This window comes from Rhodococcus sp. NPDC127527 (assembly GCF_042672245.1).
GTDB lineage: Bacteria > Actinomycetota > Actinomycetes > Mycobacteriales > Mycobacteriaceae > Rhodococcus_G.
On the sequence record NZ_JBHXVP010000005.1, the window covers coordinates 157631 to 212387 of the forward strand.

Sequence of the window (54757 nt, forward strand, 5' to 3'; positions counted from 1 at the left end):
CGGGGGTCCCGGCGCCGTACCTCCCCGCACCAAACCACCCCCGCAGCCCCCCCCCCCTGCGGCGCCACCGCCAGTTTGTTTCCCAAACCCCGAGTGAACGCTTCCGTTCACTCGGTCTGACGCAACTGAACTTCCGTTCAGGTCATGGACCGGACGGAGATCCGGTCGACCGACAGTCGACGGGGGCGAAGCGGGCGTGCGCGACCTACCTGTGGATCGAATTCGCCCGGTGGACATCCGAACACCGGGTACGAATCGTGTGCAGGCGGCGGAGGCGCGCTAGCCGATGTAGCGGGACAGGCGCGCGGAGAGGTGCGGCTTCAGCGGACCGTCGGCGAGGATGCGTTCCTCGACGTACGCGAGGTCACCGCCCTCGACGATGCCGTAGAGGCGCTTGGCGCCGCCGACCAGTGCGCCCTGCTTGCTGCGGATGACGACGTCGGTGGCGAGCTCCCAGCTCGACTGGGTCAGGGCCTGGCCGTAGTACAGCTCGACGACGCCGGAGCTGTGCGTGAGCAGCAGTTCGACGACCTCCTCGTCGATGCTGCCGGGGATGCCGTCGCCGGCGACCCGCCAGAAACCGCTCTCCCGCAGGTCCGGACCGGCGTACTCGCCGTCGTCGTCCAGTCGCCACGACCGGGACTCCCACGCGAGAAAGTTGCCGCCGTCGTGCGAGACCACGATCTGCTGACCGAACCGGTAGTCGCCGGATTCGGGACTGCTGGCCTCGCCCTCGCCGCGCCACACACCGACGAGCGGCAGCAACGCCAGCATGCCGGGGTTCAGGTCCGGGCCGAGCCGCAGGTTCGCCGTGTCGTCGGGCAGCGGAAGGTCCGGGAGCACGGGAATGTTGCGTCCGGCGGTGTCCCTGGCGCGTTCGGCCGCGTCGGCCACGGCCTGGTCGCCGCTGCCTCGGCGCACGGACTGCTCGGCGGAGGCGCCGGCGTCACCCGCCGTCGCGGACGCGTCGTCGTTGGGGCCGACGGTGTCGCCGTCGCCGGGCTGGCTCACGGCTTGTCGGTGACCAAGCGGTACACGACGTAGAGCGAGAACCAGGTAATCAGAATCGCTGCGAGAACCAGCAGCACCTCGAAGAAGATGACCACGGCAACAGTCTAAACCGGGGCCCGCGGCGGCCGCGCCCGGGGTGCAGGGAGCCGGGCGGGGACGCGAAACGGCCCCGCTCCCGTGCGGGGAGCGGGGCCGAACCGTGCCGGAGGCGCTTACTTGCTGACGGTGATGTCCACGTTGTGGATGCCGTTGGCCTCGGGGCTGATCGTGGTGTCGCCGTTGCCGGTGCTGGACAGCGCACGCACGGTCCAGGTGCCGGGGGCGGCGAAGAAGCGGAAGTCGCCGGTGCCCGACGCCACGACCTCGGCGGTGAACTCGCCGGTGCCGTCGAGCAGGCGCACGAACGCGCCGCCGACCGGCTGGCCGTCGGCGGCCAGCACGCGACCGGTGATCACGGTCTCCTTCTCGACGTCAACGCCGGCGGGCAGGGTCTGACCCTGAACAGGTGCTCCACACATGGTTATCGAACCTCCAGCTCGATCGGGGCGCCGACGAGAGAGCCGTACTCGACCCAGCTGCCGTCGTAGTTCTTGACATTGCTCTTGCCGAGGATCTCCTGCAGAACGAACCAGGTGTGGCTCGAACGCTCGCCGATGCGGCAGTAGGCGATGGTCTCCTTGCTGTCGTCGAAGCCCTTGGCCGCGTAGAGCGCGGTCAGGTCGTCGTCCGACTTGAAGGTGCCGTCCTCGTTGGCGGTGGTGCTCCACGGGATGTTGATGGCGCCGGGGACGTGGCCGCGCTGCTGCGCCTGCTCCTGCGGCAGGTGCGCCGGCGCGAGGATCTTGCCGGAGAACTCGTCGGGCGAGCGGACGTCGACCAGGTTCTTGTTGCCGATCGCGTCGATGACCTCGTCGCGGAACGCGCGGATCGAGGTGTCCGGCTCGGCGGCCTTGTACTCGGTGGCCGGGCGGGTGACCTCGGCGCTCGACAGCGGACGGCCGTCGAGCTCCCACTTCTTGCGGCCGCCGTCGATCAGCTTGATGTCCTGGTGGCCGTACAGCTTGAAGTACCAGTACGCGTACGCGGCGAACCAGTTGTTGTTGCCGCCGTAGAGGACGACGGTGTCGTCGTTCGCGATGCCCTTGGCGGACAGCAGCGCCGAGAACTGCTCGCGGTTCAGGAAGTCACGACGAACGGCGTCCTGCAGGTCCTTGCGCCAGTCGAGTCGGACTGCGCCCTCGATGTGGCCGCCGTCGTAGGCCGAGGTGTCTTCGTCGACCTCGACGAACACCGTCTTCGGTGCGTCGAGGTTCTGCTCGGCCCAGTCGGCTGAGACCAGGACGTCGGAGCGAGCCATGGTTTTCCTTTCGGTACTTTCTTGCGTGGGTACGGGGGCTGTGCGGCTACGCCGCGGGGATCGGGTTCGACCTGCGGAAGCGGGCCACGAGCGGGTAGATCTGGCAGCCGAGGCAGATGCCGAAGGCCGCGTTGAGCAGGGCCGCGAACAGGGCGAAGCCGGTCGCGATGGTGCCGAGCAGGGTCAGCCCGGACAGGAACCCGACGACGCCGACGACCGCGAAGACGCCACCGACGAGCTGGGCGAACTTCAGCGGCGCGACCGGTTCCCGCTCGGTGGGCGGACCCACGCGGGGCGCCACGAACCGGGCGAACACCCGGCCGTAGGGGCTGCGGCGCGGGCCGGCGACGGCGCCGAGGGCGAACACGACGGCCTGCACGGCCAGCAGGACGCCCGCCAGGACGGGGGAGAACGCGGACACCGCGAGCACGACGACGAGAACGGCGGTGGTGATCCAGGCGGCGAACCGGGGTCCGCGAACGTCGACCTGGTCCGCGGCACCCGTGCTCGGGGTCGCGGTGCGGGGAAGGGTGGTGGGCATTGGAGGGTGCTCCTGCACTTGAACGGATGCCGTGAGATGCGGAAACGGGGCGCGGCGAACGGATCGGTCACGGCGTGGGGCTCGGGCGCTGGAGGCCGGGGCAATGGGCGCGAAGGCGCGGCCGTGAGGATCTACAGGCAGGTACAGCAACAACCGCCGAGGCGGCACAGGTCGACTGTGCGGCGTCGGGTGAGCAGGAGCTCTTGGCGGGTTTGCACGGGGCGAGCTTACCCGTTTTCCGGGGGAATTGAAGCCTCGGGTCCGCACAGCGGGAACAGGGCGGCCTCGAGATCCGCGGCCGACGGGACGCCGGACACGCGGTATCGCTGCTGCTGGGCGCCGTCGAAGATGAAGGTCGTCGGCAGCGACAGTACGCCGAGTTCACGTGCCAGCGCCGGGTTCTCGTCGATGTCGACCTCCACCTCCACCGCGTGCACCGCATCGGGTCCGAGTCGGGCGTCGAGGTTCTCCAGCGTCTGCCCGACCACCCGGCGCACCGCGGCGCACGGGCCGCACCAGTCGGCGGAGAAGTGCAGCACCGTCGGTCCGGCACCCGCGACCCCGGCCTCCGCGAGCAGGTCCAGTCGCAGGTCGGTGGTCCTGCCCTCGGGTTCGGTCGCCCGGACCCGCCCCGACCGGGACCGGAGGGCGAGCCCGACCGCAGTCGCGGCCACCACGACGACGGCGAGCACGATCAGCGCGATCATGCCCGCACCATCTCGTCGAGGTTGATCACCACGTTGTCGCCGGAGCCCTCGATCACGACCTGCGAGCCCTGCGCGTACACCTTGGTGGGGCGCAGCCCGAACGGCAGCCGCTGGGCGTCGATGCTCTTGGTGAACAGTCCGAGCACGGCCGGTTCGAGCGCGGGAGGGACGGTGAAGTTCGCGTGCCCCTCGGGGCCGAAGTAGAGGTTGGTGGCCACGATCTTGACGTCGTCGCCGTCGAGAACCAGGTTGGACTGCACGCTGACGGTCGCCTTCAGCGGTCCGACGGGCACGGTTCCCGTCAGCACGATGCCGCCCGCGGTGGACATGCCGGAGCCGCCGGAGCCGCCGGTCCCGTCGGACTTGTCGGCGGGCGGGGCCGAGACCTCCAGGTCGGGGATGCCGAGGAATTTGCCCAGGTTGGTGGCCTCGATCAGCACCCGGCCGTCGAGGTGGTCGACCGGGACCGTGCGGACGCTGCCGTTGACGAGTTCGGAGGCGGGCACGTGCGCGCCGTGCAGGTTGGCCTCGACCGTCACGTCACCGACGACGTCGCTGTGGACCCCGCGGGCGCGGATCTCGACGTGCTTGTAGGTGCCCGACGCCGCCTGCGTGAGGAAGGGGAAACCGGTCACCGTCACCTCGGGGTCTGAGGTCAGGACACCGCCCTCTCGCAGGCTCCGGGAAACGCGGTACTCGGAGTAGGCGGCGGCGCCGAAGTCGACGACCACGGCGAGAGCCAGCAGGCAGGCCAGGGCGAGTATCAGTTTCCGCACGGTCCCCATTGTGACGGACACGAATGGGACGAGGGTTGACTGCCCGCCGGGACCGGCGCGCTAGTCTGTTCTCGAAGTATCGCGTCACCGTCGCCGCGTGCTCAGGCACATCGACGTGCTCAGGCACATGAACGACGAGAGGGGAAGGCTGCGTGGAGCTACTCCTGCTGACTTCTGACCCGAACCCGGACTCCGTCTTACCCTCCCTCACGCTGCTGGCGCACACCGTCCGGCCGGCGCCGACCGAGGTGTCGTCGCTACTCGAGGCGGGCTCTGCCGACATCACCCTGGTCGACGCCCGGACCGATCTCGCGGCCGCACGGGGCCTGTGCAGACTTCTCGGGAGCACCGGATCCACCGTTCCGGTCGTCGCGGTCCTCACCGAGGGCGGGTTGGTCGCGGTCAATTCGGACTGGGGCCTCGACGACATCCTGCTGCCCGGCACCGGTCCCGCCGAGCTGGACGCCCGACTGCGACTGCTGGTCGGGCGCAGCGGCGGTGCCGCCACGCCGGAGAGCGCGGGCAAGATCACCCTCGGCGAGTTGGTGATCGACGAGGGCACCTACACCGCCCGGTTGCGCGGACGACCCCTCGACCTCACCTACAAGGAGTTCGAGCTGCTCAAGTACCTCGCCCAGCACGCGGGCCGGGTGTTCACCCGCGCCCAGCTGCTGCAGGAGGTGTGGGGGTACGACTTCTTCGGCGGCACCCGCACGGTCGACGTGCACGTCCGGCGACTGCGCGCCAAACTCGGGCCCGAGTACGAGGCACTGATCGGGACCGTCCGCAACGTCGGCTACAAGGCGGTCCGGCCCAGCCGCAAGACGGGTGCGGTCGCGGGGGCCGCCGACAACGACGCGCCGGACGACGAGTCGGGCCCCGACGGCGGCGAGTCGGACGGTTCGGCGCTCACCACGGCGAACGGCACGGCACCGTAGATGACCGAAGCCGCGATGAGCTGGTTCTACCTGCTCGATGCCGAACAGGAACAGCAGATCGGTGCGCTGGTCGAGCGGGCCACCACGATGGACGGGGTCGCGCCGATCTCGGAGCAGGCCGTGCACCGGCTGACCGGACGCTCGGGCGCCGAGCACGTGCTGTGGACCCTCGACGACGCCATCGTCGGCTATGCCGGCCTCGAGCCTGCGCACGACGGGCACCCCGCGATGGTCGAGGCGGTGGTCGACCCGGAGCACCGCGGTCGGGCCATCGGGCGGGCGCTGATTCGCGAGGCGCTGCGACGCGGCGGCCCCGGCACCCGGGTTTGGGCGCACGGCGACCTGCCCGCAGCGCGTGCGGTGGCCGACCGGCTCGGCCTGCGCGCGGCCCGCGAACTGCTGCAACTGCGTAGGACGCTGGCCGAGCCCGCGCTGCCCGAGGTCGTCGTTCCCGACGGGGTGACGCTGCGAACCTACGCGGGCCCCGCCGACGACGCGGACCTGTTGCGGGTCAACGCCGAGGCCTTCGACTGGCACCCCGAGCAGGGGGCGTGGACGCAGCGCGAGATCGACGAGCGGGTGGCCGAGGGCTGGTTCGATCCGAAGGGCCTGTTCGTCGCGTCCGACGCGGAGACCGGGGCGATGCTCGGCTTCCACTGGACCAAGGTGCACACCGCGACCGCGGACGCCCCGGCGATCGGGGAGGTGTACGTGGTGGCGATCGCACCCAGCGCGCAGGGCCGCGGACTGGGTAGACTTCTGACCGTCGCGGGCCTGCAATACCTGCGCGATCGGGGACTCGATTCGGTGCTCCTGTACACCGAGGCGGACAACGTCGCCGCACTGCACACATACGACCGGCTCGCCTTCGAGCGGTATCACGTCGACGTCGCATACGAAGGGGCACAAGGGTAGTCATGTTCTACTGGCTGTTGAAGTTCGTGTTCGTCGGGCCGTTCATCCGTTTCTACAACCGTCCGAAGGTCGAGGGTCTCGAGCACATCCCGGCCGAGGGTCCGGCGATCCTGGCGGGCAACCACCTGTCCATCGCGGACTGGCTCTTCGCGCCGCTGTCCTCGCCCCGACGGATCACCTACCTCGCCAAGAGCGAGTACTTCACGACCCCCGGTTTCAAGGGCGCGCTGCAGAAGGCGTTCTACGCCGGAGCCGGCCAGGTGCCGATCGACCGCAGCGGGGCCGACGCCGCGAACGCCGCGCTCGAGACCGCCCGTCGCCTCCTCGACCAGGGCAAGCTCGTCGGACTGTTCCCCGAGGGCACCCGCTCGCCCGACGGCCGGCTGTACAAGGGCAAGACCGGCATCGCCCGACTGGCCCTCGCCACCGGACTGCCGGTGATCCCGGTCGCGGTGATCGGCACCGGTGAGGTCTGCCCGCCCGGCCCGTTCCGCTGGCGCCGCCGACGTGTGCAGGTCAAGTTCGGCAAGCCGATCGACTTCGCCCGGTTCGAGGGCATGGGCGGCAACCGCTGGGTCGAGCGGGCCGTCACGGACGAGATCATGTACGAGCTGATGCGGATGACGGGCCAGGAGTACGTCGACACCTACGCGGCCTCGCTCAAGAATCCGAAGGCCGGGACCGTGGTCGCCGCGGACTTCCGGATGCCCGAGACCAAGGCCGGTTGAGCCGCTCTTCGAGCGCGCGCGAGTGATCTGCGGCTCATTCGCGCAGGTGTTCACTCTCCGTTCACCCTCCTGGGTCCGACTGGCTACCACTCCCGCTTACCTTTCACGGCAGGGCGGCGCCGTGCTGCCCGGACAAGTGAGCTTCCCGGAGGAATCAGCGTGAACTTCAAGCGCAATGCTGCGGTGCTCGGAGTGGTGGCCGTCGGTGCCATGACCCTGGCTGCGTGCGGTAGCGACAACAACTCGGCGTCCGGCAGCACCACCGTCAACAGTGCCGCCTCCACCGCCACCTGCGAGGGCAAGGAGGCGCTGTCGGCCGCTGGATCCTCCGCGCAGAAGAACGCGATGGACGCCTTCACGTCCACCTACATCGCGGTCTGCAAGGACAAGGGCAAGACCGTCAAGCTCGCCTACAACCCCAGCGGTTCCGGCGACGGCCGCACCCAGTTCATCGCGAAGCAGATCGACTTCGCCGGCTCGGACTCGGCCATCAAGGGCGACCAGGCCGCCGCGGCCAAGGAGCGTTGCGCCGGTAACGACGCGTGGAACCTGCCGCTCGTGTTCGGCCCCATCGCGATCGCCTACAACCTCGACGGCGTGGACAACCTCACGCTGAACGGCGAGACCCTCGCCAAGATCTTCAACGGCGGCATCAAGAAGTGGAACGACCCGGCCATCGCCGCCCTGAACAGCGGTGTCAGCCTGCCGGACCAGAACATCACCCCGATCGTGCGTTCGGACTCCTCGGGCACCACCGACAACTTCCAGCAGTACCTGACCGCCGCCTCGAAGGGCGCGTGGACGCAGGGCGCGGGCTCCGACTTCGTCGGCGGTGTCGGTGAGGGTGCCAAGGGTTCGGCCGGAGTCTCGCAGGCAGTGGCCAGTGCCCCCGGCTCGATCACCTACGTGGAGAAGTCGTTCGCGGACCAGAACAAGCTGAAGGCCGCGCAGATCGACAACGGCTCCGGGGCGGTTCCGCTGACCGGCGACGCGGCGAGCAAGGCGATCGCGGGCGCCAAGTTCAAGAACGAGAACTCGGGCGACCTGGCCCTCGATCTCAACTCGATCTTCGGCAGCACCGAGGCCGGCGCGTACCCGCTGGTCCTGGCCACCTACGAGATCGTCTGCTCGAAGGGCTACGACGCCGACACCTCGGCCGCGGTCAAGTCGTTCCTGACCAGCGCCGCCAACGAGGGACAGGCCGACCTCGCCGCGCAGGGCTACGTCCCGCTGCCCGGCACGGTCAAGGACAAGCTCAACTCGTCGGTCGCCGCGATCGGCTGAGTGTCCCGCTCGAAGCAACCGCTCTATATTCAGACCTACAAGATTGCGAGCGCAGATGAGCGACGCGCCCACCCAATCGGCGCCTCCCGCGCCCGGTCCCGCTGACTCCGGGGCCGGGGCGGGCGGTCCGCTCGGATCCCCGGAGGCACCGATCACTTCCTCACCCGCAGCCCCCGCGAAGACGGTCACCCGACCGGCGGACCGGATCTTCACCACGCTGACGACCGGGTCGGCGGTGTTCGTCACGGTGCTGATCGGGGCGATCGGGGTCTTCCTGGTCTGGCGTGCGGTCCCCGCGCTCTCTCGCAACGAGGTCAACTTCCTCACCAGCAGCAAGTGGGTCACCACCGACATCAACCACATGGCGTTCGGCGTCCTGGACCTGTTCCAGGTGACGGTGCTGGTGTCGTTGGTGGCGCTGGTGCTGGCGATGCCGGTGGCGCTGGGTATCGCGATCTTCCTCACCCAGTACTCGCCGAAGCGGCTCGCCAAGCCGCTGGCGTACGTGATCGACCTGCTGGCCGCGGTCCCGTCCATCGTGTACGGCCTGTGGGGCCTGCTCGTGTTCGCGCCCGCGATCAGGCCGGTCGCGGTGTGGCTCAACGAGCACCTGGGCTGGTTCCCGCTGTTCGCCACCGGGTCCGGCTCGATCCAGGGCGGCGGCACCATCTTCACCGCGGGCATCGTGCTGGCCGTGATGATCCTGCCGGTGATCACCGCCGTCACCCGCGAGGTGTTCACGCAGACCCCCGTCGCCCACATCGAGGCGGCGCTGGCGCTCGGCGCCACCAAGTGGGAGGTCGTCAAGACCACCGTCATCCCGTTCGGCAAGTCCGGCTACATCAGCGGCTCGATGCTCGGTCTCGGCCGCGCGCTCGGCGAGACGATGGCGCTGTACATGATCCTGCGCACCACCTCGAAGGCGTTCGGCTGGTCGGTCTTCGACACCGGCTCGACCCTCGCCTCGAAGATCGCGCTCGGCTACGCCGAGTTCAACAACGACATTCAGGCCGGCGCCTACATCGCCGCCGGTCTCGTGCTGTTCGTCCTGACCTTCGTGGTCAACGCGGCGGCCCGCGCCGCCATCGCCGGAAAGAAGGACTGACATGACGGCGACACTGGACCGCCCCGTCAAGAAGCCCACCTTCCAGGGCGTCAGCGGCCGGCGACGCTTCAACGACCTCGCGGCCCGGGTGCTCGTCACCGGGTCGGTGCTGCTGGCGCTGGTGCCGCTGGCGTGGGTGCTCGTCACCGTCGTCGCGAAGGGCCTGCCCGCGCTGACCAGCCCGACCTGGTTCACCAACTCGTTCAACGGGCTGTCCGCGTCCGCGTCCGGCGGCGGGATCTACCACGCGCTGATCGGCACCCTGATCCAGGGACTGGTGTGCGCGGCGCTGTCCATCCCGCTCGGACTGTTCGTCGCGGTGTACCTGGTCGAGTACGCCGGCACGTCCAAGCTCGGCCGGGTGACCACGTTCATGGTCGACATCCTCAGCGGCGTCCCGTCCATCGTGGCGGCCCTGTTCATCTACGCGCTGTGGATCGCGACGTTCGGCTTCCCGAAGTCCGCGTTCGCGGTGTCGCTGGCGCTGGTGCTGCTGATGGTTCCGGTCGTCATCCGCAGCACCGAGGAGATGCTGCGGATCGTGCCGCAGGACCTGCGCGAGGCCTCCTACGCGCTGGGCGTGCCGAAGTGGAAGACGATCATGCGGATCGTCGTGCCCACCGCCCTGCCCGGCATCATCACCGGCGTCATGCTGGCGCTGGCCCGCGTGCTCGGCGAGACCGCGCCGCTGCTGATCCTGGTCGGCTACGCGCCCTTCATCAATTTCGACATGTTCAACGGGGAGATGGGCTCGCTGCCCGGCGTGATGGTCGCCGAGATGAACAACCCGACCCCGGCCGGCACGGACCGGATCTGGGGTGCGGCGCTGACCCTGATCATGCTGATCGCGGTCCTCAACATCGCGGCGAAGGCCATCGGCCACCTGTCCCGGGTCCGGAGCAAGTGACCCCATGACGACCCGCAAGCTCAAGCTCACACAATCTCGAGGGAGCCACCATGGCCAAGCGTCTTGACCTCAAGGACGTCAACATCTTCTACGGCAAGTTCCACGCCGTCGCGGACGTCGGCCTGTCCGTTCCCCCGCGCAGCGTGACCGCCTTCATCGGCCCGTCCGGCTGCGGCAAGTCCACGGTGCTGCGCTCGCTCAACCGCATGCACGAGGTCACCCCGGGCGCCCGCGTCGAGGGCGCGATCCTGCTCGACGGCGAGGACATCTACGGCTCGCAGGTGGACCCGGTCGGCGTGCGCCGCACCATCGGCATGGTCTTCCAGCGCCCGAACCCGTTCCCCACCATGTCCATTCGCGACAACGTCGTCGCCGGCCTGAAGCTGCAGGGGGTGCGCAACAAGAAGGAGCTCGACGAGATCGCCGAGCGGTCGCTGCGCGGGGCGAACCTGTGGAACGAGGTCAAGGACCGCCTCGACAAGCCCGGCGGCGGACTGTCCGGCGGCCAGCAGCAGCGCCTGTGCATCGCCCGCGCGATCGCGGTCTCGCCCGACGTGCTGCTGATGGACGAGCCCTGTTCGGCCCTGGACCCGATCTCCACGCTGGCGATCGAGGACCTGATCACGGAGCTGAAGAAGGACTTCACCATCGTGATCGTCACCCACAACATGCAGCAGGCCGCCCGCGTCAGCGATCAGACCGCGTTCTTCAACCTCGAGGCCACCGGCAAGCCGGGCCGGCTGATCGAGATCGACGACACCGAGAAGATCTTCTCCAACCCGACGCAGAAGGCGACCGAGGACTACATCTCGGGCCGCTTCGGCTAGCCGGACGGCGCACGCACCAGGGGCCCGCGACCGACAGGTCGCGGGTCCCTGGTGTCGGCTGTCGATCCGTTCGACCCGATCAGACCGGAGCGGTGAGGCCGAAGTCGAGGGTCCCGTCCGCGTTCACGTCGTAGATCTCGACCCCCTCGCTGACCCGGGCCTGGTCGGTGCCCGTCGCGACGGCGATCTTGGAGCTGGCGTTGCGCATCATGTCGACGACGAGCTCCACCGCCTCGGCCGGTGAGAAGTGCTGCCGCACCGCGTCGATGACATCGGCTCCGATGTGACCCGGCTGCCAGACCATCGCATCGGTGAGTGCGAGTGCGGCCTTGTGGCGGTCGGAGAGTGCGCTGTCGGAGTGGTTGTCGACCTGATCGAAGGTCGATTCCTCGGCGCCGGCCGCCAGCGCCGACCTGCTGCGCAGGGACTTGCAGAGCCGGCAGTTGTGCTGACGCGCCTCGCGGAGGCGGACCAGCTCGGTGGTGACCGGGTCGAGGACTCGCAGCTTGGCGACGCTGCGCAGGAACGCGTCGACCAGCGGCCACAGGTCGTCGTCCGCCTCGTTCCATCGATTCGGGGCCGCCCAGCCGGTGGGCGCGGGCCCGAACAGCTGTTCCAGGACGCGTCGAAGCCGGGGCGCCCAGTCGGCGACGTAGACGGACGTGACGAACGTGCCGGTCCGGTGACTGAGCGCGTCCACGAGCGCCGCCCGGGTGGCGGCGTCGACGACGGACACGTCGACGCTGAACTGTTCCGCGAACTCCAGCGCAACGCGCTCGCGGCCGGCGACCGTCGCAGGGTTCGGCGTGGGCAGGTCGGGCGTCGGAAGCGGTGTCAGCGCCAGTGCCTCGGCGCAGGTTGTCCGCACGAACGCCACCAGCGGCCCGGCGAAGCCGGTCGGGTTCGTGGCGACCAGGTCCGCGAGGGCGGCAGCCACCTCCGGTGCGTACCTCGCGAGCGCTTCGGGAGCGGATTCGCTCGCCCAGCGACTGTCCGTTTCTGCACTCATGTCTGTGGCATCCTTCTCGCTCGTCCCGAGGACCAACACTGTGTGAGCCACACAACAGCCAGTGTCGACCGGCCTCAATCTGCACCTCCCGGTGAGCGGGACGGTCGGGGAATTGAAAAGCAGAAAGCCCCGACCGGATTCCGGTCGGGGCGTTGGTGGTGGGTCGGGTCAGGCCTGCGGCTCGGTGGTCTCGTCCGGGTCGACGGGCATCTTGCCGGTCACCAGGAAGATCACCCGGCGGGCGACCTCGACGGCGTGGTCGGCGAAGCGCTCGTAGAACCGGCCCAGGAGCGTCACGTCGACGGCCGCGGCGACGCCGTGCTTCCACTCGCGGTCCATCAGCACCGTGAACAGGTGGCGGTGCAGGTCGTCCATCGCGTCGTCTTCCTCGCGGAGCCGGGCGGCGCGCTCGGGGTCACGGGTCTCGAGCACCTCCTTCGCTCCGGCGCCGAGGGCGACCGCGAGCCGGCCCATCTCCGCGAAGTACCCGTTGACCTCCTCGGGCAGCACGTGGTTGGGATGTCGCCTGCGCGCGATCTTGGCCACGTGCAGCGCCAGCGCGCCCATGCGGTCGATGTCGGAGACGATCTGGATGCCGCTGACGACCGAGCGTAGGTCACCGGCGACGGGCGCCTGCAGCGCGAGCAGGGCGAAGGCCCGCTCCTCGCACGAGACGCTGAGTTCGGTGATCTGGTCGTGATCGCTGATGACCTGCTCGGCCAGCGGGAGGTCTGCCTGTAGCAGCGACTGGGTCGCCCGCTCCATTGCCGTTCCCGCGAGGCCCGCCATCTCGCCGAGCATGTCGGCGAGTTCGGTCATCTGTTCGTTGTAAGCCACGCGCATGAGGTCACAGCCTAGTTCCTGCCAGGAACCAAGTCACGATGACGAGGTGAACAGCGGGTGAATGACGCCGCACGTCAGAGCGCTATGCGCAAGAATCGTCGGCCGCGTTCGTGAACGAGAGATCGGGGGGGAGCTCCTCGATCGTGGTGCCCGAGACGACCGTCGACTTCGGTGCGACGGTCGGGTGCAGCGCACTGCCGGCCGCCGGCGGCGAGGTGATCTTGCCGGAGAAGCCCGATCCGAGAACCACGTCGACGATCGCGCCGAGGTCCGAGGTCTCCTGCAGCAGGGCGCCCGGGATGGTGGCGGCCACGGTCGCGGCCTCCGCTTCCTGGCCTGGGCCGTAGCGGACCAGGGTGGCCCCGCTGATGCCGGTGTAGTTGCCGACGCTGTAGATCTGGAAGCCGTGGGCGCCGAGCGAGCTGGCCGCGTCGGCCGCCACGCCGGTGACCCCGGACGCGTTCGAGACCTGCACCGACACCGCGGCCGGGGACAGTGCGAGCAGGCTCGGTGCGGGCGCCGGAGTCGCCGCGGTCGGGGGTGTGCTCGATGCGGACGCCTTCGCGGCGTCGGCCTTGCGGGACTCGCCGGGCAGCGGCTCGTCGTCGATGATCGCCTGGAAGATCGAGTGGATGTCGTCGAGCCGGGGGATCTCGTTGCCGAGCTCGTTGGTGCCGGCGGTGGGGACGGTGAGGAAGGTGACCGCGCCCGCGTCGACCTTCTGCAGTGAGCGGCCCAGGGTCACGAGCGACTTGGTGTCGACGTTCTGGACGAAGGTGTCCCGGGTGAAGGCGTTGATGAATCCGTTGAGCTTGCCCGGGTCGAAGAGCACCTTGTTCGACAGCGCCGAGCGCAGCAGCGAGGACAGGAACATCTGCTGGCGTTTGATGCGGCCGTAGTCGCCGTTGCCCTCGGCCTCGACCTTGCGGGCGCGCACGTAGTTCAGCGCGGTGGCGCCGTCGAGGGTCTGCTTGCCCGCGCGCGGGAGAACGGTGCCGAGCTCGTCGTCGATCAGCGGGGCGGTCGCGCACACCTGCACCCCGCCGACCTGGTTGACCATCGACTCGAACCCCGAGAAGTCCATCCCGATGAAGTGCCCGATCTTGAGGCCCGACATCTTCTGGATCACCTTGACCAGGCACTTCGGGCCGCCGAAGGCGTACGCCGAGTTGAGCTTGTCGTTGTCGGCGCCCGGACTGACCTCGTTGGTGTACTCGCCCTTGTCGTTGTCCCAGCCCTGGCAGCTCGGGCGGACGATGTCCAGGTCGCGGGGAAACGACACCGCGACGACCCGGCTGCGGTCGGCCGGGATGTTCACCAGGATGACGGTGTCCGAGCGGGACCCTTCGGCGTCGGCGACGGACCCGGCGCCCACCCCGCCGTTCGCGCCAGCGCGGGTGTCGGTGCCGACGATCAGGTACGTCTCGTCGCCGTACTGGCCGCCGGGGTCGACGACGTCGGTGCTGTCGGGGTCGAGCGCGGCCACCTGAAGGAAACCGTTGTCGGTCGCGCGCAGGTAACCCCACACGACGCCGGTGAGGACGAGGGTCATCACGGCGACCATCGCGACCGCGCTGCGGCCGATCACCCGCAGCCGCTTCTGCTTGCGGCGCTTGCTGGCGACCAGCCGTGTCTCGGCCGGGGCCGCGTCGTCCTCGGCGGCGGGCACGACTTCCGGCTCGGCCCGGTACATCCAGCCGGTGGGCTGCGGCTCCGGGTCGGGTGCGGCCGGGCGCTCGCCCGTTGGTGGATCCGGGCGCTGCGGCGGCGCCGGATTCGCCGGTGCGGCGTGCTGGGGCGGCTGGTGCCGGGGCGGCTGGCTCTGCGGAGGAACTCGACGAATGGGGCGGCTCACATGGGAGATCGGTCTTTCCCACGGGGCGCGGCCCTCGGGCGCGGGGCCCGGACCGTGATCGTCGCCCACCTACAGATCCTCGCCTCTCGCGTAATTGCCACCGTCGCCGCCGGACGGTTCCCACATGATACTTACCGGACCCGTGTGATCCAGTCGGGTTCGATCGCTGCTGGTCAGCCTCCGGAATGCATCAGATCGGCGCCCGCCGGAACGAGGCAGTCCTCGGGGTCGTCGAGCCAGCCCTCGGGTAGGGAGACCTTGCCGGGTGAGCCCTGTCGCCCGCGCGGGCCCTCGGCGTCCTTGGGAAAGGGCACGTCCGGGGGCAGTTGGACCAGCAGCCCGTCAAGTTCCTCGAGGGTGGACACCATCGCCATCGCCACCCGCATGTCGGAGCCGGCGGGGAAGCCGCGGAGGTACCACGCGACGTGCTTGCGCAGCTCCCGCAGGCCCTTGTCCTCGCCGTGGTGGGCGGCGAGCAGTTCGGCGTGCCTGCGGATGATCGTCGCCACCTCGCCGAGGGTGGGCGGGGTGGGCTCCGGGGTTCCGTTCAGGGCCGCGCTGAGCTCCGCGAACAGCCACGGCCTGCCGAGGCAGCCGCGCCCGACCACGACGCCGTCGCAGCCGGTTTCCGCCATCATCCGGACCGCGTCCTCGGCGGCGAAGATGTCGCCGTTGCCCAGGACCGGGACCTCGGTGACGTGCTCCTTGAGGCGGGCGATCTCGCCCCAGTCGGCGGTGCCGGAGTAGCGCTGGGCGGCGGTCCGGGCGTGCAGCGCCACCGCGGCGGCACCCTCACCTGCGGCGATGCGTCCGGCGTCGAGATGGGTGTGATGCTCGTCGTCGATGCCGACCCGGAACTTGACGGTCACCGGGATGTCGGTGCCCTCGGTGGCCTTGACCGCGGCGGCGACGATCCGGCCGAACAGGGTGCGCTTGTACGGCAGCGCGGCGCCGCCGCCCTTGCTGGTGACCTTCGGGACCGGGCAGCCGAAGTTCATGTCGATGTGGTCGGCCATGTTCTCGTCGACGATCATCTTCGCGGCCGCGTAGGTGGTGTCCGGGTCGACCGTGTACAGCTGCAGCGACCGCGGCGTCTCGGTGGGGCCGAAGGTGGTCATGTGCAGGGTCGCGGGCTGGCGTTCGACCAGCGCGCGGGCCGTGACCATCTCGCACACGTACAGGCCCGAGGTGCTGCCCGACCGTTCGAGCTCGAGCTCGCGGCACAGGGTGCGGAACGCCACGTTCGTGATGCCCGCCATCGGGGCGAGCACGACGGGGCTACGCAGCTCCAGCGAGCCGATGCGCAGGTGCTGAGCGGTGGGAGTTGACATCGATACCTCGGAAATGACTGTGCCCGGTACCGAAGTTCGGTACCGGGCACAGAATAGCGGGCGGGCGCAGGACGCTCGTTCGCTCAGGAGGCCTGCTGTTCGCGCCGGGCTTCCTCACGGGCGAGCATGCGGTCGCGCTGCTCCTCGAACTTGGTCGCCTGCACGCCGAGGTCGTCCAGGAACGTGGACAGGGTGTCGCGCGACGCCTCGCCGGCGCCGGAGAAGTCCTCGCGCTCGAAGATGCGCCACTTGCGCAGCACCGGCATGACGACCTCTTCGAGGTGCTGACGCAGGTCGTAGATGCCGTGCTTGGCCATCAGGACGCCGTTGCGGCGGAAGTTCGGCATGCCCGCGCCGGGCATCTCGAAGTTCGTCACCACGTCGGTGATCGCCGCGATCGTCTGGTCCGGCGACACGTCGAGGGCGGCCTCGCAGACGTTGCGGTAGAAGATCATGTGGAGGTTCTCGTCGGCCGCGATGCGGGCCAGCATCCGGTCCGCGATGTCGTCGTTGCAGGCCCTGCCGGTGTTGCGGTGCGAGACGCGGGTCGCGAGCTCCTGGAAGGTCACGTACGCGACCGAGTGCAGCAGACCCTCGGTCTCGCCGGGGGAGGAGTAGCCGTTGGTCATGTGGATCATCCGGGCCTCTTCGAGGGCCACCGGGTCCACGCCACGGGTCACGGTCAGGTAGTCGCGCATGACGATGCCGTGGCGGTTCTCCTCGGCGGTCCAGCGACCGACCCAGGTGCCCCAGGCGCCGTCGCGGGAGAAGTTCTCCGCGATCTCGCGGTGGTACGAGGGCAGGTTGTCCTCGGTGAGCAGGTTCGTGATCATCGCGGCCTTCGCGACCGGATCGAGACGGGACTGCTCGGGATCCCAGTCCTCGCCACCCATCGCGGCGAAGTTGCGGCCCTCGTCCCACGGGACGTAGTCGTGCGGGTGCCAGTCTTTCGCCATGGAAAGGTGTCGGTTGAGGTTCGATTCGGCCACCGGCTGCAGCTCCTGCAGTAGCTCCAGCTGGGTCAAATCTCTCGCCATTACTTTGCCTCCATGTATCCGCGGAAAATCGGCTCAACCTAGCCTACGGGACCGTAACCACGTTGGGTATTGCTTCGGATTGGTCACGACCTGGGAAGTCGGTGCAGACTCCAGACACATTCCCGCACGGGAATCGCGCCCGAGCGGTCTTTCGTTACACCGTCGGGATCTCTCTCGATCACGAACAACGGCGACGCCCGGACGCCCCGGGAGCCGCCGTTGTGAAGGGCGTTCGAGAGTCGCGCTACTTCTTGCCACCGCCGAGCAGACCGCCGAGCAGGTCGCCGAGTCCGCCGCCGGCGGACTGTCCGCCGCCGAGCAGGCCACCCAGCACATTGCCGAGGCCGCCGCCGCCCGACTGTCCGCCGCCGAGCAGACCGCCCAGCAGGTCGCCGAGCCCGCCGCCACCGGCGGACTGCGCCTGTGCCCCGCCGCCGGTGTTGCCCGACATCTGCTTGGCGACGAACGCCAGCACGATCGGTGCGAGCATCGGCAACAGCTTGCTCACCAGCGAGCTTCCGCCCGCGCCGCCCACCCCGCCCAGTGCGCTGACCACCTGGTCGGTGCTGTCGCCGAAGACATTGGCGACGATCTTCTCGCCGTCGGCGGCATCGACCTGGTCGAGGTCGACGCCGCCCGCGAGGAAGGCGGGATCGGAGTGCTGTGCCAGCGCGTGCTCCAACGATGCGGCGCCGTCCGGATCCTGGGCGTTCGCTTCGAGCCCGCCGACGAGAGTCGGGATGGCGGACCGGACCGCGGTGGTCGCGGTCGCCTCGTCGACGCCGAGCTGCTCGGCGATCTGGCTGATGGGAATCTGGGACAGGAGCTCGTCGATCGATGCCATGTGTGCCCGTCTCGTCGAGGACCGCCGTCGGCCGGCGGTCCGGTTTGTCCGACAGTAGTGAACGGGTGTCGTACACACGCTCCTATCGGACCGGTGGCGGATTCCGTGTCGTGCGAGCAGGATTCACCCATGACCAACGGGAATTGGGCTGGTTCCTACGACCAGCCGGTCGATGCCGGCAGGAAGGGCTGGCCCGGTTGGGCGAGGAAGACCGTCGCCGCGGTGGTCCTGCTACTCGTCCTCGTCGTCGCGTACTTCGTTCTCGCGGCGTTCCTGCCGAGGTGGTGGGCGCAGCAGGCGGGCTCGCTGTCCTCGGGCAGCTTCAGCCGTGGCATCGCGTGGGGGCTGCTCTACGGACTGCTGTGCACCCTGCTCCCGTTGTTGCTGATCCGGCTGGCCTGGCGGGTGCGCGGCCGGAAGTACAGCCGGGTCGCCCAGATCGCGTCGGTGGTACTCGCCGTGGTCCTCGCGCTGCCGAACCTGATGACGCTCTCCGTCGTGCTCGGCAACAGCGCGGCCGCGCACGCGGGGGAGCGGATTCTCGACGTCGACGCGCCGGGGTTCCGGGGTGCGTCGCTGGTCGGCGCGATCCTCGGCGCGATCACGTTCGTCGCCCTGACCTGGCTCGGGGCCACCTACCGTCGGCGCGGCCGGGAGTTGGCGAAGATGCGCGACGACGCCCGCGCTGCCGACCAGGCCGCGGACCAGCCGGCGTCGCCGAGCCCCGAGGGCTGACGTGGGCCGGGTCAGTGCCCGTGGTGGCCCCGGTCGCCCACGACGAAGTCCCGGAACCGGGCTGCGGGCGGGGTCAGGGTCCGTTCCCGCGACCACACCATCCCCACCTCGCGCACGGCCGCCGCGTCACGCACCGGGACGACCACGACCCCGACCGGCCACGACGCTGCCTCCCGCACCGGGACCAGCGCCACGCCGAGGCCCGCGGACACCAGCCCGGTGACGGTCGCGAGTTCGCTGCTCTCGAAGACGATCTCGGGGGTGAACCCGGCGTGTTCGGACGCCTCGTCGAGCAGGCTCCGCATCCCGAAGTCGGGGTGCATCGCGACGAATCGTTCGGTCGCCGCCTCGTCCAGTCCGATCTCGGTGCGGCCGGCGAGCGGATGGTCCGCGGGCACGGCGAGGGCGAGCGGTTGGCGGTCGAGCAGCACCCAGTCGAGGTCGGGGTCGTGCGGGCGGGGCGAGGTCACCGCGAGGTCGCTGTGGCCGTCGAGGACGCGGTCGGCGAGCCGTCCGGCCGCGTCCTGGTGCAGGGTGAAGCGCACCCCCGGCGCGTCCGAACGGAAGGCCCGGATCAGGTCGGGGACCAGCCAGGGACCGAAGGAATGCAGGAAGTCCAGTCGCACGGTTCCGGTCGACGGACTCGACAGTTCCGCGATGCGGTCCTCGGCGGTGGCGAGTTCGTCCAGGGCGCGTCGCGCGTGCTCGTGCAGCAGGCGACCGTACCGGTTCAGGGTCAGCCGGCGTCCGTGTCGGTCGAACAGATCGACCCCGAGGCGGCGCTCGAGCGTGGCGAGTCGCCTCGACAGGGTGGGCTGCGAGAGTCGGAGTTCGTCCGCGGCGGCCGTCACCTGACCCTCCTCGGCGAGGACGACAAACCACCGGAGGTCGGCGCTGAGCATGACCGGCTCCCATCGGTCGAACCATCTATATGTTGATTGAGCATATAGAAGTGCCATTTCAGTCATTTTGTGGATAAGTTGAGCAGGTCGAGGATGGTGCTCGGAGGTGCCATGACAGTCGACATGCTCACCGCGACCGCCGCGCGGTCCGAGCCGTATCGGCGTGGATCGGCCGGCTACACGCGGATCACGCTCGCGTTGTTCGCGGCCGGGCTAGCGACCTTCGTCTCGATGTACTCGGCGCAGGCGCTGCTCCCGGCGCTCTCCGAGGACTTCCGCGTCGGACCAGCGAGCGCCGCGCTGGCCGTCTCCGCGACCACCGGAGTGCTCGCGCTGTTGATCGTTCCGGCGAGCGTGCTCTCCGAGCGGTTCGGCAGGACCCGGGTGATGGTCTTCTCGGCCGCGGCCTCGTGCGCAATCGGACTGCTGCTGCCGCTGAGTTCGTCGATGGGCGTGTTGGTCGCCGGTCGCGCGCTGCAGGGTGCCACCCTGGCCGGCATTCCGGCGGTCGCGATGGCCTACCTGGCGGAGGAGGTCTACCACGGCGACCTCGGCGCCGCGATGGGCCGCTACGTCGCCGGCACCACCATCGGAGGGCTGGTCGGGCGGTTGGTGCCCTCGGCGGTGCTCGACATCAGCGACTGGAGGTGGGCGATGGCCGTGGCCTCGACGCTCGCGCTGCTGTTCGCGATCGTCATGACCAGGACCATGCCGCCGTCGCGGCACTTCCGCCCGCAGCCGGTGCGGCCGCGGGTGGTGCTCGCCAACCTCGCCGGCCATCTCCGGAATCCCGCCCTGCGCGTGTTGTTCGGCCTGGGGTTCATCCTGATGGGTGGCTTCGTCTCCGCCTACAACTTCCTCGGGTTCCGGCTGGTCGACGCGCCGTTCGGGTTGCCGGAGGCCGCCGTGGGTCTGGTGTTCCTGATGTACCTGGCGGGGACGGTCACCTCGTCGGTGGCCGGCCGGGTCACGGATCGGCTCGGCAGGCGCTGGGTGCTGCTCGCGGCGGTCGTCGTGACCGCGGCGGGCCTGGTGTGCACCCTCTCGGTCCGGCTGCCGTTGGTGCTCGCCGGGATGCTGCTGTTCACGGGTGGGTTCTTCGCGGCGCACTCGGTGGCCAGTGGTTGGGTGGGCGTGCTCGCGACGGCACACCGGGCGGAGGCGTCCGCGCTGTACCTCTTCTCGTACTACCTGGGGTCGAGCGTGGCGGGCGCCGGCGCGGGCGTCGCGTACGCCGCGGGCGGGTGGCCGGGCACGGTGGCGTACATCGGTGTGCTGATGCTCGTCGGCCTCGGACTTGCGCTGACGATGACGCGGGTGGGGCGGACCCCGGTCAGGCCGGTTGGCGTTCCGCTTCCCGGGTAACCGCCGCGGGCTGGTCGCGGCGGGCCATCAGCCCGAGCACGCCCGCGCCGGCGATGATCGCTCCCGCCACCACGGCGACGGTCGCCGCGGTGGTGGTGCCGCGCGGGAAGTTCATCGCGAGCGGCGAGAGTATGAGCATCGCGCCGAGGATGACCAGCGCCCAGTGGCTCGTCCTGGATTCGGTCGTCATTGCCCACAGTCCGGCGGAGTAGGTGACCAGCCCGAGGACCAGGATCGATCCCGTGATCTGCTGGTCGCCGTTGACCGGCAACCACATGCTGAGCAGGATCAGGGCGACGCCCGTCACGACGACGAGGATGTCGCGGCGAACTTCGCGGGCGTGTGCAGAATCCATCATGGTGGCCTCCCTGCGTCCGACCTCTCGGAACCCCATTCTGTGCCCGACCGGCGCGCCCTGTCGACCCCGGCTCTCGCGGGTGCCCGATTGTTCCGTTACCTGGTGGTTTCGGTCCCGCGGAGCCGATCGAGAGTGCGTTGCATCGCGATCCGGGTCTGGTCGACGGTCGGGCGGGCGCGTCGAGCGTCGAGGTAGCTGCGGCAGAGGTCCTCGACGGTGTCGAAGCCCCCGGTCAGCCCCACACGGCTGTTGACGATCCGGCGCACGAGCTGTCCGAGGCCGGCGGCCTGCTCGTCGGTGAGAGCGGAGACCACGACGTTCTCGAGGGTGCGGAAGGTCGTGTGACCGAGCTCGGCATCGGTGGACCGGGCGGCCGCCGAGTCGACGATTCGTTCGCCGGGGCAGGCTCGCATGAGTGCGGCGCTGCGGAGGAAGTACTGCTGCTTGACGTCGGAGGGGCTCATCGCCGCTCACCGCCCTTCGGATCCCCCGTGGGGGTGCTGGTGCCGGAACTCGCGGGCCGAACGCAATTACGAATCACATTGACTCCTAATCGATGTGGCCGTTCTTCAACGATTGCCGCCATGTCAGTGGTATCAGACGAGACCACCGTTCAGGAAACCCAGTCGTCAGGTGACGCTAAAGCGTTACCCAATCGCCGCTCGCGGCACGGGACCCGGTGCGGCTGTTGGACGTTCGTCCTAATGGAGGGCAATGTGCTTGCGGTGCAGCGGAGTACGCATGAGTAACCGTGAATCGGTGGTGGGTGTTCGGCGCCGGTCGGCCCAGGTGGCAGCGTGACGCGCGCCACATCTAGGGGTCGCGTCGGGGGCGGCGCCTCACCCGGAACGCATGAGGCGCGAGCCGAGACGGGTCCATATCGTGGCAGCACAACCGTTCAGTCTTGTGGGGAGGCATTGCGTAATGACGATTCACGGCAATTCCGGACCAGGGTCGAGCTCGGCGGAGCTCGCGTCGGCGATCGAGTCCATCTCCTCGCCGGATGTCGTTGACACCCCGTTCGGTCGACTCGACTTCTTCGACGGCGTCCCGCTGCCCGAGACGGTGTCGACGATCTACGACGCCCTGGACCTGATCCGCGGAATCGACGTGTTCCTCAACTGCGTTCCCGGTGCATCGCTGGTGGCGTTCCGCCGCGGCCTGCGCACGCTCGGCATCGACTCGCCCCGCATCATCGGCTACTCGGACCCACGGGCGAACTCGCGCGGCCTCGCCCTGACCCCGAACACCGAGACCACCTACGGCACCACCTTCCTCGATCTGAAGGCATGGGGACCGACGGTGGTCGAGGCGCCGCCCAACTCGATGTGCGTCGTCGACGACTTCTGGTTCCGCTACGTCACGGACATGGGGATCCCCGGCCCCGACCACGGCCTCGGCGGCAACTACCTGTTCCTCCCGCCCGGCTACACGGGCGAGGTGCCGGACGGCTACTTCGTGCTGCGCAGCCCGACCTACACGAACTGGGTGGTCTTGCGCGCACTCGGCGGTGTTCCCGACATGCAGAAGACTCGGATCTACCCGCTCGGCGAGGCGGCTTCCCCTCGCGCCAACGAGTGGGTCAACTGGGTGGAGGAGCCGCCCTTCAACACGGTCCACGCGAACGACCTGTCGTTCTTCTTCGAGATCGACGAACTCGTCCAGGAGGAGCCGGCCGAGGCGCTCGACCCGGAACGGGCCGGCCAGCTCGCCGCGATCGGAATCGTCAAGGGTCAGCCGTTCGATCCGGACGACCGGATGCGCGGCATCCTCGACCAGGCGGCACGCATCGGCGCCGGCATGGCGCGGGCGCTGTCCTACGCCCCGCGGGACCCGCAGGCCTCGCTGTACGGGTCGTGGAACAACGCCTTCGTCGGCGGCAGTCACGAGTTCCTGCGCGACGGTGCCCGACTTCTCGACGCGCGGACGCAGTTCCACTACATCGCCACGGTCATCACGCCGGCGATGGCGCACGCCAAGGTCGGGGCAGGCTCGGCCTACGCCTACACGGTGCACGACGCGCGGGGCGCGGTGCTCGACGGCGGCCGCAGCTATCGGCTGCACGTCGACCCGAACCCGCCCGCGAAGAACTTCTGGTCGGTCGACGTCTACGACACGCAGACCCGATCGCTGATCCAGGTCCCGTCGACGATCTGGCCCGCCGTGGCGAGCAACTCCGGCCAACTGGACGAGAACGAGGACGGCTCGTACGACCTGTACTTCGGCCCGACCCCGCCGGAAGGCAGGGAGTCGAACTGGGTCGAGACGCTGCCCGGCAAGTCCTGGTTCCCGCTGTTCCGTCTCTACGGGCCACTCGAACCGTGGTTCGACCAGACGTGGAAGTTGGGAGAGTTCGAGCCCCTCGGCTGACGTCGAAGGAGCCCCTCAAACGCAAACTGACCAGGCGATGCCTGGTCAGTGCGGTGCCCCCTCTCGGGCTCGAACCGAGGACCTGCGGATTAAAAGTCAGAACCAGCCTGTGACGCCTGATGATGAGGGGTGACGCCCAGGTGTGAATCGTGCTGGTCAGCGGGATTGCCCAGTGCGGTTCATGATGCCTAGTGATGCGGTCACACGGATCGTCTGTGACCACCGCGTGACCGCATCGCGCAGCGGGCGCCCGGCCTGCTGCCAGACAGCAGAGGAGCCCGCGTGCCCGCCGTCATTAAGCTTCGTAAGGAACAACTCCTCAAGTAGATGGCCATGTCGGGTTTCATCACCCAAACCCAGCTCGCCGAAGCCATGGACATCTCCTGGACCTCCGTCAGCCGCACCCTCATGGGCCACGCCGAACCCGGCGCAAAGTTCATCGCCGGACTCCTCGCCGCATTCCCGCACCTCACCTTCGACGACCTGTTCGAGGTCGTCACCGAAGAGAAGGCGCCGGCGGATGTAGCGACGCGGTAGGACAAGCGCGTATCGATGCCCTCGGTCACACATCGGCGGCCGAGGGCATCGGTCGCATGTCGTCCGACCGTAGCTAGTTGATGGTTCACGCCTAGGGGCAGCACCGTGCACCATTAGCGGATGAACAGTACCGCCCTGGCGTCGCTGATTGTTGGCCTAGTAGCCGCATTCGCAACCGTCGTCGTAGCACTCATAGCCGCTCGAAACACCGGCCGCGATACACGCGAGAACCTGCGCCGAGATGCTGAACTGGCACAGAAATTGGCTGATGACAGTCTTGCCAAGCGGGTGCTCGAGCGCCACATTCACGATCAGATTATTAAGGTTGCGGTGAGGGATGACCTCCGGGCGCCGAGGATTCTCCAATTGGTTATGTTCGCCATTGCTGAAGGTGCACTTGTAGCCAACCTGATCTGGATCATTGTTACGGAACCCGACTCGCGGAGGTACGGGCTCACCGAAGTCACAGTCTTCGCGTGCGTCGCCTTCGCATTTGCGAGTTACCAGCTTCGTCGCACCCGCATCGCTCGCAAGAAGGAGGTCTTGAAGCAGGCGATGACTGACCTTCCAACGCGGCCGGCAGCGTAGCGCGGGCCAGTGCTTCCTGGAATTTCCACCCCCACCCACCCGCGACGAGAACCCTAGCGAGTATCGAACAAATGTGCGAAACGGAGCTAGGCTAAGGGCATGGCCGAGCTCGTCGAGACATCGCCTGAACGCTGCCCGAATGGACACGAGCTCGGCGCGAACCGGGTCCTCGTCGGGTGGCAGCAGTGCGCCTGCTCGCCCCGTGGCGGGCACCGCACCCACTACTGCCGCGAATGCGGGGCTGTGGTGTTCACGCCGCCATGTGCCGGGCCGGCGCCACAGCGCGCCCGGTGGACCGACTAGGCCACGACTAGTGCAACAACAAGCCCGACAATTAGCGCCGTCAGGAGGTTCGCGATGAGGATTGCGCCTACTAGCTGACCCATCCGAACGTCGACGAGATGCGACTTTCGGACACGACGGGTACCAATCTCAGGGATCTCGACATCCTCGTACCCGTATTGGAATAGCTGCGACGACATTGCCGCCCCCCTCTGTTGAGCCATGGCACGTTGCCGGCGGCTGTCACGTATCGATACCAGACGAACAAAGCGCTCGGGCCCGGTTCGGATCGCACTACAGGGCACCTCGCCCTCGGGTGATGCGGCGTCGGGTGGTTGGGGTGAGGCCGGCGGGGTCGGCGGATGCGGCGACCGCGGGCACGGCCGTCAGTTCCAGCGCCTCCCGCAGGTCCCCCTCGGTCAGACGCCATTGCCGACCGATCTTGTGGCCCGGCAGCTTTCGGGCGCGGAGCTGGCGCAGGTACCAGTGCTCGGTGACGCCGAGGCGCAAGGCGCCGTCCGCGACAGTGAAGGTCAATGCGGAAGTCGGTTCGGCATCCATCGTCCCGATGGTGTTCGCGGCGGGTGTTCCTTGTGCTTCGGGGAAGTTGAACTGTGGTGACATCTTGAGGACCGTGAGGTGTTGGCCACTATTCCTCGCTGGGTTCAGCTTCGGCCTACCCAGGGGGCACTGTCTGGTGGTGCGGCTACTGTGCAGCGATGCCCAACCAGAAAGACCGCAAGTCTAGGTACTTAGAGCCGATCTGGCTGACAGTCACCATCGCGCTGCTTATTCTCGGGATCGTCTCAGTGGCAGTACTTGCATTCACAGACAAGTGGAACTCGAACCGAGTCAGCGCCTTCGCGGCCTGGGCCACCGGACTCCTTACCCTTGCTGGAATCGGGCTCGCGCTCTATGAGTCGGCGTCGGCGCGACGAGAGGCGGAGGAGATAGAGGCTCGCTCCGCCGTCGATCAAGCGCGGCGAAACTGGGAAGTCGAGCGGCAGCGACGGATAGCCCTTGAGATTCAACGGCGCAGCGAAGGTATGCGGTACTGCGCCGACATCATGGATACGATCTGCGAGGTCAGCATCAACTTCGTTGATCTCGTAAGAGAGGCCGCGTTCAAGTTCGATGACGAGCAATTTAGGTCGGCGCGAAGTCTGGACGCCAGTGTCATGTGGATGCGAGCGGAGCCGCGGATTGGCGCGAGAGCGCTTCCGATCTGCGATTCGACATTTGCGCATGTTCTTGCGGAGCGAACCGTCCCGAGTCTGAAGATGGTGTTCGACCGTACCGACGTCATCGGGAGTGCCGAATCGACAGACGAGCTGCTGAGCCTCATTAGCGAAATTGACGTCGCACTGTCTGCAAGCGGTGAGGATCTTCGGAAGTCCGCGATCGATGACTTCATACTGAATATGGACATGGTTATCGAGAAAGTCGACAAGGTGTTTCCGCCGTTTCGTGAGCCATAGTCACGATGCATTTGGATTGAATTCCAGTGTCCAGCTGAGCCCTTCGCCTACCTGAGGCATGGAAGCCCATGCCGGCGAGTGGCCGATGCGGGCTTCCAGGCCCTCGGTAGATCAGGTGACTCCGACTGCGTCCCAGTTGTCAGTTGGCGAAGTGCGGGGCGGGCAGGACATTTCTGCGGACGCCACCCGCATTAGGTTCCGTGAAGCCGGCCCCCTGCCTCGCGTCGGTCTGCCGCCTGCGCTCTGCGTCTTCCTCGGCCGCCAGTCGGTCGCGTTCGGCCTGGCTGGAGACCCACTCGGCCTGCATCTGGGCGTACTTCGCGCTCGCTTCTTCGTCATGCAGCGCATGGGATGCGTACACGATCTGATTGCCGGCGGAGTCGAACCGGATCGATCGATCAGCGTGGTACCCACGCTCCGACTCGTTCACGGCGAAGTTCCAGTACTCGTTGTGATCGAAGCTGCGGGCGGTCCCGGCGAGGTCGAGGCCCGCCCGGTTCAGTCGTTCGCGGGTCATATCGAGAGCATCGGCCTTGATGGCGTAGGACTTGAGCCGCCCGCGGAACTCGCTGATCGCGGCAACGAATCCCACGTATGCAGCTTGCAGGGCCGCGAGATCGTTTGTGTTGTGCCGGTCGAGATTGGTGGCCCACTGCTCCGCCTCCTGGTCGAGTTTCGCCCGCCTGGCGGCCTCGGCGGCCCGTTGTTCTGCCTCGGCGACAAGTTCGGCGTGGGCGAGCTGGTCGCGGACCTTGCCAAGCGCCGCCGGCGTGACGGTGCTGTCACCGTTCCGAAGGCGTTCTTCGAGGGCGTCGAGTGCCTCGCGAGCGTCCTGGACGATTGGGCTGGCGGATTCAGTCGACGGGATGTTCTCGATGATGCTCATAGGGGTTCTCCTGGATGTTGTTGTGGTGCAGTGGTTTAGAGGGGGATGGAGATGTTCAGTGTCACGGCATGGCACCTCCGTACTGCGCAAGTAGTCGCTTGACGAGTTCCTCATAGCGGCGAAGCTGGTCTTGATCTGCGACGGTGATGTGGTTGTCGATCTGCACGCCCGGCCGCCACGACTGCTGAGCGCCCTGGGTGACATTCCCGGCGAACTTGCTGGCGGCGTCGCGAACCTCTGGCCCCATGAGTGCGCCAAGGAACCCGCCGGGCTTGGGGAGGCCAAATCCTTCGAGCAGGTCCGGTCCGGCCTTGCCGGCCCATTCCGCCATCCGCTGCTGCGGTGTCTTCACCTTTTCGGCGTCGACCGTGGGCGGGTTGTCGCGTGCCGCCCGCTCCAACTCCGTGCCGGGCTGGCCTTTGGGCAGTGGCCCGCCTGCGGGCATCCCGATGGCCTTGCGGATGTCGAGGACCGCCGCGACGAGCGGTGAATCCTCCTCCAGGCCGGTCGCATCCCGCAGGTTCGGGGTGAAGTCGCCGCGCTCGACGAGCGACCTGATCCCGTCAATCGCGTTGGCGAGCGGTTCCGACCCGCCGGCGCCCGCGGGTGCCGGGCCGCCAGCTTCGGTGCCGCCCACCGCGATCGGCGGCACGGGCGCCGACTGCACTGCTGTCACCGCATCGGAAAGCGATCCACCCATGCCGGTTGGCCAGTTGGTGACATACACCGGCTGACCATCCTCGGATGAGGTTGATGCGCTACTGCGCTGCGCTTCGGCGAGCGACTCTGGACCGTAGGCCTTGACTTCGTCGAGAAGCTCCTGTGCCTCGACCATGCGCTCGGCGTACTTGCCGGGGAATGCCGACCTCTGCACCGCCTGCGCGGCGGCACCCTCGTCCATGGAGTGGTAGTCCATCTGGGCGAGCTGGTCGTAGAACATCCCCGCGCTGCGGGTGGGGTCCATGCGGTCGGCGATTGTGCCCCACGCCCCATTGTTGCGCTGCTGGAACAACCCTGAGCTGTCGTGGTCGGAACCGACAGCATCGTGCGGGTAGTTCAGCGATTCGGGGTCCGCGTTGTTGGCGTACATCTGCATGTTCGACTCGACAAGCGCGGTCGCCAGCGCGATCTTGGCTGCCTTGTCGTCGAGTCCGCGTCGGTACGCCTCCGTGACGATGGCGGATGCGTAGCCGGTGCGGGTGCCACCATCGGCCATCTTCACGAGACCGAATCCCATGCGGCGGGCTGTCTCGCGGAGGATGTTCGTCGACCGTCCCCGCTTGGACGGTGCGCCGGGGATGAACGCTTCCCAGCCGGTCTCGCCCTCCGCGTACTGGACGGGGCCGAGTGGCGACCGGGTGACGATGCCCTGGCCGCGACCCTGAGCGATGTGCGCGGTGTCGAGCATTCCGTCGGCGCGCTGACGGATCGAGCCGTCGGCCTGCTGCGGCCGCTGGTACACCGGGCCGACAAAGTCGGTCGGTAGCCCCTGCTCACGGAGAGCGTCGGCGCGGCCGATCACCTTCACCGCTACGGTGTGGGTGCTCTGGGTCTGCTTGCCGTTGAGTTCGCGGTCGATGCGGTTTCGGACGTCGATGCTGTTGTCGGAGATGACAACGGTGCCGTCCTTGAGCGTGGTTGTCTTGACGTTCAGCTCGGCGAGTCGCTGGCGAACTTCCGGGCTGTTGTCGTCGATGACGATGTGCTTCTCGTTGTCCGAGTGCACCTTGATGCCGAGTTCGCCGAGGCCAGCCATCACGCCCTGATAGCCGGGGGTCTCGATGGTGACAGCCTTGACGGCCGGGATGTCGAACATGGTGCCGCGGAACGTGTCAAACGCCGCCTGCGCCTCGGCAGTCTTGGGGGTGAGGCGAACCTCCTTCGACCCGGGGATCTGCTCGACGGTCCACCCGAGGGAGGTGAGCTGCCCTTGCGCCTCCTCCGTCATCGACTTGACCGTGATGGTGGAGGTCTTGCCGTCGAACGACTTGAACTGGTCTCCGATCGCGTCGACGGTCTGCTTCGCGTTCGCGTCGATCTTGACGTTGACGTTGGCCGTGGTGTCGGTGGGGATGAGGCCCAGCTCCTTCGCGACAGACTCGGCCTGCGCCTTTGTCAGGCCCATAGCCTCCGCGGACTTGAGGAACTGCTGGTACTGCGGTTCGAGGGCCTGGGTGAGCTGGCTACCGCGCACCCCGGCCTCGAACATGGACGCGGCGAGCTGCTTGTAGTTCTCCGACTGGGCGCGGACGACACTGTCCGCCTTGGCGCCTTCGGCGGTGGCGGTGTCGATCAGCCCGGACTTGTCGAGGCCTACGTTGCCGAGCGTCCCCGCGAGTTCCTTCATCTCGCGCCAGCCGGCGTTCACCTTGGCCTGAGCGTCGTGCGTGGTGAACTCGTCGTCGGTCAGGCCTTGGAGTGCTTTGGCGAGAATGTCGACCGACGATGCCGCACCCGCGGTGTTGGACTCGAACTTCTTCATCGCCTCGGCCATGCGACCGAGGGCGACGGTGCCATCCTCCGCGACGTTGAGCTTGAAGCCACCATTCTCGGCTTCCCGCTTGATGGCGTCCTGCTGAGCCTTCACCTCGTCGAGGAGCTTCTGGTAGTCCTTCCAGGCCTCCGACTTTGGGCGGTCTTCGGCGGGGCGGCCGTGGAGGACGTTGTTCAGTTGCTCCAAGCCGGAGTTGCTCGCCCGATCCTTGTACTGATCGGCCTCTGCATCCGCCTTGGCCTTCAGGGCGGCGAGGGTGTCTTCGGCGGCCTTCTTGTTCCCAGCGAGACCCTGAGCGGCGAGGGCACCGTTGACGCCGATGTCCTTGAGGGTTTCGGCGAGAGACTTGCCGGAGACGGCCATCTTCGCCTGTTCGAGCGCCGCGGCGCCGGCCTGCTGCCCATACTTGGCTACCTCGTCTGCGGACAAGGTGGTTGCGGAGCCGATCTCGCTTAGGGAGGTCGCAACGCCCTTGGCTGCGGTGCCGAGTTCCTCGTTGTGCTTCTTGATGTTCGCGGTGCGCTGCATCCAGATGGCGACTGCGGCGGCGGCGGCCATGAGGCCGATGCCGAACGGCCCGCCCAGGAAGCTGACCAGCCCGGACCCGGCGGACTTGATCGCCGTCATGCCGGCGGACGCAATGCCCGCGGTGCGGCCGAACCGATCCGCGCCCACGGCGGCCTTCATGAACGAGTCCTGCATCCGATAGATGACCGGGGCGTGCTGGCCGAGAGCGGAGATGCTGGACCCGAACCGGCCCATCTGGACGGCACCATGCTGCCCGGCCTGCGCGATGCCACCGGTCGCGGTGACAACCCGAGTGACCCCGGCCGCGGCCTCCCGCAGCGGGCTCGTCAGCTTCCCGCCGAGGGAGGAGCCGAGCGCCAGGGAGCCGACCTTGAACGCAGCGAACGCCAGTGCAGCATTCTGCACCGGGGCGGGCAGCCCGGAGAACATGCCGCCCGCAGACTTGACGGCCTTGCCGGCGCCGTCGAGGCCTTCGGTGATGCCGCCGAAGACGACGGGCGCTGCTGTGAATACCGGCTGCGCGAGGAGTGCTCCGAAGCGGGACACCGCGGCGCCCATGTTCTTCATCGCGCCGGAGACGGTCTCGCCCGACTTGAGTGCCGCGCCACCGAGGCCCTTCTCCATCGCGTTGGCGAACGCCGCGAATCCGACCTCGCCGTCGGAGGCCATCTTGATGGTCTCCTCGGCGGTCTTGCCGAGTTCCGCGCCGAGAAGTTGCACAATGGGGATGCCAGCGTCGTTGAGCTGGTTGATGACATCGCCCTGGATCTTGTTGGACGCGGCCACCTTGTTGAAGATCGCGCCCATCTCGCCCATGCCGACACCCGCGATGGTCGCGGCGTCACCGGTCAGCTTGAGGACCCGCTCGAGCTCCTTGCCAGGCTTGATGCCCGCGGCTACGGCACCAGCAGCGGTGGTGGCAGCGGCATCCATGCCGAACGCTGTGCCCTTCACCGAGGACATGGCGTTGCCCATGATGACGGACACGTTCTCGGCCGAGTTGTGCAGGCCGGACAGCTTCGCCTTGGCGTCGTCGATGGCGGTGAGGCGTGACCAGCCCTTCATCAGCGCGCCGCCGAGCGCCGCACCCGCTGCTACGCCGATGCCTGCCACGGATGGGGTGAAGGTGTTGCCGAGCCGGGAGGACAGCTCCCGGCTCGCGGACTGCAGACTGGACGATGCTGAGGCGGAGAACTTCTGCCCGAACGTGCGCCCTGCCTGGTCGCCCGCCTGCCCGAGGTTGGCGGCGGCCTTGCTGCCGACCTGCCGGGTGGTGCGATCGACGGCCGCGGACAGGCCGCCGCCGAAGTTGCTGCCTGCCTTCGCGCCGGCCTGGCCCGCCTGCGCGGCGGCACCGTTGAGTCCGGCGCCGAGTTTGGTGCCGAAGTTCTTGCCCGCCTGATCGCCGGCGCGTCCGGCCTGCTGGGCCGTCTGCTCCATGCCCGTCTTCGCCTGCGCGAGGCCGGCAGTGAACGCACCGTCCTGAAGCTTGAGTTCCGCGTAGATGGTTCCGACATGCAATGCCATTGCTCAGCCCTCCACGGCGGCCGGTGCGGTGGGGAACCCGCGCCAGTCCGCCTCTCGTGCCAGCTCTTCGGCTAGCTGCTCGATGAGGCGATCGAGGGTTTCGGCCATTTCGACTGTCGTGCGCGCAAGGAAATGCACCTCGTCGTTCGACATGACGTCGAGCATTAGTCGCAAGCCGTCGATGTCTTGTGCGGCGATGGCGGTAAGAGCGCTCAGGCAGCCGGTATTCAGTACTGCTGATAGCGGATCGGTCATACATCCCTCCTCGGGGACCTGCGGATTGGGAATCCGATGTAATGGGTATTGATGCTGGTCAAGCTCGGCGTGGTCACGCAGTGGTCACACCTCCCGACCCGCGTGTGAGTGAGGGTCTCCAGCGAATGGATCGCCGTTCTCTGCGATGTCCCGTTCGGCCCATTGGGTCATTTGCGTCATAAGCAGGTCGAGCGTCGACTTGGCGTGATCGACCAGCGAGCCGCCTGCGAAGTCGGACATCACGGAGTGCGTCTTCACAAGCCGCTCGACGGCCGCGGCATATTCGGCTGTCGCCTTCGCATCAGGCAGATCGAGCGTCACCCGCTGCGGGCCGGCCGGACTGCTCACGACGACTTCGTGCTTGTCCCAGAGCCGTTCACGGATCGCCAGCGCATCAGCGAGAGCGGCCTCGGCGAGCAGAAGGCGGTTGTAGGCCAGGCGCTCTCGCACGACCGTCGAGGCATGTGGGGTGCCGGACCAGATCAGCCCCTCGCGCTTGGCCCAGCGGCTCACGTTCGAGGGATTGATGTCGAGTTCCTTGGCGATCGAGTTCAGTGAACGGCCGGCGGCGTGGCCTTCGCGGATCTTCGATTGGACTTCTGGGGTCAGTTTCGGTGTGGCCATGGTGTGGTTGGCCTCCTGTTCTTCTCGTGCGCGCCCGCGAGGAACATTGCGGACTGCGCACGTTTGGTGGGGTGTGGATATTTGGTGTCAACCCTTCGTTGCCGTCCGCCGTCTCGTTCGGTATGTCCGAACGTCCGCTCTCCTAAGAGAAGAGAGAGCGGACGGACATTCGGCGGTGGTGCGGACATACGGCGGACATAGTTCGGACATTCGGACATCAGCCCTCACTGCCGGTCGCGAGCGCGGACGCGGTGAGCACGAAATGCGTGCGCTTCTCGGTGCCGATGTTCTTGAGCGAACCGCGGTCTACCAGTAGCTTCCGCGCCTCGTAGAAGGCAGAGCGCTTCATGCCCTCGCCTTCGGCGATGCCCTGAATCGCACTGCCGGAGAGTCCGTCTGAGGTGAGCTTTGTTCGGAGTATGTCCAGGAGCCGAGTCGCGTTCTTGTCGGCCGCGAGAAGGTTTGTCCGGACTCCATTTCCGGACATACTGTCGGCCTGCACGAACACCAGTGTTTGGCGCTGCTGCTCGTCCGCTTCGGGCATCAGTGCAGATGAAACGGTGTGCGGGACGAGTCGATAGTGGTAATCCATGCCTGCCGGCACGTCCTTGTGCTTTTCGACGTGAAGCTTGGCCATGAGATCCGACCCTTCGAGGCGAAGGTCGGACCAGACCGCCCCGTCCCAGGAGTTCGAGCCGCGGCCTGCGGTGCCGCTGCGGGCGCTGTGATGGACGCTGAGCACTGCGCAGTTGGCGGCCGCCTGGATCTTCTCTAGGGCGTGAATTGCCTTTCCCTGCTCGGTTGCCGAGTTCTCTTCGAGCCCGACAGTGCAGCGGGCCCGGGTGTCGAGAACGAGCAGGTCTGCACCAACTTCTCGCACAAGGTCGATCGCGTCGTCAACGTCGACAACGTTTCCCAGCTGGATGGGACAGGGGAGGACGTAGAGCTGCCCATTGAGACGGTCGGGGTCAATGCCGCTCAGTTCGCAGTACGCGAGGATGCGGGCACGCAGGCCGGTTGCACCTTCGGCGGCAACAATCACGACTTTGCCGGCGCGGGGGACTCGGTGGCCTTCCCAGTTCTCGCCTACGGCCAGGGCGATGCTGAGCCCAGCGACGCCAAACGACTTGTACGAGCCTGGTGCGCCGGAGAGCTGGGCGAGGGTGTCGCGGTAGACGACACCCTCGACCAGCGGCTCGACAGACCCGATGCTGCCCAGGTCTGCCACGGACAGCAAGCGATCCTTGAGGGGAACGCGGGCGGGCGGCAGCGTCGCGTCCTCGGGCCCATTGGGGCTCAGCCCGAGGGCGGCCATGTACTCGTAATAGCCGCCCTCGGTTCCGTCTGGGAGGTCAAAGACGGGGCTGCCGTCCTCCCAGCGCTTGCATTCTTGCGGAATTGCCTTCATAGGCGGGCGCCTCCGGCAGCGTGGATCTTCTCGGCCAACTCTCGGTCTTCCCCTCCGCGCATCCACAGTTCGCGGACGAGTTCAATGGGGTACAAGCCGGGGAACCCGGTGCGCTCCATGAGCACTCGCGCTGTCCTGCGGACCACGTCGACGTCGAGACCCGGCTTTCCCTGGAGTCGCGGGCCGGTGCGGTGGCTGACGGCGCGGACGCCGGGGCACCGAAGCGGGTCCTGATGCCAGTGGCCGCAGGTGCTTTCGATCGGTTCGAGGCGCTGCGCTGCCTTATGGCGCCGGCGGATCTCGGCGAGTCGGGGGCTGCTCACGCTGCCACCTCGTCGATGAGTTCTGCTGCGGTCGTGGCAATCGCCGTACGGGGGTAGACCGCCGACACGTACGCGGTCCAGCGAGCCACGCCGTCGACCACGGAGTGGCTCCATGACGGGTCCTCTTCCGGGTTGTCGAAGTAAGCGCCCTCTGCGAATTGGTGCAGAACACCGGTTTCGGTGTTGGTGATGCCATGCTTCGGGACGACGTGCATGACGCCGTCGATGTGGACGAGCATCCCGATCTCGACCTGCGTGTGTCCGGATTCCACGGTGATCTGGCGGGCGCCGAATGGGTCCTCGAACCGGATACCGAGAACATCGGCGAGACTGAATTCGCTCATGCCACACCGCCAGTGGTGAAGAGGCGCCGCGGCGCGTACCGGGAGGGTGTGCCGGCGATGCCCTGCAACTGAGCAATGTCGGCAGGGCCGAAGCTTGCGGTGACGAGACGCAGTGGGCGACCTATGGGCTGCGGTTCGGGCGCGAAAATCTCGACGGACTTCAGATGCCTGGTGATACCCTTCATTTGAATCAACTCCTTGGTGAGGTGGGGGTTCCTGGCCCGGGTTGCACCCCGGGCCTTTTCTTTTGCCTCGATCACGCGGCCGTCGTTGCGTCTTCGATGCCGAGGAGTCGCATCAGATCTGCGGTCACCACTCGGTAGGACGAACCGAGTTGCAGGACCTTGACCGGGAACTCGCCGCGCTTTGCGAGGTTGTATGTGACGCTCCGACCGATGCCGACAGCTCGACCAGCGGTCGGCCACAGAGGGACGGTTGGAGCAGCCGCCAGGAGTTCGTCCCGGATCGAACTTTGTTGCATTGGTTCCTCCTAGGTTCGTTGGTCTGAGAGCGCCCGAATCTCGTTCCCTCGCAAAGGTGTGCTCCTCCCGCCAACCTGCGGGCCTCTCTGCGGTGTGGGCACCCACCCGAGGCTGTGTGTGATGGGTTCCCGTATCTACTTCGTGCGCTGTATGGAGTTCTCAAGGCCCGCGTCCGTCACTGTGTATCGGACAGTCATTCTGTAGGCGACACTAGAATGGACTCCGCGAACTTGTCAAGCTCTATCCGTCATGTCATTCTGGATCGGACATCAATGGGTAAGCGAAAGGGCTTCGAGTGCGAATCGAGCGGTTGATCGGAGAACGTGTGCGGGATCTACGGAAGGAGCTCCCGAGCGAGGACGGCAAGGAGGTCACGCAGGAGGAGTTGGGGCAGCGACTGGGGGCCTATCTGGAGAAGTCCTGGAGTCGACAGGCCGTCTCTGCCGCAGAAAAGGGGGAGCGGTCATTCGCCGCAGTTGAGCTTGTCGCACTCGCGGCTGTACTCGGAATCGCCGTGGGCGATCTCCTCAAGCCAAAGGCCGGGGTCGAGTCGATCAGTATGCCGAGCGGCACATCGATTGAGGCACGGATGATGAGTCAGCCCGGAGGTGTTGGCGATGAGTCGATGCCGACGCTGCTCCAGCATGAGGTGCTCGACCAACTCGACCGGATCGCGGAGGCCCTAGGTAACGCTCGGGCGATCTCGCGGCTCGCGAGCGAGTCAATTCCAGGACTCGAGAAGAGCTGGGACACCACGAGTCGGGTGCTTGACCACCTCGTCGGGAAGTCGGAGCCCGATTACACGGCGGGCCCACCGAAGGGCAGCGGGGAATAGTCATGAAGGGCAGCGTCTCGAAGCGATGTAAGTGCCAAGTTGAGTACGACAGTCGGGGCCGGCGGAAAGCATGCCGCAAGCCCCATGGCTCCTGGGTGTTCGTCGCAGACATGGGCCACGATCCAGTCACGGGCAAGCGGCGCCAGGTCCGGAAGTCCGGGTTCCGTACCAGCGAGGATGCGGAGGCGGCCCTTGCGAAGTTCCTGACCGACGTCAGCACGGGCCAGATCGCCCACGACGACCGCCTGACCGTCGAGGCGTACCTGCGGTCCTGGCTCGAAGCGAAGCGGGCCGCCGGCATCAGGCCGACGACCCTCCGCAGCTACGAGCAGCACATCAACACCTACCTCGTTCCACATCTCGGGCGCCTGCGGCTCGGCGATCTGCGCGCCCAGCATGTCGAGAAGATGCTGCGGGACATCGCCAAGCCGCCCGCCGCTCTGGCAAAGGACGACAAGATCGGCAAGGGGAAGCGGCGGAACCCGAAGCCCCTCAGTGCAACCACGATCCGCCGGGTTCATGCCACGCTCCGAAGTGCCCTCACGTCTGCCAAGCGAAAGCACCTGGTCGGATTCAACGCGGCGGAGAACCTCGAACTGCCGCGAGCAACGCGTCCCAAGGTACGGCCGTGGGAAGCGGCCGAGCTTGGTCAGTTCCTCGATTACGCGTCAAGCGACCGCCTAGGCCCGCTCTTCGAGGTCATGGCGATGACCGGGCTTCGTCGCGGCGAGGCCTGCGGCTTGAGATGGGACGACGTTGACCTCGTTCGCGGCGTGATCGTCGTTCGGCAGCAGCTCGTCGAGGTGGACGGCACAGGGCTCGCCTGCCCGTACTGCGCCGAGGAGCATCGGCAGTTCCAGTTCGGCAGGCCCAAGACGGCGAGCGGCGAGGACCGAGTCGTGGATCTCGACCAGCAGACCGTCGGGGTTGTTCTGGCGCAGAAGTTCGCCCAAGATGCCGAGCGCGAGCAGTGGGGGAGTGGCTACCTGGATCACGGGTTGGTGTTTGCTCGCGAGGACGGCACGCCATTGCCGCCTCAGCGCGTCACAGACGCGTTCAATCGCCTCGCCAAGGGTGCTGGCCTACCTCCGATCCGCCTTCACGATCTGCGGCACGGACAGGCGAGTCTCATGCTGGCGGCCGGCGTCCCGATCGCGGTCGTGTCCAAGCGGCTCGGCCATTCCTCAATCTCGATCACGTCGGACACCTACTCCCACCTCCTCGGTGGGGTGGGTGCACAGGCCGCCGAAGCGGCCGCGTCCTTGGTGCCGCGAACGGGGCGTTCCCAGGCGCCGCGTGACCATTCGGTGACCACTGGCCGAAATCCGAAAGCCCCTCAAACGCAAACTGACCAGGCGATGCCTGGTCAGTGCGGTGCCCCCTCTCGGGCTCGAACCGAGGACCTGCGGATTAAAAGTCCGTAGCTCTACCAACTGAGCTAAAGGGGCGGGCGGTGCAGAAGTCTAGTGGTCCCGCAGCGTCCGCGAGAACAGCACCCCCACGACGAGGATCGCGCCGATCGTCGCGATCACCGTGCCGGTGCGGTGCAGGCCCGCGTCGCTGGGCCCGCCGTGCGTGGCGACCTCGATGACCACCGCCGCGAGGTTGGCGCCGACGTACTGGATGGTGCGGTACATGCCGATCGCGGTGCCGACGTCGCGTGCACTGGCCGATGCGTTGACCAGGTTCTGGTTGCCCATGTTGTTGAAGCCGTTGGGGACCCCGAGTATCGCGGCGACCAGCAGGATCGACCAGACCGGAGCGGTGGAGGTCTCGACGAACGCGAGCAGCAGGCCGCCGATCGTGAGTCCGCAGGTTCCCGCCAGCATCGTGCGTCGCGCTCCGTATCGGCCGTAGACCCGGGACGCGATCATGGTCGCGAACACGCCGATGCCGGCGATCGGGAGCATCATCAGGCCGGCGGCCGAGGCGGACATGCCGCGCGCACCCTGCAGCCACTGCGGCAGCCCGAAGAAGATGCAGTAGAAGGCCGTGTAGGTGGCCAGTGTGCGGGCCAGGGTCGTGCTGAGCATCCGGTTGCGGGCCAGTGCGCGCACGTCGATGAACGGCGTCGCGCAGTGGGCCTCCCGCCAGACGAACGCCGCCCAGACGAGGACCGAGACCGGGGCGAGCCACCGCGAGGCGGCGGTGGTGAGCGAGAGCAGGAAGAACATCAGGGTCGCGGTGCCCGCGAGGAACAGTGCCATCCCAGCCGGGTCGAGCGAGCGCATGAGCTCGGCACCCGTGCCGCCGCGTGGGCGCGGGCCGTCGGGGTCGGCGACGGAGAGCACCCACCCCGCGCTCAGCGCGGCGAGCGGCAGGTTCACCCACATGATCGACTGCCAGCCGAGGGTGCTGACCAACAGTCCTCCGAGCGTCGGACCGAGCGCGACGACGACCTGCGCGCACGCGGTGAGCGTCGCGATCGCGGAACGGGGCTGTGCGCCATGGCGATCCGCGTACTCCCGGACGATCGTCATCGCGGTGGGGTACTGGGTGGCCGTGCCGATGCCCAGCAGCACCCGGGCCGCGATCAGCCAGCCCAGGCTCGGGGCCAGGGCGCCTGCGACCGCGCCAACCGCGATGAGCACGAGCCCGCCGAGGTAGACGCGGCGCGCGCCGAGCACCGCCCCGAGCCTGCCAGCGGTGGGTGCGGTGACGGCTGTGGCTATGTAGAGCGCGGAGATCACCCAGGCGGTGCCCGACGCGGAGCCGAAGTGCTGGCCGATCGCCACGATGGCGACGGCGATCATCGACGAGTTGAGCCCCTGCAGGATGGTGCCGGAGCCGAGGCCGACGCTCAGCCGACGGGGGACCGCAACCGGCCGCGTGTGCTCGGCGACGAGAGCGTCGGGCCGTGCGGTCACGACCGCGGTTCCCCGGTGCCGAGGCGTCGCAGGATCCGTCCGGCGATGAAGAGGAGTTCACGCTCGGCTTCGGTGCACTCGGAGTCGAGGGCGTCGGCCAGCCAGCGGGTGCGTCGTTCGCGGTCGGCCAGGAGCATGTCGCGGCCGTGGTCGGTGAGGCTTATCAGGCTGGCCCGGGCGTCCGCGGGATCGGGCTGTCGGGTGATGGTGCCCTCGTCCTCGAGCAGGGCGACGGTCCGCGAGATGGATTGCGGGGTGACCTGTTCGAGGGCGGCGAGCGCGGCGGCGGTCATCGGGCCGCCGCGCTCGAGGTGTCCCAGGGCCTGGAGCTGGGTCGGCGTGAGCATGTGCTCGGCGCGCTGGGCGCGCAGCCGGCGGAAGAAGGCGGCGATGTCCTCGCGGAACTGGACGGCCGAGTCGTCCGATCGCGTGTCGGTCACGTCGATGCCACCTCCATGGGAGTCTGATAATAATGTTAGTGTAACTGACTAGTTTGCCGGGACTAGATGCTGATTGCGTCGAATATAGACAGCAATACTTTCTATTTGACCTGAGTTTGTGGCCACTCGGCTCAGCAGGTCGCGGTCGAGATCCCGGACATCCGGTCGGCCTCGGGCGATGATGGCGGTAGTCGTGCGGCGGGAGGGGTGATGAACGAATCGGACGTCGAGCGGGCCCGGGTGTCCTGCGAGATCCGAAACCGCCTGTACCGGGACGGGGTCCTGGCGGGCACCGACCTCCCTGTCGAGAAGCTCGCCGCGTACCGGTCCGACGAGCGCGCGTTGATCTGGATCGACCTGCTCGCCCCGTCGGTCGCGGACATCGTCGCGCTGAGCCCGCTGATCGGCGGCGAGGTGGAGCTGCATCCGCTGGCGGTCGAAGGTGCGATCTCGGGCAGGCAGCGACCGCGGCTGGTCCGGTTCCGCGACCACAGCCTGCTGCACGCGCGGGCGGTGCGATTCGACCCGTCCAGCGACCGGCTCGCCACGACCGGCTTGTCGGTGTTCATCCTCGCCAGGGCGCTGATCACGATCCGCTCGGACGACAAACTGCCGCTCGACCCGATCCTCGCCGACTGGGACGACAACCCGGACCTGGCCACCTACGGCGTGGGGTTCCTGCTGCACACGGTCGTGGACACGCTGGTCGACGGGTACTTCGTCGCGATCGACGAACTCGACGACCAGATCCAGGCGCTCGAGGACGACCTCCTGGTCGGCTCCATGCGGGTGAATGCGGTGCAGTTGCGCAGTTTCACGCTCCGGAAGGCGGTGGCTCAGCTGGGCCGCGCGGTGCTACCGATGAACGAGGCGTTCAGTGCGCTGCTGCGGCAGGGCGCGCACGTGCTGGACGCGACGATGGTGCCCTACTACCAGGACGTGTACGACCACGCCCTCCGGGCGACCGAGCGGATTGACGGACTGCGCGACACCATCGAGTCGATTTTGGCGACACACCTTGCCATGCAGGGTAATTCGCTGAACGAGATCATGCGGAAGCTCACCGCGTGGGCCGCGATCATCGCCATCCCCACCGGGGTCACCGGCTACTTCGGCCAGAACATCCCGTTCCCGGGATTCGGGCAGCAGTCGGGGTTCTGGTTCAGTGCCGTCATGATCGTGACGCTCGCCGCCGGACTCTGGTGGAACTTCAAACGGCGCGACTGGTTGTGACGGCAGATCTGCCCGCGGACGGCGCCGCCGGTGGACGGATGGGGCTCGGGTGCGCACCCCCTGTCGCGCACCCGAGCCGGTACAAATCATACCACTCGGTGTGTTCCACTGGGTAGTAACTTACTCGCGAGTAGGCACTCTACCGGGTGTCCGCTGAAGCGGATCTGCCCCGATCAGGGCTAGGGTTGACACGAGGTCTTCTGGTGACCTGTCGGGGCGACTATGCAGGTTTCGGAGGCAGGGCAAGCGCATATGGCACGTCAACAGGAACGCGCGCGTCGGACCCGCGCCGCGATCGTAGAGGCGGCGGCGGTGGAGTTCGCCCGCCGCGGCTACGCCGCCGCATCGGTCAACACGATTCTCGAGGGCTCGCACGCGACCAAGGGTGCGATGTACTTCCACTTCGAGTCGAAGGAGGATCTCGCCCGTGCGGTCCTCGCGTCGGCACTCGAGCGCTACACGGAGTCGACCGACCGCTGGCGGCGGGTCGACGCGGATCCCTTCCAGGTATTGCACGCCATCATCGTCGAACTGGCCGATCGATTCGCCTCCGAGACGATCGTGCAGGCGGAGTTCCGGTTGATCATCGAGCCGGAGTTCTACTCCGAGGTGCGCTCCGGCGGCAGTCAGGTGTGGGGGCACACCGCACACGAACTCGTGTTGCGGGCGCAACGTGAGGGGCAGCTGCGGCGGGACGCCGACCCCGCGGTCTTCAGTCGGGTGCTGGGTGCCTGCCTGGCCGGCCAGCGGTACATGCTCGACATGACCACCGACAGCACGGGGCTGCGCGAGCGCTTCGAGGAGGCCTTCGCGGTGGTGCTGGAGGCGATGGCGTCGGAGGAGTGGCTGGCACAGTGGCGACGGGAGGGCTGGCAGGACCTCCGCGCCGAGGCCGACGCTGCGGCCGCACGGTCGGAATCGGAGCGGGTGGATGTCGAGGCGGGCGCCGAGATCGAGCGCCTTTCTGCGCCAGAAATCGCTTCTGACCAGCCGATTTGAGTTTTCCGAAACAAGTGTCCTAAGCTATCCCAGCTCCCAACGGACAGCCGTTGCGGGTACTTACCGGAGAGATTCGGTGGGCCCCCTTCGTCTAGCGGCCTAGGACGCCGCCCTTTCAAGGCGGTAGCGCGGGTTCGAATCCCGTAGGGGGTACGGATTTAGGAGGTAGCGGGTTCGCCTGCTACAGTTCCTAACCGGAAGTTAGACCGAATGTTGCCTGACAACAACATTCGTAGCAAGGCCCTGTGGCGCAGTTGGTTAGCGCGCCGCCCTGTCACGGCGGAGGTCGCGGGTTCGAGTCCCGTCAGGGTCGCTTTGTATTGCCTAGGCATTCGGTTCGGGTGCCGCCCGGCCAGGTAGCTCAGTTGGTACGAGCGTCCGCCTGAAAAGCGGAAGGTCGCCGGTTCGATCCCGGCCCTGGCCACCAATATTCTTCAGACGAAACCCCCGCCTCACATCGAGGCGGGGGTTTCGTCGTTCAGGTCGGTGCCGGTCGGGGATCGGTGTGTGACGATCGACTCATCCCGACGTTCGAGGTTGCGGAAGATTAACTGAGGCGATTTACTGGGCCGGTAGTCGCGTGGGGACGGCTGATGATCCCGCGGGACCCCCATCCCGCGGTCGCCGGTGCGGTGGGCGGCCCCCCAATCGTTGCCCACCGCATCGGTTCGCGTCCCGTGGTCGGTCATCCGCGCGCCGTCCCTTCGAGGTCGGGGTTCGTCAGTGGTGGCGACCGAGGAAGTCGCGGACGAGTGCCGCGATCTCCTCGGTGTGGGTCTCGAGTGCGAAGTGACCGGCGTCGAGGAGATGGATCTCGGCATCGGGCAGATCCCTGGCGAAAGCCCTCGCGCCGGCGGGGCCGAAGATCTCGTCGCCGCGGCCCCAGGCGACCAGCGTCGGTGGGCGGTGGGTGCGCAGGTACTCCTGGAACGCGGGATAGCGGTCGAGGTTGAACTGGTAGTCCCAGAACAGTTGAAGCTGGATCTCCCTGTTGCCCGGCCGGTCCAGGCCGGCCTGGTCGATCAGCCAGGCCTCCGGCGCGATCCGGTCGAGTCTGTCCGCCGGCACGCCGTGGAGGTACTGCCAGCGGGTCGCGGCCGGTTCGAGCAGTTCGCGCACCCGGGCCTCGTTGGCTGCTCGGTCCTTCGCATGGTCGAACAGCACGTCCCAGAACGGCGTGAAGCCCTCCTCGTACGCGTTGCCGCTCTGGGTGATGAGGGCGGTGACGCGTTCGGGGTGGTCGAGGGCGATGCGTAGCCCGATCGGTGCACCGTAGTCCTGGACGTACAGCGCGAATCGCTGCAGGCCGAGCCGGTCGAGCAGGGCCGCGGTCACCGCGGCGAGCCGGTCGAAGCTGTAGTCGAATCGGTCGACCGGGGGCATCGAGGACCGCCCGAAGCCGATGTGGTCGGGGGCGACCAGGTGGAAGGCGTCGGCGAGCTCGGCAATCAGGTTTCGATACATGTGTGAGCTGCTCGGAAAGCCGTGCAGCAGAACAAGGGTGGGATTCGCGGGGTCTCCGGCCTCGCGGTAGAAGACCTCCTGGCCGTCGATGGACTCGGTGCGGTACCGGGTGGGGAAGGTGAACATGGTCGCTCCTCGTTCGAGGTGAGAACGAGCGTTCTCTCGCTCGTGGGGTGTAGCTTAGAGAACGTTGGTTCTCATGGCAAGGGGTGTGATGGAGATGGACGCGGACACCGCGGACGCCAGGCTGCTGGACGCGGCCGAGGCGTTGTTCAAGGAACACGGTGTGCAGGCGGTCGGGATGGACGCGATCCGCTCCGGATCCGGTGTCTCGCTCAAACGGCTCTACCAGCTCTACCCGTCCAAGGATCGATTGGTCGAGGCCGTCCTGGACCGGCACGACGTGGCCGTGCGGGCGGAGCTCGCCGCCTTCCTCGAGCCGTACGGCGATCCCCGCGAGCGGGTGCTGGGGGTGTTCGACTACCTCGACGCGTGGTTTCGCCGCGACGACTTCCGCGGCTGCACCTTCATCAACACCTTCGGCGAGCTCGGTGGCGTCAACGACTCGGTCGCTCGGATCGCGCGCACCCACAAGGCGGCCTTCCTGGCCTGCCTGCGCGAGCTGGTCGCCGCGGCGGGGGCGCAGGCCGCGCTCGCGGACCAGCTGGCGATCCTGGCCAACGGGGCCATGGCGATCGCGGCGATCACCGGATCGCCGGACCCGGCCCGCCAGGCGCGCGCGGCCGCCGCCGTCCTGCTCGACGCGGCGGGCTGACGAGTGTCGCCGCGCATTCCGCTCCGGCGCCCGTCGCTCGCCGGCTACGACACCCAGCCCGCGGCCGAGGGGCCGATCGGGTCGTCCGTGCGCGGCGTCTTCCTCGGTACCAGCAGTGTTCTCGTCCGCGACGCGCACACCGCGCTGCTCGTGGACGGCTTCGTCACGCGGCCCCGGTTGCTGCGGCTGGTGCTGGGCAAGATTGCACCCGACCGCGCACTGATCGACGAGTGCCTGACCAGGGCGGGTGTCGACGCACTCGACGCGGTCCTGTGTGCGCACTCGCATTTCGACCACGCTCTCGACGCCCCCGTCGTCGCGCAGAAGTTCGACGCTCCGCTCGTCGGCTCGGAGTCGACCGCGAACATCGCGCGCGGCTACGGGCTGCCGGATCGACTGATCCGTTCGGTCGACGGCGAGGCGGAACTGCGCTTCGGCGACTTCGTGGTGACCCTGGTTGCCGGCCTGCACAGCCCCGGGGACGTCGCGCCGGGAGTCGTCGATGCGCCGCTGGTGCCGCCGGCACGGGCGCGCGAGTGGCGCACGGGGGAGGCGTACTCGATTCTCTTCCGGCATCCACGAGGCGGTGTCCTCGTGCACGCCAGCGCAAACCACGTTCCCGGTCGGCTCGACGGTCACCGTGCGGACGTGGTCTATCTGGGCATCGGCACGCTGGGTCGGCAGAGCGCGAAGTTCCGGTCCGAGTACTGGCGAGAGGTGGTGCGGGCAACCGGTGCGCACACGGTGATTCCGGTGCACTGGGACGACTTCACCCGGCCGTTGCGCCGGCCGCTTCGGCCCCTGCCGTATCCGATCGACGATGTGCCCGCGGCGATGGGATTCCTGCTCGAGCAGGGTCGGCGGGACGGTGTCCGGGTGCTCGTGCCGGAGCCGTGGCACGCGGCCGAGTTGTTGCCCGGCGACTGACGGGGTGCGCGGATGCGCATAGTCGACTTTGACAATAATTTTCAACAAGGGTGACCCTGTCCCCATGAATCAGACAAACCAGACCGGGCGGATAGCCGTCCTCGCTGCCGCCGCCAGTCTCGCGGCCGTGCTCACCGGGTGCGCGTCCGAGTCGACCGCGCCGACGAGCGGGACCTCGGAACCGGCGAAAAAGTCTGCGCAGATGGAGGTTTCGTCATCCCAGCCGCGATTGGCGGTGTCCTACGACGGGGGTGTCATGGTGCTGGACGCCGACAGCCTGGACGTGCTCGCGCAGTTGCCGGTCGACGGATTCGCCCGGATCAACCCCGCAGGTGACGGCAGGCACCTCCTGGTCTCCACGGGCTCGCGGTTCCGCGTGCTCGACGCGGGTGCCTGGTCGGAGCAGCACGGCGACCACGCCCATCACTACGCCGCCCCGCCGGCCTTCGTCGAGGTGGAGTTCGCCGCCGACAAACCGGGGCACGTGGTGCGGCACGGCGGCCGGACCGCGCTGTTCGACGACGGGACGGGAGACGTCGCGAGCTTCGACCCGCGGGCGCTGGCCGCGGGAATGCCGGACATCGACCGGTTCACGACGCCCGCCCCGCACCACGGGGTCGCCGTTCCTCTGCCGGACGGCGGTCTCGTCACCACCGTCGGAGACGAGCAGTCCCGAACCGGGATCGTCGTGCTCGATCGCGACCGCCGGGAGGTGGTCCGCAACGAGCAGTGCCCGGGAGTGCACGGCGAGGCGGCGGCCGCCGACGGCGGCCTGGTGTTCGGCTGCCAGGACGGAGTCCTGATCTACCGGGACGGCGTCGTCGCCAAGGTGTCCAGTCCGGATGCGTACGGACGCATCGGCAACCAGGCCGGTGGCGAATCGTCCCCCGTCGTCCTCGGCGACTACAAGACCGACCCGGTCGCGAAACTCGAACGCCCGCAACGGGTGATGCTCCTCGACACCGCGGCCGCGCGGCTGACACCCGTCGACCTCGGCGCGAGCTACAGCTTCCGCTCGCTGGGGCGCGGGCCGAGGGGCGAGGCCGTCGTGCTGGGCACGGACGGTGCGCTGCACGTAGTCGACCAGAACGCCGGAACCGTCACCAAGCGGATCTCGGTGCAGGCGCCGTGGACCGAGCCGGACGACTGGCAGCAGGCGCGTCCCGCGCTGTTCGTCGCGGGCGAGACGGCCTACGTCACCGAACCGTCCACCAACACCCTGCGGGCGGTGAACCTGGACTCGGGCGCGGTGGTCGAGACGGTGGTCCTGCCGCAGACCCCCAACGAACTCACCGGCGTCACCGGCTGACCGGTCGACGCGGGCGCCGGAACCGATCGATGCCGCATTCGCTCGATCTCGTTGTGCGAATGCGGCATCGGGTCGGATTTCAGGGCGTCGGTCAGACCGTGGCGGTCCAACTGTCGGGTCCGAACACCTCGTAGTGGATGGACTCGGCGGGAACCTGTCGGTCGAGCAGGCTCTCGCGCACCGCGAGCATGAAGGGCATGGGGCCGCACAGGTAGACCTGGGTTCCCGCCTCGATCTCGATCGCCGACAGGTCGGCGCGACCGCGGTAGGTGGTGCCGTACTCCTCGCGGTGCCCGAGGTCCTCGTACCAGCGGTGCATGGTGGCGAACGGGATCCGCTGCACAAGCTCGGTGAGCTCTGCACGGTGCGCGTGCCGGCTGGGGGACCTGTCGGCGTGCAGGACCGACACGCGACGGCCGTGGTCGTTCGTCGCGAGGTGGTTGAGCATGCCAATCATCGGGGTGCAACCGATCCCCGCGGACACCAGCAGCAGCGGGGAGTCGCCCTCCTCGAGGACCAGGTCTCCGAAGGGCATCGAGACCTGGATCAGGTCGCCTTCGAAGACGTTGTCGTACAAGAAGTTCGACACCTCCCCGGCGGGCGTCCCGGCCTCGGCGTCCGCGGGCACGGCCTTGACGCTGATCTGCCAGTCGGTGGCGGACGGTGCGCCGACGAGGCTGTACTGGCGGATCTGCCGGGCGCCGTCGGGCAGCACCACGCCGACCGAGATGTACTGTCCGGGAAGGTAGCTCGGCAGAGCCTCCCCGTCGACGGGGCTGAGCACGAACGACACCGTGTCGGCGGACTGCAGCACCCGGCGGCTGACTCGCACCTCGTGCCAGACCTGGCCGTCGGCGACGCCGGCGGACGCGTACAGGTCGTGCTCCATGGCGATCAGCGTGTCGGCCATCAGCCAGTACACCTCGTTCCAGGCGGCCGCGACCTCGGGGGTGACGGCCTCGCCCAGCACCTCGACGATGGCCTCGAAGAGGTACTTGTGCACGATCTCGTACTGGTCGGCGGTGATGCCGAGGGAGGCGTGCTTGTTCGCGATCCGCGACATGATCAGGTCGGTCCGCGGGGCGTCCTCGCTGACCTGCAGCGTCGCGAAGGCCGCAACCGCCCCGGCGAGCGCCTTCTGCTGCTGACCCTGCTTCTGGTTGCCGCGGTTGAACAGGTCGCGCTCGAGTTCGGGGTGCGCGGCGAACATCTTCGGATAGAAGAGCGCGGTGATGTCCTCGATAGCCGCCCCGACCGCGGGGAGGGTGGCTCGGATGACTTCGGTGGACGCTGCTGAGAGGCTCATGGGGCGACGGTATTAAAACTTGCATTTGAGATGCAAGATAATGTGACGCAGTCCACTACGGTGTGTAGTAGACAGTGTTTCGGGAGGTCAGTCCCAGGCGGCCAGCCGTCGCTCGCTGACGAATCGCCGGCTCTGCCCGGTATGCGGGTCGGTGAAGGTGAGGGACCGGGCCAGCAGCTGCAGGGGATCCGAATAGTCATCGGGCGCAACGTCGTACAGGGTCGGATAGAAGTTGTCGCCGACGATCGGGATGCCCAGCGAGTTCAGGTGCACGCGCAGCTGGTGCATCTTTCCGGTGTGCGGCAGCAGCCGGTAGCGCGCTCGGTCGCCGCGCACCCCGAGCAGTTCGATCCGGGTCTCGGCGTTCGGCTCACCGGGCACCTCGAGGCACTGCAGGGTGCCGCGTTCCTTGACGATTCGGCTGCGGACCGTGCACGGCAGGATCAGTGCCGGGTCGTAGCCGGCGACCGCCTCGTACTCCTTGACCACGCGGCGCTCGTCGAACAGCGACTGGTACGCGCGACGGGCCTGGGCGCGGACGGTGAACACCAGCACCCCGGCCGTCACCCGGTCCAGCCGGTGTGCCGGTGTGAGTTCGGGAAGGTCCAGATCGCGTCGGAGCCGGACCAGTGCCGACTCCGCGACGTACCGTCCGCGCGGCGTGCTCGCCAGGAAGTGCGGCTTGTCGACCACGAGCAGGTCGTCGTCCCGGTGGAGCACCTCGATCTCGAACGGCACCCTGGTCTCGACCGGGGGGTCCCGGTACAGGTACACGAAGGAGTGCGCGCGGTACGGGCTCGCGGGCGTGACGGGCATCCCGGCGCCGTCGACCACCTCGCCCGCGGCGACCTTCTCGCGCAGTCGCCGCGCGTCGTCGGGGAACCTGGCGAGCAGGTAGCCGAGGACCGTCCCCCACCTGTCGTCCGCGGGCAGCCTCAGGCGGGTCGGGTTCAGGCCGTCGCGGACGGGGAGCGGGGCGTCGGGCACGTCACGAAACCTACGCCGCGACGCCGGTGTCAGCCCAGGTCCGCCACTCGCACCGACCGGCCCTCCGCCGCCGAGAGCCGAATCGCGTCGAGCACGGCCTGTCCGGCCACCCCGTCGCGGAAGGTCGCCGGCCTGGGCTCGGTCGCCGCGATCTGCTCGCCGAGGATCCGTCGGCGGAAGGCGTCGGCGAGGCGGGCGTAGGGCGCCCGGTCCAGCCCGGTGGCGTGCAGCCAGTCGTAGGTGGTGCTGAAGAAGTCGAACGGCGGCGGCTGCGGAGCGGGGTTTGCCAGGTCAGCGGGCACCTCGACCTCGCGGTCTCCGCTCGCGTCCGCGTGGCGGACCCGGTCGCCGTCGATCCACACGGTGCCCGTCGTGCCGGCGACGCGGGTGGTCATCATCAGCGGACCCCAGGAACCGACGGTGCTCTGCAGCACGCCGTCGACGCCGTCGGCGGTGCGGAAGTGGACGGTGAAGCTGTCCTCGGCGGTCTGGCCACGATCCGCGACCACCGGAAGCCCCGCGCTGACCGACTCGAATTCGCCGAGGGTGTAGCGGATCTGGTCGATCATGTGGGTGCCCTGGGCGCCGAGCCAGCCGCCGCCCGCCGAGCCGTCGGTCCACCAGTCGGGCGCCTGGCTGCCCTCGGCAGCGAACATGGGCAGGTGCATCAGCAGGGTCGCGAGCTTCGGTGTGCCGATCGCGCCCTCGGCAACCTGTCGGGCGAGCAGGGCCTGCGCCGTCGCGTAGCGGAACTCGGTGCCGATCTGGTGGACGACACCGGCGCGTTCGACCGCGGCGAGCATCGCCCGGGCCTGGCTGAGATCCGCGGCGAACGGCTTCTCGCAGACCACGTGCAGCCCCCGCTCGGCGGCCTCGATCGCCAATTCGGCGTGGGTGTGCGGGGGAGTGGCGATGGTGACGGCGTCGATGTCCGTGGCGGCCAGCGCCTCGTCCAGTGAGGTCACGGCGTGGGCGATGTCGAAGCGCGCGGCCCGTTCGGCCGTCCTGGTGCGGTCGCGCCCGATCAGCGCCCGAACCTCGAAACCCGCGTCCCGGAACGCGGGCACGTGGGTGATGCAGCCGAAACCGGTGCCGATCACGGCCAGCCCGAGTGTGTTCTCCGTCATGCCCAGCACAGTAGCGGCCGCACCGGACTCGTCGCCGTGGTCCGGGGGGCGAAGCAATATTCGACGATTCCGCACGCGCAGGCGGAAGAAAATGTACGTTGCCGAATCACGTGCCGGAACCGACAGAGGTGCCGGAAATGACAAGCAGGAGTAACGAATGGTCGACTGCACCACCCCCACCACGACGCCCACGAACAACAACAACAATGGCGGCGGCGGGAGCTCCGACCTCACGGATCTGCTCGCCCTGCTGACGTCCGTGACGACCGGATTCAAGAGCGGTATGTAGCGAGTCGCAGCACCGCAACCAGAGTGCGGGCACGGATCCGTCGGATCCGTGCCCGCAGTCTGCATTCAGAGCCGGTGTCGGTGTCGGGATCGGAAACGACCACATTGGAGTTGGGGAATGAATCGGCGTTTCTTTGCAAGCCTCATGTTCGTGTCCGCAGGAATCTTGATGGTGCCCGCGACGGCGCATGCCGAGCAGGTGATCGGTGGGCCGGGACAGAGCCAGAACGCCGGGGGAAACAGCTGTTCGAACGAGTCCGGATCCGTGGTGGCCAAGCCGACCCCGGTGAACGGGCACGCTGACAGCGGTTCCAGCAGCATCGGCTTCGACCCGTCCGACCTCGAGTCGCTGCTGAAGTCGATCACGGCCGGTTTCAAGAGCGGGATGTAGTCGAGTCGCGCCACCGCAGGAAGGGTGCGGGCACAGCTTCCTCGGATCTGTGCCCGCATCGGTCACCAGCCGAGACACACTAGTGCGCGGTGCGTCGCCCCGTGACGAAATACGCGACGGGACCGACGATGTTGACGAAGGCCAGTGCCCGCCAGAGGTTCTTGGGGCCGCGGACCAGTTCGTCCGGTCTGCGGGCGATGTCCACCTGGGTCACGACCAGCATGACCACCTCGACGATGCCGAGCGCGACGAGGGCCCGCCGGGTGCGCGGACCGAGTTCCGACCACTTCTTCTTCGCCATGGCCACCAGGCTAGTGCTGTCGGGCATCGATGATCGCTAAACTCGGGCAATGACGAAATGGACCGCGCAGGACATCGTCGATCAGCAGGGACGCACGTTCGTGGTGACCGGTGCCAACAGCGGGCTCGGGGCCGTGACGGCCCGCGCGCTGGTGGGTGCCGGTGCGAACGTGGTGCTCGCGTGCCGGGACGTTGCGAAGGCCGAGGAGGTCGCGCGCCCGCTCGGGTCGCGCGCTCAGGTCCGCAAGCTCGATCTCGCGAATCTGGACTCGGTGCGCGAGTTCGCCGCCGGTATCGATGCCGTCGACGTGCTGGTCAACAACGCGGGTGTGATGGCGGTGCCGAGTCGCCGCACCGCCGATGGTTTCGAGATGCAGTTCGGTACCAATCATCTCGGACATTTCGCCCTGACCGGCCTGCTGCTCGACCGGATCACCGACCGGGTGGTGACGATGTCTTCCCTGATGCACCGATTCGGCACCATCGACCTGGCCGACCCGAACTACCAGCAGCGCACCTACCGTCGGTGGTCCGCGTACGGACAGTCGAAGCTGGCGAACCTGCTGTTCGCGTACGAGCTCAATCGCCGCTTGGTGGCGGCCGGGTCGTCGGTGAAATCGGTTGCTGCGCATCCAGGTTACGCGTCGACCGGGCTGCAGTCCCACACCGACTCGCTGTGGGATCGGGTCATGGGACTGGGCGACCTGATGGCGCAGAGTGCCGAGATGGGCGCGTTGCCGGAGCTGTACGCGGCGACGGTCGCCGACGTCGTCGGCGGCACCTACATCGGCCCGGACGGGCCGTTCGAGCAGCGGGGTTACCCGAAGGTGGTCGGGTCCAATGCGAAGTCGCGCGACCGGGCGGTCGCGGCCGCCCTGTGGGGCGAGTCCGAGACGCTCACCGGCGTCACCTACGAGTTCGGAAGCTGAGAACATGTCGATTCGTCGTCTCAACCATGCGGTGCTGTTCGTTGCGGACCTCGAGCGCAGCCTCGCGTTCTACGAGGGCGTGCTCGGATTCAGGCAGCTGCCGGGCGGTTTCGCCGGTGCGGCGTTCCTGCAGGCGGCGGGTTCCGCCAACGACCACGACCTCGGGCTGTTCCAGAGTCCCAACGGGCCCAGCCGCGCCCGCCAGGGCGACGTCGGTCTCTACCACCTCGCGTGGGAGGTCGGGACACTGACCGAGCTGGCCGAGATGCGCGGAAAGCTCAGTGCCGCAGGTGCACTGGTGGGTGCGAGCAACCACGGGTCGACCAAGGCGCTGTACGGGTCCGATCCCGACGGCATCGACTTCGAGGTGTGCTGGCTGGTGCCCGATGATCGGGTCGAGGAGGAACTCGTCCCGGGGATGCCGCCGACCCGACCGCTCGACATCGATGCCGAGATCGAGCGGTACGGGGCGGACACGCCGAGCGGTCCGCGAACGGATCACGCTGTGTGGCAGCGGATTTTCGCCGACCGGGCCTGACGGTCAGTCGTCGGACTCGGCGACCACCAGCGTGACCTCGATGTTCCCGCGGGTCGCGTTGGAGTACGGGCACACCTGGTGCGCCTTGGCGGTGAGGTCCTCGGCCTCGGCCCGCGTCAGGTGCGGCAGCGACACCTCCAGGGTCACCTCGAGCCCGAAGGCGCCGCCGTCGAGGGCGCCGATGCCGACCCGGGCGCCGACCGCGGAATCGGCGACGTTCGCCTTGGCCGCGCGCGCGACCGCCTGAAGCGCGGAGTGGAAGCACGCGGCGTAGCCGGCCGCGAACAGCTGCTCCGGGTTGGTGCCCTCGCCGCTGCCGCCCATGGCCGCGGGAATCGCGAGGTCGAGGTCGAGCCGGCCGTCCGAGGTGCGGGCGTGACCGTTGCGTCCCTCGCCGGTGGCGAGTGCCTCGGCGGTGTAGAGGACCTTCATGTCGTTCTCCTTCGGTGGTCGATCAGTGGGGCGTGACCGCGTGCAGGGCCTCGGTGACCCGGACCAGGGCTGCCCGGAGCGAGACCAGTTCCGCCTCGTCGAGCCCGGTGGACGCGGCGAGCATGCGCGGGATGTCGCGGGCCCGCTCGCGCAGTGCCGCACCCTTCCCCGTGAGGTGGATCTCGACCCGGCGTTCGTCGGTCTCCAGGCGCCGACGAACGACGAGGCCGAGCCCCTCCAGGCGTCTGAGCAGGGGTGATCCGGTTCCGGTGTCGAGATTGAGTTCCTCGCAGATCTCCCGGACGCCGCGACCGTCGCGCTCCCACAACACGAGCATCACCAGGTACTGCGGGTAGGTGAGGCCGAGGTCGTCGAGCAGGGGGCGGTAGACCGCGGTGGCGGCGCGCGAGGCCGAGTAGAGGGCGAAGCACACCTGACGGTCGAGGGACAGTTCGTCGGTCACGAGAATCAAGGTAGTGCACAGCTAAGTTGTGCACAATCTATTTCCGTGTGGCGGTCCTCACGGAGGAGGTTCCGGATCGCTGCTACAGTGGCCGACGTGCAGCGCGCGTATTTCTGGTTTAGCAGGCCGGCCCCGGGTGGGTCGGTCGGCGTTACCACGCGCTGACTTCTTCCACCCGAGCCGGAATCGACCGGCTCGCGGGTGTGCACGCATTCTCCTGGGTCGGCCTAGAACGAACAGGACACCCATGACTCTCACTCTCGACACCGATGCCCTCGGCCTCGACGATCAGCGGACCCTCTCGATCTCGCCGCTGGTCGCGCCCGCCGAGCTGCGTCGCGAGCACGCCGTCGACCCCGCGGTCGCCGCGACCGTCCGCGCCGGACGCGACGGCGCCGTCGACATCCTCGCCGGTCGCGACGACCGTCTGATGGTCGTCGTCGGTCCGTGCTCGGTGCACGACACCGAGGCCGCGCTCGACTACGCCCGGCGGCTCGCGGTCAAGGCGGCCGAGCACCGGGAGAACCTGCACGTGGTGATGCGGGTGTACTTCGAGAAGCCGCGCACCACCCTCGGGTGGAAGGGGCTGGTCAACGATCCGCACCTGGACGGCAGCTTCGACATCAACACCGGCCTGCGGATGGGCCGCAAGCTGCTGCTCGACATCTCCGCGCTCGGACTTCCGGTCGGCTGCGAGTTCCTCGACCCGATCACCCCGCAGTACATCGCGGACCTGGTCAGCTACGGCTCGATCGGCGCCCGCACCGCCGCGAGCCAGGTGCACCGGCAGTTGTGCAGCGCACTGTCCATGCCGGTCGGGATCAAGAACTCCACCGAGGGCGACATTCAGGTGGCGGTCGACGGCACCCGTGCCGCCGGCGCCAGCCACGTCTTCCCCGGCACCGACCTCGACGGCAGGTCGGCGTTGATCCGCACCGCCGGCAACCCCGACTGCCACGTGATCCTGCGCGGCAGCAGCGCCGGTCCGAACTACGACGCCGAGACGGTCGCGGACACCCTCGCGCGCCAGCGCAAGTCGGGACTGCCGGAGCGGGTCGTGATCGACGCGAGCCACGGCAACAGCCAGAAGGACCACGAGCGTCAGGTCGACGTCGTCACCGACCTGTCGGCGCGGATCGCGTCGGGTGAGCAGGGCATCGTCGGCGTGATGCTCGAGAGCTTCCTGGTGGCCGGTCGGCAGGACCTGACCCTGGGCAAGGCGGACGAGCTGACCTACGGCCAGTCCATCACCGACGCCTGCCTGGACTGGGACACCACCGCCGCGCAGTTGGACCGGCTCGCGGAGGCGGTCGCTACCGCACGCCGCGGGTCCGGAACTGCACGCTGATCCGCGGGCCCGTCGGGCGGGTGGTCTTGGGCACCGCGTGCTCCCAGGTGCGCTGGCAGGACCCGCCCATCACCAGCAGGTCGCCGTGGCCGAGCGAGTACCGGATCGTCGGCCCGCCGCCGTGGGGGCGCAGCGCGAGGACCCTCGCCGCGCCGAGCGACACGATCGCGACCATCGTGTCCTCGGTGCGGCTGCGGCCGATGGTGTCGCCGTGCCAGGCGACGCTGTCCGAGCCGTCGCGGTAGAAGCACAGGCCCGCCGTGGTGAACGGCTCGCCGAGTTCGGGCAGGTAGTACGC

58 protein-coding genes, 4 tRNA genes and 1 pseudogene (1 of these 63 only partly in view) are annotated in these 54757 nt (G+C 68.0%); 28 read left to right on the top strand and 35 right to left on the bottom strand.

The features are described from left to right. Positions 1-279: 279 nt before the first annotated feature. The 6 genes from ACFVH2_RS11120 to ACFVH2_RS11145 all read right to left on the bottom strand — a co-directional run bounded on the left by ACFVH2_RS11120 (position 280) and on the right by ACFVH2_RS11145 (position 4392). Positions 280-921, bottom strand: a complete 642-nt coding sequence (locus ACFVH2_RS11120; protein ID WP_378424707.1) for an FABP family protein — start codon at positions 919-921, stop codon at positions 280-282. 302 nt (positions 922-1223) lie between these two features. Beyond that, positions 1224-1529, bottom strand: a complete 306-nt coding sequence (locus tag ACFVH2_RS11125; RefSeq protein WP_378424412.1) for a DUF1416 domain-containing protein — start codon at positions 1527-1529, stop codon at positions 1224-1226. Positions 1530-1531: 2 nt separating this feature from the next. Continuing rightward, complete coding sequence (locus ACFVH2_RS11130; RefSeq protein ID WP_378424414.1) at positions 1532-2368, bottom strand: sulfurtransferase; 837 nt, start codon at positions 2366-2368, stop codon at positions 1532-1534. A 46-nt stretch (positions 2369-2414) separates the two neighbouring features. Next, positions 2415-2909, bottom strand: a complete 495-nt coding sequence (locus tag ACFVH2_RS11135; RefSeq protein ID WP_378424416.1) for a DUF4395 domain-containing protein — start codon at positions 2907-2909, stop codon at positions 2415-2417. A gap of 227 nt (positions 2910-3136) precedes the next feature. Further along, entirely contained in the window at positions 3137-3616 is a 480-nt protein-coding gene (locus tag ACFVH2_RS11140; protein ID WP_378424418.1) for a thioredoxin family protein, read from the bottom strand. Then, positions 3613-4392 carry an LmeA family phospholipid-binding protein gene (locus ACFVH2_RS11145; RefSeq protein ID WP_378424420.1) on the bottom strand — a complete coding sequence of 260 codons (780 nt, stop codon included), beginning with the start codon at positions 4390-4392 and terminating at the stop codon, positions 3613-3615. Before ACFVH2_RS11145 ends, ACFVH2_RS11140 begins: the two co-directional genes overlap by 4 nt. Positions 4393-4544: 152 nt before the next feature. Between ACFVH2_RS11145 and ACFVH2_RS11150 the strand changes: the two genes are divergently transcribed. From ACFVH2_RS11150 to pstB, 7 genes are all read left to right on the top strand, one after another. Continuing rightward, complete coding sequence (locus ACFVH2_RS11150) at positions 4545-5330, top strand: winged-helix domain-containing protein (RefSeq protein ID WP_378424422.1); 786 nt, start codon at positions 4545-4547, stop codon at positions 5328-5330. Further along, positions 5331-6245: a mycothiol synthase gene (gene mshD, locus ACFVH2_RS11155; protein WP_378424424.1), complete on the top strand. Its 915-nt coding sequence runs from the start codon at positions 5331-5333 to the stop codon at positions 6243-6245. Positions 6246-6247: 2 nt separating this feature from the next. Next, positions 6248-6973 (top strand): lysophospholipid acyltransferase family protein, encoded by a 726-nt coding sequence (locus tag ACFVH2_RS11160; protein WP_378424426.1) that lies wholly within the window; start codon positions 6248-6250, stop codon positions 6971-6973. 159 nt (positions 6974-7132) lie between these two features. Beyond that, on the top strand, positions 7133-8257 hold the full coding sequence (pstS, locus tag ACFVH2_RS11165; RefSeq protein WP_378424428.1) for a phosphate ABC transporter substrate-binding protein PstS: 1125 nt from the start codon (positions 7133-7135) through the stop codon (positions 8255-8257). A 55-nt stretch (positions 8258-8312) separates the two neighbouring features. Further along, a complete protein-coding gene (pstC, locus tag ACFVH2_RS11170) occupies positions 8313-9362 on the top strand; it encodes a phosphate ABC transporter permease subunit PstC (protein ID WP_378424430.1) in 1050 nt (349 codons plus the stop codon). 1 nt (position 9363) lies between these two features. Further along, on the top strand, positions 9364-10269 hold the full coding sequence (gene pstA, locus ACFVH2_RS11175) for a phosphate ABC transporter permease PstA (RefSeq protein ID WP_378424432.1): 906 nt from the start codon (positions 9364-9366) through the stop codon (positions 10267-10269). Positions 10270-10319: 50 nt separating this feature from the next. Continuing rightward, on the top strand, positions 10320-11096 hold the full coding sequence (gene pstB, locus ACFVH2_RS11180; protein ID WP_378424434.1) for a phosphate ABC transporter ATP-binding protein PstB: 777 nt from the start codon (positions 10320-10322) through the stop codon (positions 11094-11096). A gap of 79 nt (positions 11097-11175) precedes the next feature. Here pstB and ACFVH2_RS11185 read toward each other — a convergent pair whose 3' ends face one another. The 6 genes from ACFVH2_RS11185 to ACFVH2_RS11210 form a co-directional block, all read right to left on the bottom strand. Beyond that, complete coding sequence (locus ACFVH2_RS11185; protein WP_378424435.1) at positions 11176-12105, bottom strand: carboxymuconolactone decarboxylase family protein; 930 nt, start codon at positions 12103-12105, stop codon at positions 11176-11178. A gap of 168 nt (positions 12106-12273) precedes the next feature. Further along, positions 12274-12948, bottom strand: coding sequence for a phosphate signaling complex protein PhoU (gene phoU, locus ACFVH2_RS11190; protein ID WP_378424437.1), 675 nt, complete (start codon positions 12946-12948; stop codon positions 12274-12276). Positions 12949-13030: 82 nt separating this feature from the next. Beyond that, positions 13031-14872 (bottom strand): LCP family protein, encoded by a 1842-nt coding sequence (locus ACFVH2_RS11195; RefSeq protein WP_378424439.1) that lies wholly within the window; start codon positions 14870-14872, stop codon positions 13031-13033. Between the two features lie 104 nt (positions 14873-14976). Continuing rightward, positions 14977-16134, bottom strand: coding sequence for a tRNA dihydrouridine synthase DusB (gene dusB, locus ACFVH2_RS11200; protein ID WP_378424441.1), 1158 nt, complete (start codon positions 16132-16134; stop codon positions 14977-14979). An 83-nt stretch (positions 16135-16217) separates the two neighbouring features. Then, on the bottom strand, positions 16218-17171 hold the full coding sequence (locus ACFVH2_RS11205) for an acyl-ACP desaturase (protein ID WP_378424443.1): 954 nt from the start codon (positions 17169-17171) through the stop codon (positions 16218-16220). A 244-nt stretch (positions 17172-17415) separates the two neighbouring features. Then, positions 17416-18015 (bottom strand): DUF937 domain-containing protein, encoded by a 600-nt coding sequence (locus ACFVH2_RS11210; RefSeq protein ID WP_378424445.1) that lies wholly within the window; start codon positions 18013-18015, stop codon positions 17416-17418. Positions 18016-18144: 129 nt separating this feature from the next. Here ACFVH2_RS11210 and ACFVH2_RS11215 point away from each other — a divergent pair, with 129 nt between their 5' ends. Continuing rightward, a complete protein-coding gene (locus ACFVH2_RS11215; RefSeq protein ID WP_378424447.1) occupies positions 18145-18750 on the top strand; it encodes a hypothetical protein in 606 nt (201 codons plus the stop codon). 11 nt (positions 18751-18761) lie between these two features. Here the strand turns inward: ACFVH2_RS11215 and ACFVH2_RS11220 are convergent, their stop codons facing one another. Continuing rightward, complete coding sequence (locus ACFVH2_RS11220; protein WP_378424449.1) at positions 18762-19652, bottom strand: LysR family transcriptional regulator; 891 nt, start codon at positions 19650-19652, stop codon at positions 18762-18764. 111 nt (positions 19653-19763) lie between these two features. Here ACFVH2_RS11220 and ACFVH2_RS11225 point away from each other — a divergent pair, with 111 nt between their 5' ends. Beyond that, complete coding sequence (locus tag ACFVH2_RS11225; protein WP_378424451.1) at positions 19764-21017, top strand: MFS transporter; 1254 nt, start codon at positions 19764-19766, stop codon at positions 21015-21017. Here ACFVH2_RS11225 and ACFVH2_RS11230 read toward each other — a convergent pair. Together ACFVH2_RS11230 and ACFVH2_RS11235 are read right to left on the bottom strand one after the other, a co-directional pair. Continuing rightward, the gene (locus tag ACFVH2_RS11230) at positions 20986-21375 is read right to left on the bottom strand and encodes a hypothetical protein (RefSeq protein ID WP_378424453.1); all 390 of its coding nucleotides are present in this window, start codon (positions 21373-21375) and stop codon (positions 20986-20988) included. The two genes, ACFVH2_RS11225 and ACFVH2_RS11230, sit on opposite strands and share 32 nt — an antisense overlap. Before the next feature lie 95 nt (positions 21376-21470). After that, complete coding sequence (locus ACFVH2_RS11235) at positions 21471-21839, bottom strand: hypothetical protein (RefSeq protein WP_378424455.1); 369 nt, start codon at positions 21837-21839, stop codon at positions 21471-21473. A gap of 460 nt (positions 21840-22299) precedes the next feature. Here ACFVH2_RS11235 and ACFVH2_RS11240 point away from each other — a divergent pair, with 460 nt between their 5' ends. From ACFVH2_RS11240 to ACFVH2_RS11250, 3 genes are all read left to right on the top strand, one after another. After that, positions 22300-23745, top strand: a complete 1446-nt coding sequence (locus ACFVH2_RS11240) for a DUF1254 domain-containing protein (RefSeq protein WP_378424457.1) — start codon at positions 22300-22302, stop codon at positions 23743-23745. A gap of 333 nt (positions 23746-24078) precedes the next feature. Next, complete coding sequence (locus ACFVH2_RS11245) at positions 24079-24282, top strand: helix-turn-helix domain-containing protein (RefSeq protein ID WP_378424459.1); 204 nt, start codon at positions 24079-24081, stop codon at positions 24280-24282. Positions 24283-24402: 120 nt separating this feature from the next. Then, positions 24403-24870 (top strand): hypothetical protein, encoded by a 468-nt coding sequence (locus ACFVH2_RS11250; protein ID WP_378424460.1) that lies wholly within the window; start codon positions 24403-24405, stop codon positions 24868-24870. 576 nt (positions 24871-25446) lie between these two features. Here the strand turns inward: ACFVH2_RS11250 and ACFVH2_RS11255 are convergent. Next, on the bottom strand, positions 25447-25776 hold the full coding sequence (locus tag ACFVH2_RS11255) for a helix-turn-helix domain-containing protein (RefSeq protein ID WP_378424462.1): 330 nt from the start codon (positions 25774-25776) through the stop codon (positions 25447-25449). 95 nt (positions 25777-25871) lie between these two features. Here ACFVH2_RS11255 and ACFVH2_RS11260 point away from each other — a divergent pair, with 95 nt between their 5' ends. Continuing rightward, on the top strand, positions 25872-26630 hold the full coding sequence (locus ACFVH2_RS11260; RefSeq protein WP_378424464.1) for a hypothetical protein: 759 nt from the start codon (positions 25872-25874) through the stop codon (positions 26628-26630). Between the two features lie 139 nt (positions 26631-26769). Here the strand turns inward: ACFVH2_RS11260 and ACFVH2_RS11265 are convergent, their stop codons facing one another. From ACFVH2_RS11265 to ACFVH2_RS11300, 8 genes are all read right to left on the bottom strand, one after another. Then, a complete protein-coding gene (locus tag ACFVH2_RS11265; RefSeq protein ID WP_378424466.1) occupies positions 26770-27516 on the bottom strand; it encodes a hypothetical protein in 747 nt (248 codons plus the stop codon). A 61-nt stretch (positions 27517-27577) separates the two neighbouring features. Continuing rightward, positions 27578-32065, bottom strand: coding sequence for a tape measure protein (locus tag ACFVH2_RS11270; protein WP_378424468.1), 4488 nt, complete (start codon positions 32063-32065; stop codon positions 27578-27580). A gap of 3 nt (positions 32066-32068) precedes the next feature. Continuing rightward, positions 32069-32320, bottom strand: coding sequence for a hypothetical protein (locus ACFVH2_RS11275; protein ID WP_378424471.1), 252 nt, complete (start codon positions 32318-32320; stop codon positions 32069-32071). Positions 32321-32404: 84 nt separating this feature from the next. Further along, a complete protein-coding gene (locus ACFVH2_RS11280) occupies positions 32405-32944 on the bottom strand; it encodes a hypothetical protein (protein ID WP_378424473.1) in 540 nt (179 codons plus the stop codon). A gap of 217 nt (positions 32945-33161) precedes the next feature. Next, a complete protein-coding gene (locus tag ACFVH2_RS11285) occupies positions 33162-34352 on the bottom strand; it encodes an AAA family ATPase (RefSeq protein ID WP_378424475.1) in 1191 nt (396 codons plus the stop codon). Continuing rightward, positions 34349-34675 (bottom strand): hypothetical protein, encoded by a 327-nt coding sequence (locus ACFVH2_RS11290; protein WP_378475704.1) that lies wholly within the window; start codon positions 34673-34675, stop codon positions 34349-34351. The genes ACFVH2_RS11285 and ACFVH2_RS11290 overlap by 4 nt, the downstream gene beginning before the upstream one ends. Next, a complete protein-coding gene (locus ACFVH2_RS11295; RefSeq protein ID WP_378424478.1) occupies positions 34672-35019 on the bottom strand; it encodes a hypothetical protein in 348 nt (115 codons plus the stop codon). Before ACFVH2_RS11295 ends, ACFVH2_RS11290 begins: the two co-directional genes overlap by 4 nt. Next, complete coding sequence (locus ACFVH2_RS11300) at positions 35016-35279, bottom strand: hypothetical protein (protein WP_378424480.1); 264 nt, start codon at positions 35277-35279, stop codon at positions 35016-35018. The genes ACFVH2_RS11295 and ACFVH2_RS11300 overlap by 4 nt, the downstream gene beginning before the upstream one ends. Before the next feature lie 517 nt (positions 35280-35796). Here ACFVH2_RS11300 and ACFVH2_RS11305 point away from each other — a divergent pair. Both ACFVH2_RS11305 and ACFVH2_RS11310 read left to right on the top strand, forming a co-directional pair. Beyond that, a complete protein-coding gene (locus tag ACFVH2_RS11305; RefSeq protein ID WP_378424482.1) occupies positions 35797-36336 on the top strand; it encodes a hypothetical protein in 540 nt (179 codons plus the stop codon). 110 nt (positions 36337-36446) lie between these two features. Next, positions 36447-37496 (top strand): annotated as a pseudogene (locus ACFVH2_RS11310) (tyrosine-type recombinase/integrase); the annotation flags it as partial. Between the two features lie 215 nt (positions 37497-37711). Here the strand turns inward: ACFVH2_RS11310 and ACFVH2_RS11315 are convergent. The 3 genes from ACFVH2_RS11315 to ACFVH2_RS11325 form a co-directional block, all read right to left on the bottom strand. Continuing rightward, positions 37712-37784 (bottom strand) — tRNA-Lys (locus tag ACFVH2_RS11315). Positions 37785-37799: 15 nt separating this feature from the next. After that, complete coding sequence (locus tag ACFVH2_RS11320; protein WP_378424484.1) at positions 37800-39203, bottom strand: MFS transporter; 1404 nt, start codon at positions 39201-39203, stop codon at positions 37800-37802. Beyond that, positions 39200-39649, bottom strand: a complete 450-nt coding sequence (locus tag ACFVH2_RS11325) for a MarR family winged helix-turn-helix transcriptional regulator (RefSeq protein ID WP_378424708.1) — start codon at positions 39647-39649, stop codon at positions 39200-39202. Before ACFVH2_RS11325 ends, ACFVH2_RS11320 begins: the two co-directional genes overlap by 4 nt. A 204-nt stretch (positions 39650-39853) precedes the next feature. Between ACFVH2_RS11325 and ACFVH2_RS11330 the strand changes: the two genes are divergently transcribed. From ACFVH2_RS11330 to ACFVH2_RS11350, 5 genes are all read left to right on the top strand, one after another. Continuing rightward, positions 39854-40876 carry a magnesium transporter CorA family protein gene (locus ACFVH2_RS11330; RefSeq protein WP_378424486.1) on the top strand — a complete coding sequence of 341 codons (1023 nt, stop codon included), beginning with the start codon at positions 39854-39856 and terminating at the stop codon, positions 40874-40876. A 252-nt stretch (positions 40877-41128) separates the two neighbouring features. Then, positions 41129-41875 (top strand): ScbR family autoregulator-binding transcription factor, encoded by a 747-nt coding sequence (locus ACFVH2_RS11335; RefSeq protein WP_378424488.1) that lies wholly within the window; start codon positions 41129-41131, stop codon positions 41873-41875. 80 nt (positions 41876-41955) lie between these two features. Further along, positions 41956-42028: transfer RNA gene (locus ACFVH2_RS11340), tRNA-Glu, on the top strand. Positions 42029-42114: 86 nt separating this feature from the next. Next, a tRNA-Asp gene (locus tag ACFVH2_RS11345) sits at positions 42115-42188 on the top strand. Positions 42189-42225: 37 nt separating this feature from the next. Further along, a tRNA-Phe gene (locus tag ACFVH2_RS11350) sits at positions 42226-42302 on the top strand. Positions 42303-42595: 293 nt separating this feature from the next. On the opposite strand, the gene ACFVH2_RS11355 is transcribed toward ACFVH2_RS11350, so the two are convergent. Continuing rightward, positions 42596-43465 carry an alpha/beta fold hydrolase gene (locus ACFVH2_RS11355; RefSeq protein WP_378424490.1) on the bottom strand — a complete coding sequence of 290 codons (870 nt, stop codon included), beginning with the start codon at positions 43463-43465 and terminating at the stop codon, positions 42596-42598. Between the two features lie 73 nt (positions 43466-43538). On the opposite strand from ACFVH2_RS11355, the gene ACFVH2_RS11360 reads away from it, so the two are divergent. The 3 genes from ACFVH2_RS11360 (at position 43539) to aztD (ending at position 46350) form a co-directional block, all read left to right on the top strand. Then, entirely contained in the window at positions 43539-44114 is a 576-nt protein-coding gene (locus tag ACFVH2_RS11360) for a TetR/AcrR family transcriptional regulator (protein WP_378424492.1), read from the top strand. A gap of 3 nt (positions 44115-44117) precedes the next feature. Beyond that, positions 44118-45041, top strand: a complete 924-nt coding sequence (locus ACFVH2_RS11365) for an MBL fold metallo-hydrolase (protein ID WP_378424494.1) — start codon at positions 44118-44120, stop codon at positions 45039-45041. Positions 45042-45105: 64 nt separating this feature from the next. Further along, positions 45106-46350, top strand: coding sequence for a zinc metallochaperone AztD (gene aztD / locus ACFVH2_RS11370; RefSeq protein ID WP_378424496.1), 1245 nt, complete (start codon positions 45106-45108; stop codon positions 46348-46350). 91 nt (positions 46351-46441) lie between these two features. Here aztD and ACFVH2_RS11375 read toward each other — a convergent pair whose 3' ends face one another. The 3 genes from ACFVH2_RS11375 to ACFVH2_RS11385 form a co-directional block, all read right to left on the bottom strand. After that, positions 46442-47656, bottom strand: coding sequence for a globin domain-containing protein (locus tag ACFVH2_RS11375; protein ID WP_378424498.1), 1215 nt, complete (start codon positions 47654-47656; stop codon positions 46442-46444). Positions 47657-47743: 87 nt separating this feature from the next. After that, complete coding sequence (locus ACFVH2_RS11380; RefSeq protein WP_378424500.1) at positions 47744-48643, bottom strand: pseudouridine synthase; 900 nt, start codon at positions 48641-48643, stop codon at positions 47744-47746. Between the two features lie 29 nt (positions 48644-48672). Then, positions 48673-49770 carry a Gfo/Idh/MocA family protein gene (locus tag ACFVH2_RS11385; protein ID WP_378424502.1) on the bottom strand — a complete coding sequence of 366 codons (1098 nt, stop codon included), beginning with the start codon at positions 49768-49770 and terminating at the stop codon, positions 48673-48675. Positions 49771-49927: 157 nt separating this feature from the next. Between ACFVH2_RS11385 and ACFVH2_RS11390 the strand changes: the two genes are divergently transcribed. Together ACFVH2_RS11390 and ACFVH2_RS11395 are read left to right on the top strand one after the other, a co-directional pair. After that, positions 49928-50059, top strand: coding sequence for a hypothetical protein (locus tag ACFVH2_RS11390; RefSeq protein WP_378424504.1), 132 nt, complete (start codon positions 49928-49930; stop codon positions 50057-50059). Between the two features lie 150 nt (positions 50060-50209). Continuing rightward, positions 50210-50449: a hypothetical protein gene (locus ACFVH2_RS11395; RefSeq protein WP_378424506.1), complete on the top strand. Its 240-nt coding sequence runs from the start codon at positions 50210-50212 to the stop codon at positions 50447-50449. Positions 50450-50528: 79 nt separating this feature from the next. Here ACFVH2_RS11395 and ACFVH2_RS11400 read toward each other — a convergent pair whose 3' ends face one another. After that, positions 50529-50777, bottom strand: a complete 249-nt coding sequence (locus ACFVH2_RS11400; protein WP_378424507.1) for a hypothetical protein — start codon at positions 50775-50777, stop codon at positions 50529-50531. Positions 50778-50799: 22 nt separating this feature from the next. Between ACFVH2_RS11400 and ACFVH2_RS11405 the strand changes: the two genes are divergently transcribed. Continuing rightward, a complete protein-coding gene (locus tag ACFVH2_RS11405) occupies positions 50800-51678 on the top strand; it encodes an oxidoreductase (protein WP_378424509.1) in 879 nt (292 codons plus the stop codon). Positions 51679-51682: 4 nt separating this feature from the next. Further along, on the top strand, positions 51683-52216 hold the full coding sequence (locus tag ACFVH2_RS11410) for a VOC family protein (RefSeq protein ID WP_378424511.1): 534 nt from the start codon (positions 51683-51685) through the stop codon (positions 52214-52216). Positions 52217-52219: 3 nt separating this feature from the next. On the opposite strand, the gene ACFVH2_RS11415 is transcribed toward ACFVH2_RS11410, so the two are convergent. Both ACFVH2_RS11415 and ACFVH2_RS11420 read right to left on the bottom strand, forming a co-directional pair. Continuing rightward, on the bottom strand, positions 52220-52648 hold the full coding sequence (locus ACFVH2_RS11415) for an organic hydroperoxide resistance protein (protein ID WP_378424513.1): 429 nt from the start codon (positions 52646-52648) through the stop codon (positions 52220-52222). A 22-nt stretch (positions 52649-52670) separates the two neighbouring features. Beyond that, positions 52671-53111 carry a MarR family winged helix-turn-helix transcriptional regulator gene (locus ACFVH2_RS11420; RefSeq protein ID WP_378424515.1) on the bottom strand — a complete coding sequence of 147 codons (441 nt, stop codon included), beginning with the start codon at positions 53109-53111 and terminating at the stop codon, positions 52671-52673. A 247-nt stretch (positions 53112-53358) separates the two neighbouring features. Between ACFVH2_RS11420 and ACFVH2_RS11425 the strand changes: the two genes are divergently transcribed. Beyond that, the gene (locus ACFVH2_RS11425; protein WP_378424517.1) at positions 53359-54459 is read left to right on the top strand and encodes a 3-deoxy-7-phosphoheptulonate synthase; all 1101 of its coding nucleotides are present in this window, start codon (positions 53359-53361) and stop codon (positions 54457-54459) included. Here the strand turns inward: ACFVH2_RS11425 and ACFVH2_RS11430 are convergent. Further along, a protein-coding gene (locus ACFVH2_RS11430; RefSeq protein ID WP_378424519.1) for an alpha-ketoglutarate-dependent dioxygenase AlkB crosses the window boundary here: on the bottom strand, positions 54425-54757 show its 3' portion. The gene runs 315 nt beyond the window's last position; 333 of the gene's 648 nt are visible here — the last part of the coding sequence; its start codon lies beyond the right edge, outside the window; it ends in the stop codon at positions 54425-54427. The genes ACFVH2_RS11425 and ACFVH2_RS11430 overlap by 35 nt on opposite strands.

Excerpts from the sequence above, each read along its gene's own strand:
- ACFVH2_RS11125 (WP_378424412.1), bottom strand. The coding sequence starts at position 1,529 with ATGTGTGGAGCACCTGTTCAGGGTCAGACCCTGCCCGCCGGCGTTGAC.
- ACFVH2_RS11130 (WP_378424414.1), bottom strand. The coding sequence starts at position 2,368 with ATGGCTCGCTCCGACGTCCTGGTCTCAGCCGACTGGGCCGAGCAGAAC.
- ACFVH2_RS11135 (WP_378424416.1), bottom strand. The coding sequence starts at position 2,909 with ATGCCCACCACCCTTCCCCGCACCGCGACCCCGAGCACGGGTGCCGCG.
- ACFVH2_RS11140 (WP_378424418.1), bottom strand. The coding sequence starts at position 3,616 with ATGATCGCGCTGATCGTGCTCGCCGTCGTCGTGGTGGCCGCGACTGCG.
- mshD (WP_378424424.1), top strand. The coding sequence starts at position 5,331 with ATGACCGAAGCCGCGATGAGCTGGTTCTACCTGCTCGATGCCGAACAG.
- ACFVH2_RS11160 (WP_378424426.1), top strand. The coding sequence starts at position 6,248 with ATGTTCTACTGGCTGTTGAAGTTCGTGTTCGTCGGGCCGTTCATCCGT.
- pstC (WP_378424430.1), top strand. The coding sequence starts at position 8,313 with ATGAGCGACGCGCCCACCCAATCGGCGCCTCCCGCGCCCGGTCCCGCT.
- pstA (WP_378424432.1), top strand. The coding sequence starts at position 9,364 with ATGACGGCGACACTGGACCGCCCCGTCAAGAAGCCCACCTTCCAGGGC.
- pstB (WP_378424434.1), top strand. The coding sequence starts at position 10,320 with ATGGCCAAGCGTCTTGACCTCAAGGACGTCAACATCTTCTACGGCAAG.
- ACFVH2_RS11185 (WP_378424435.1), bottom strand. The coding sequence starts at position 12,105 with ATGAGTGCAGAAACGGACAGTCGCTGGGCGAGCGAATCCGCTCCCGAA.
- phoU (WP_378424437.1), bottom strand. The coding sequence starts at position 12,948 with ATGCGCGTGGCTTACAACGAACAGATGACCGAACTCGCCGACATGCTC.
- dusB (WP_378424441.1), bottom strand. The coding sequence starts at position 16,134 with ATGTCAACTCCCACCGCTCAGCACCTGCGCATCGGCTCGCTGGAGCTG.
- ACFVH2_RS11205 (WP_378424443.1), bottom strand. The coding sequence starts at position 17,171 with ATGGCGAGAGATTTGACCCAGCTGGAGCTACTGCAGGAGCTGCAGCCG.
- ACFVH2_RS11210 (WP_378424445.1), bottom strand. The coding sequence starts at position 18,015 with ATGGCATCGATCGACGAGCTCCTGTCCCAGATTCCCATCAGCCAGATC.
- ACFVH2_RS11215 (WP_378424447.1), top strand. The coding sequence starts at position 18,145 with ATGACCAACGGGAATTGGGCTGGTTCCTACGACCAGCCGGTCGATGCC.
- ACFVH2_RS11220 (WP_378424449.1), bottom strand. The coding sequence starts at position 19,652 with ATGCTCAGCGCCGACCTCCGGTGGTTTGTCGTCCTCGCCGAGGAGGGT.
- ACFVH2_RS11225 (WP_378424451.1), top strand. The coding sequence starts at position 19,764 with ATGACAGTCGACATGCTCACCGCGACCGCCGCGCGGTCCGAGCCGTAT.
- ACFVH2_RS11230 (WP_378424453.1), bottom strand. The coding sequence starts at position 21,375 with ATGATGGATTCTGCACACGCCCGCGAAGTTCGCCGCGACATCCTCGTC.
- ACFVH2_RS11235 (WP_378424455.1), bottom strand. The coding sequence starts at position 21,839 with ATGAGCCCCTCCGACGTCAAGCAGCAGTACTTCCTCCGCAGCGCCGCA.
- ACFVH2_RS11240 (WP_378424457.1), top strand. The coding sequence starts at position 22,300 with ATGACGATTCACGGCAATTCCGGACCAGGGTCGAGCTCGGCGGAGCTC.
- ACFVH2_RS11245 (WP_378424459.1), top strand. The coding sequence starts at position 24,079 with ATGTCGGGTTTCATCACCCAAACCCAGCTCGCCGAAGCCATGGACATC.
- ACFVH2_RS11250 (WP_378424460.1), top strand. The coding sequence starts at position 24,403 with ATGAACAGTACCGCCCTGGCGTCGCTGATTGTTGGCCTAGTAGCCGCA.
- ACFVH2_RS11255 (WP_378424462.1), bottom strand. The coding sequence starts at position 25,776 with ATGTCACCACAGTTCAACTTCCCCGAAGCACAAGGAACACCCGCCGCG.
- ACFVH2_RS11260 (WP_378424464.1), top strand. The coding sequence starts at position 25,872 with ATGCCCAACCAGAAAGACCGCAAGTCTAGGTACTTAGAGCCGATCTGG.
- ACFVH2_RS11265 (WP_378424466.1), bottom strand. The coding sequence starts at position 27,516 with ATGAGCATCATCGAGAACATCCCGTCGACTGAATCCGCCAGCCCAATC.
- ACFVH2_RS11270 (WP_378424468.1), bottom strand. The coding sequence starts at position 32,065 with ATGGCATTGCATGTCGGAACCATCTACGCGGAACTCAAGCTTCAGGAC.
- ACFVH2_RS11275 (WP_378424471.1), bottom strand. The coding sequence starts at position 32,320 with ATGACCGATCCGCTATCAGCAGTACTGAATACCGGCTGCCTGAGCGCT.
- ACFVH2_RS11280 (WP_378424473.1), bottom strand. The coding sequence starts at position 32,944 with ATGGCCACACCGAAACTGACCCCAGAAGTCCAATCGAAGATCCGCGAA.
- ACFVH2_RS11285 (WP_378424475.1), bottom strand. The coding sequence starts at position 34,352 with ATGAAGGCAATTCCGCAAGAATGCAAGCGCTGGGAGGACGGCAGCCCC.
- ACFVH2_RS11295 (WP_378424478.1), bottom strand. The coding sequence starts at position 35,019 with ATGAGCGAATTCAGTCTCGCCGATGTTCTCGGTATCCGGTTCGAGGAC.
- ACFVH2_RS11330 (WP_378424486.1), top strand. The coding sequence starts at position 39,854 with ATGAACGAATCGGACGTCGAGCGGGCCCGGGTGTCCTGCGAGATCCGA.
- ACFVH2_RS11335 (WP_378424488.1), top strand. The coding sequence starts at position 41,129 with ATGGCACGTCAACAGGAACGCGCGCGTCGGACCCGCGCCGCGATCGTA.
- ACFVH2_RS11355 (WP_378424490.1), bottom strand. The coding sequence starts at position 43,465 with ATGTTCACCTTCCCCACCCGGTACCGCACCGAGTCCATCGACGGCCAG.
- ACFVH2_RS11360 (WP_378424492.1), top strand. The coding sequence starts at position 43,539 with ATGGCAAGGGGTGTGATGGAGATGGACGCGGACACCGCGGACGCCAGG.
- aztD (WP_378424496.1), top strand. The coding sequence starts at position 45,106 with ATGAATCAGACAAACCAGACCGGGCGGATAGCCGTCCTCGCTGCCGCC.
- ACFVH2_RS11375 (WP_378424498.1), bottom strand. The coding sequence starts at position 47,656 with ATGAGCCTCTCAGCAGCGTCCACCGAAGTCATCCGAGCCACCCTCCCC.
- ACFVH2_RS11385 (WP_378424502.1), bottom strand. The coding sequence starts at position 49,770 with ATGACGGAGAACACACTCGGGCTGGCCGTGATCGGCACCGGTTTCGGC.
- ACFVH2_RS11390 (WP_378424504.1), top strand. The coding sequence starts at position 49,928 with ATGGTCGACTGCACCACCCCCACCACGACGCCCACGAACAACAACAAC.
- ACFVH2_RS11400 (WP_378424507.1), bottom strand. The coding sequence starts at position 50,777 with ATGCCCGACAGCACTAGCCTGGTGGCCATGGCGAAGAAGAAGTGGTCG.
- ACFVH2_RS11405 (WP_378424509.1), top strand. The coding sequence starts at position 50,800 with ATGACGAAATGGACCGCGCAGGACATCGTCGATCAGCAGGGACGCACG.
- ACFVH2_RS11410 (WP_378424511.1), top strand. The coding sequence starts at position 51,683 with ATGTCGATTCGTCGTCTCAACCATGCGGTGCTGTTCGTTGCGGACCTC.
- ACFVH2_RS11415 (WP_378424513.1), bottom strand. The coding sequence starts at position 52,648 with ATGAAGGTCCTCTACACCGCCGAGGCACTCGCCACCGGCGAGGGACGC.
- ACFVH2_RS11425 (WP_378424517.1), top strand. The coding sequence starts at position 53,359 with ATGACTCTCACTCTCGACACCGATGCCCTCGGCCTCGACGATCAGCGG.